This window comes from Pseudomonas sp. P20, assembly GCF_016463925.1.
GTDB lineage: Bacteria > Pseudomonadota > Gammaproteobacteria > Pseudomonadales > Pseudomonadaceae > Pseudomonas > Pseudomonas aeruginosa.
This window is the reverse complement of the sequence record NZ_JAEMVM010000025.1, coordinates 1-56,595: the sequence shown is the minus strand read 5'-3', so window position 1 is coordinate 56,595 and position 56,595 is coordinate 1. Positions and strand designations below refer to the sequence as shown.

Below are 56,595 nucleotides of genomic sequence, written 5' to 3'. Positions count from 1 at the left end.
AACTGGTTGATCGAGCCGGTAATGGCGAAGCACTGCTTCAAGGGCGTCCGCGACAGCGCCGAGATCAGCGTGCAGACCTCGCCCAGCGAGGCGCTGTCGCCGTCCACGTAGCCGTAGGATTGTTCCAGGGCGATGCTGGCGGAGATTTCCAGGGGGAACTCCTGGGCGTAGCGGCTACCCAGGTAGCCGGTAAGGATCATCACGCCCTTGGAGTGGATCGGCTGGCCGAGGTTGACTTCGCGCTCGATATCGACGATGCCGCTGCTGCCCGGATAGACGGTCGCGGAAATCCGCGCCGGCACGCCGAACACCGAGTCGCCCACCTCCAGCACGGTCAGTCCGTTGCACTTGCCGACCGCGGCGCCAGCGGTGTCGATCAGGATGATCCCCGCCAGCATGTCGTCGAGGATCCGCGCCGACACTCGTCCGGTGCGGGTCTGCTTGGCCTTGAGGGCACGCTCGATGTGGCCGAGCTGGATCACCTCCTCGTTCGCCAGCTGACGGATGAAATCGGCTTCGCTGACCAACTGGAACAGGTCGCCGATCCGTGCCGAAAGCCGCCCCTGGTGCTCGGCCAGGCGCGCGCTGTAGGTCGCCAGTCGCGCCACCGCCGCGCCGCTGAGGGGCGCCATGCCCTCTTCCGAGGTGCGCGTCTTGAGCAACTGGGCGAACTGTTCGAGGCTGTCCTCGCCCAGCGGGATGTCCTCGTCGAAGTCCACCAGCACCCGGAACATCTCCTGGAAGTCCGGATCGAGGTCCTGCAGGGTGTAGTAGATCTGCCGCGAGCCGATGATGATCACCTTCAGTTGCAGCGGGATCACCTGGGGGGTCAGGGAAACCGCAGCCAGGCGGCCGAGTTCGGCCAGCGGCGACTCCATCTTCAACTGGCGCGACTGCAGGGCACGCTTGAGCGCGTCCCAGACGAACGGCTCGCCAAGCATCTTTTCCGCTTCCAGGATCAGGAAGCCGCCGTTGGCCCGGTGCAGCGCCCCCGGACGCAACTGCCGGTAGCTGGTGTAGAGCGCCCCCTGGTCCGAGCTGTACTCGATGCGGCCGAACAGGTTGTCGTAGGTCGGGTGCGACTCGAACACCACCGGCGCGCCGCTGGTCGCGTGGTGGACGATGGCCTGGTTCGGCGCGTACTGCTCGATCAGCCCTTGCTTGCGCTGGGCGTCGGTGCGGCTGTCGTCGACCAGTTGGTCGACCACGGTCTTCAGCAGGTTCAGTTGCATCGCCTGCAGGTAGGCGCAGACGCCCGGGTTGTTGTTGTACTTCTCCACCAGAGGCGCCAGCAGGGGCTGCAGGGCCAGGGTGATGGTTTCCTCGTTGAGCTCGCGCAACTGGTTGCTCGACTCGCGCTTCCACTGCGGCAGGCTCGCCAGTTCCTCGTTGAGGTACTCCTCGAGGGCGGCGATATCCTTGTGGAAACGCTCGCGCTCGGCTTCGGGCAACTGGGCGAATTCGGCCTCATCGAGGGCCTTGCCGTCCTTCATCGGGGTGAAGGCGACGTTGGCGCTGTCGCGGTACAGCGCCACGTCCTTCTCCAGGGCGCGCCGCTCCACCGAGTCCAGGGCGCGGTCGTAGCGCTGGTTGAAAGCGCGGTCGACGGCGTTCTTCTTCTGCTGGTAGGCCGGATGCTCGAAGACCGCCGGGAAGGTCGACATCAGGTTGTCGATCAGACGGTCGATGTCGGCGCTGAATTCGGTCGCGCTGCCCGGCGGCAGCTCGATCACCCGAGGTTCGCGCGGCTCGTCGAAATTGTTCAGGTAGACCCAGTCGGAGGGCGTGGCGACGCGCTTGCCCTCGGCTTGCAGATAGCGTTTGACGAAGGAGAAGCGTCCGGTGCCCGGCTCGCCCATGACGAATACGTTGTAACCCGGACGCGGCATCGCCACACCGAACTGCAGCGCCTCGACCGCACGCTCCTGGCCCAGCACGCCGCGGAAGGGCTCCAGGTCATCGGTGGTGTCGAAGGCGAATTGCTCGGGAGCGAACGGGCGGGTCAGTTCTTCTGGCGCCAGGCGCAGGCCGGCAGCGACGGAATCGGGCATCGGGAATCCTTGCATCGGGCGGCAGATCGCCGCGGGGTGTCGTCGCCCGCATTCTCCCCCCAGCCTCGCGCCACTGACAAGGCGCGGATGGCGCTATCTCACCGATGTACCAGGTCGGCGCAGCGCAGGCAGTATTCCGCCGCAGGCAGGGCGGCCAGGCGCGCCGGTTCGATAGCCTCGCCACAGCGCTCGCACTGGCCGTAGCGACCTTCCGCCAGGCGCAGGCGGGCCAGGCCGACCTGGCGCATCCCCGCCTCCGCCTCGGCGAGCAGGCCTTCGAGCACTTCGTCGTTCTGGCGCTGCACCGCCTGCTCGGCAAAGTCCGGCGAATGGCTGCGCGCCAGGTCCCGGCGGATCGCCGCGGCGCGTGCCGCGTACTCGGTCGCCAGGGTTTCCAGGGCGGTAGCGGGGTCGAAAGCGCTCATATCCACCTCCTGCATGAGGAACGGCTGACCAAGGCCGGTTTCGCTCAGACCGACCAGAACTTTCCCAAGTCTGGACGGTTCCAAGCGGATTGCCGCTGACGCCGGTCAATTTTCGCCCGGCATTGCGCGCTGCCACCCATTCGGTGCCTTGACACCCCGGTGGCATTCCGAAAAGCTCACGGCGTCGCTGGCCCGCTCCAGATGGCTCCGATCCACCTCAAGAGAGAACAAACGATGAAACGGATTCTGCTCGGTACCCTGTTCGCCGCCGCCTCCTTCAACGCTTTCGCCGACGCTCCCGGTGGCGCCGGCTGCGGCTGGGGCAACATGCTCTTCAAAGGCCAGCGCGGCGTGGCCACCCACGTGGTCGCGGCGACCACCAACGGCACTTCCGGCAACAACACCTTCGGCATGACCACCGGCACCAACGGCTGCCATACCAACGGCGCGCTGTCCTATGGCGGCAAGCCCCTGCTGGTGCTCGGCAGCATGATGGACGAGCTGTCCGAAGACATGGCCAAGGGCAATGGCGAAGCGCTGACCACCTATGCCGTGGTGCTGGGCGTGCAACCGCAGGACCGCGAGCACTTCGCCGCCGTCACCCATGAGCATTTCTCCGAGATCTTCAACAAGTCCGACGCCACCGCCGCCGACGTCTATGCCAACACCCAGGCGATCCTGAAACAGGACGCCCGCCTGGCCAAGTACGCCGAGCAGGCCTGAGCCTCGCCGCCTGCCCGTTCGCGGGCAGGCCCCTTTCCCCAAGCATTAAGCCTTGCCGATGCCGAAACGCCTGTTGCCCTGGATGGCGCTGTGCGCCTGCTCCCCCCTTCTGGCTGCGCCCACGGTTCCCGAGGCCCGCCTCCAGCAACTGGCCGCCGATCCCTACTGGATCGCCCTCGGCCACTACGAACGCGGCAAGCTCGGCGGTTGGCGCAGCTACGTCGACGACGAGCGGTTCTTCCTCGCCGACAACGGCGAGAGCCACCCGGACGCCGAACTGGCGGCCACGCTAAAGGCGCTCTATGCCTCGCCCAGCCTTGGCGACAAGCACGCTCAGTGCGTCTACCCGGCGCGCACCCGCTGGCTGCGCCAGCAACTGCAACTCGACGACCTGCCGCAGCCGCAGTGCGGCGAATACGACAACTGGTACCGCGACATCAACCCGCACAGCGCGGTGCTGGTGTTCCCCGCGGCCTACCTGAACAGCCCGTCGTCGATGTTCGGCCACACCCTGCTGCGCATCGACCAGGCCGACGTCACCAGCAACAACACTGCCCTGCTCAGCTACGCGCTGAACTTCGGCGCCTACATCGAAGGCATGGACAACAGCATCCTCTATGCCTGGAAAGGCCTGATGGGCGGCTATCCCGGCCTGTTCGCGCTGGTCCCGTACCGGGAGAAGCTGGCCGAATACAGCCGCCTGGAGAACCGCGACCTCTGGGAATACAAGCTGAACCTGACGCCCGAGGAGACCGGGCGCATGGTCGAACACGTCTGGGAACTCAAGCAGGTCCGCTTCGACTACTACTTCTTCGACGAGAACTGTTCGTTCCGCCTGCTCGAACTGATGGAGATTGCCCGCCCGGGCATCGAGCTGACCGAGCAGTTCCCGCTTACCGCGATCCCCACCGACACCGTCCGCGCGGTGAAGAACGCCGGGCTGATCGAGCGCATCGACTACCGGCCGTCGCGCGAGAAGGAACTGCTCGCCCGCGCCGAACCGCTCGACCATGCCGAGCGCGACTGGGCCAAGCGCCTGGCGGACGACGACAGCCTGCTCGACGCTCCCGACTTCAAGGCCCTGCCGATGCCGCGCCAGGCGCTGATCCAGGACGCCGCCTTCCGCCTGGTGCGCTACCGCGCCACCGGTCAGGCGCGTGACAGCGGCATCGCCTCGCGCAGCTACAACCTGTTGCGTGCGATCAACCGCAACCCGCCGCCGGACCTCCAGGTCGAGCGCCCCGGCCAGCCGGAAGACGGCCACGAGTCACGGACCTGGCAGTTCGGCGTCGGCAGCCGCGATGACCGCGCCTTCGCCGAGTACGGCCTGCGCATGGCCTACCATGACCTCGCCGATAACGCCTATGGCTTCCCCCTCGGCGCGCAGATCGAGATCGGCCAGCTCAAGCTGCGCCGGTACGAAGGCAACCGCTGGCAGCTGCAGAATCTCGACCTGGTCACCATCCGCTCGCTGACCCCGCGCAACCAGTTGCTCAAGCCGCTGTCCTGGCAGGTCGCCGGCGGCCTGGAGCGGGTGCCGGGCGAGGACGGCGACGAAAACCTGGTCAGCCACCTGAACGGCGGCGCCGGCGGCAGCTGGATGTTCGGCGACGACCTGCTGCTCTACGCCATGGGCACCGCGCGGATCGAGAACAACAGGGACTTCGCCGCCGCCATCGCCCCGGCGGTGGGCTTCGACAGCGGCCTGCTGTGGCGCAACCCGCTGGGCAACCTGACCCTGGAGGCCAAGGGCGACTACTTCCACAACGGTGAAGTGCGCCGCAGCCTGGGCTTCGTCCAGCAGGTGGAGCTGGGCCGCGACCTCGGCCTGCGCCTGAGCGCCGAACGCGAGTTCAGCCATGTCGGCAAGCCGATCAACGAGGTGAAGCTGGAGCTGCGCTGGTACTACTACTGAGCCAGCCTCCGGCGCACCTCCATCAGGGCGAAGCCGAGCAGGTTGAGGCCTTGCCAGGTCGCCGGCTCGGCTGCCAGGGGATCGCTCGCGGCCAGGCCGATGCCCCAGATCGCGTCCACCGGGCTGGCCTCGACCAGCACCCGGTCGGCGGTGCCCAGAAGGTATTTCTTCAGCGAAGCGTTCTGGCCGAACTTGCCGAGGTTGCCTTCGATCACGATTCCCACCCGCTCGGCGTTCCAGCGTGCCTCGTCGAAGCCGGCGACTTCGCGGCCGAGGGCCTTCGCCTCGCCTGGGCTGCGCGCCGCCAGGATGCGCTCGAGCAACCTAGGGTCGTCGAACAAGCGTGCCTTGGCCGCCATCATGTAATGCTCGGCGCTGGGGTAGCGCACCCCGTCGAGCTTGAACGAAGCCTCGTACCACTGGCTGAAACAGCTCTTGCCGACCTTGTCATCCGCCGCCGGGCGATGTCCCCAGAAATACAGGTATTTGAAGCTTTCGCCGGCCGCGCAGCGCTGGCGCAGTCGCTCGACGTCCATTATCTCGCTCATCGGCATTCGTCCCTGGAGCCCGTGAAAAGACGCCAAGGATATCCCGAAGTGGTGTTCAGGCGCGTATCTGCGCCCAGTCCAGGCCGAAACGCGCCAGGTACTTGCGCAGCCGGTCGGCGTCGTTGGGGTTGCGCTTGTCCTGGCGCGAAACGGCGAACAGCCGGCGTCCCGCCTCGGAAAGGGTCTTAGCCCCGCGGCACACCTCCAGCACCGCCTGCAGTTGCAGGCGGTCGAACAGATCCAGGGCCTCCATCCGCTGCCCCAGCAGATCGGCCAGTGGCTCCCGGCCCGCATCGAGCCCCCAGGCCTGGCGCAGGCGGAGGATCTCCTCCTCGACCAGCGCCTCGTCGATCCGCCCGCTGTCGGCCAGGGTCGCCATCCGTGTGATGGAAGCCGACAGCTCGCGGAAGTTGCCGGCCCAGCGCGCTTCGCTGGAACCGGCGAAGGCCAGGTAGCGACGCTTGGCCTCCAGGTTGAAACGCACCTGCCGCCCTTGCTCGCGGGCGTGCCGCTCCAGTTCGAAGTCGATGTTCGGCTCGATGTCCTCGCGGCGTCCAGCCAGGCCCGGCAGCTCGAAGGTCCAAAGGTTGATGCGGGCGAACAGGTCCTCGCGGAACAGGCCTTCGGCCACTCGTCCGCGCAAGTCGCGGTGGGTCCCGGCGATAAGCTGGAAGTCGCTCTCCACCTCACGGTCCGAACCCAGCGGGAAGAAGCGCTTCTCTTCGATAGCCTTGAGCAGCATCGCCTGTTCGTCGGCGCCCAGCTCGCCGATCTCGTCGAGGAACAGCATGCCACCGTCGGCTGCGCGCAGCAGGCCTTCGCGCGCATTCTGCGCGCCGGTGAAGGCGCTCTTGACGTGACCGAACAGTGCCGACATCGCGCCGTCGCCGCGCAAGGTGGCGCAGTTGACCTCGACGAAACGCCCGTCGAGCTGGTGCCGGCTGCGCTTGAGTTCATAGATGCGCCGGGCGAGGAACGATTTGCCGGCACCGGTCGGCCCCACCAGCAGCATGGGTGCCCGCGAACGCACGGCGACCCGCTCGATCTGCTCGATGGAGCGGTTGAAAGCGGCATTGCGCGTGGCGATTCCCGACTTGAGCAAAGCCAGGCTTTCCTCCTGTTCGCGGCGGAACCGCGAGGCGATGCGGTCGTAGCGGGACAGGTCGAGGTCGATCAGCGTCGCCGAGCCCTCGGGATGGCGCGCCTCGTCCTTGCGCCGCGACGGCGAGGTCTGCACCAGCCGGGCCGGCAGGTAGCGCGCCTCGGTAAGGAGGAACCAGCAGATCTGCGCGACATGGGTCCCGGTGGTGATATGCACCAGGTAGTCCTCGCGCTCGGTGTCGAAGGGGTAGGCGCTGACGAAATCGTGCAGGGCGCCATAGACCTCCTCGAAGTCCCAGGGGTTGCGCAGTTCCATCTGCTGCAGGCGGACCTCGGTATGCGGCGACACCGCGGCGATGTCGGCGCGAATCCGCTCGGCCAGGCCGAGGTCGCGGGCGTCGTTGCCGTGGATCAGTTCGAGGCGGTCGATCAGCAGGTCCGGCTGCTGGCACAGGCCGATGCTCGGCCGCCACTTTTGCCAGCGCGCCGCGCCCTTGCCGAGACGGTCGAGGGTGGCGCCGATGAAGCCGATGGCGACCGTGCGTTTCATCACTGCTTATCCTTCAAGATAAAGATCGATATGAAAATATATAGAAATAGCCAGGCATCTCTCCATCGAATTCGCCGACGAAGCGCAATAAAAAATTTATTCACCTTTAAAATCAAACAGTTAATCAAGAAACAGTCTCATCAATAAAAACCTGGCACGCCGCTCGCTATATCCATTTCGACCGCATCGCCCATGCAGGCCGACGGGTCGGGACTCCAGTCCCGCCGGTGCCCGAGCCCACCCCTGGTGTCGGCGTCGTGCATGCCGCCCGCAACAACGACGGTCATTCGCGAATGACGGCAATGCCGCTTCGCGGTTCGATAGCTCAGCCTGGTAGAGCAACCATCCACGAAATGGTCTGTCGCGGGTTCGACTCCCGCTCGAACGTTGCCTTAACGGCAATCACTCAATGGCAACACCCGCCGGTGTGGCCGAGGCGAACTGCGCAAGCGGCCAGGAAGGCCGGACAACGCAAGGGAGCCGAAGCCGCCGCCGGCCCGTCCGGCCCGCGGTTCGGGCACGGGGCAAGGCAGGCCGGGGATCGAGGGAATCGATCGTATGGACAGGACGTCCGCCAGGCCAACCTCCTCCGCGCTCCACCCACGACGCTCGACGGGCCGGCAACACCGGCACCACGGAAGAATGAAAGGAATGAAGAGATGAAAATGCTGAAGCGCTTTATCGTGAAGAAGAACGAACGCGGCCTGCTGTATTCCGAAGGCGACTTCCTCGCCGTGCTCGAACCGGGCACCTACCGCCGCTTCGATCCGTACGACCGCCTGAGCCTGGAAAGCTTCAGCCTGAACACCCCGCAGTTCGAACACCGCCTGGCCGGCTACCTGCGGCAGAGCGAACCGCAACTGGTGGAGCGCTACTTCACCCGGATGGACCTGGGCGACAACGAGGCCGGCCTGCGCTACGAGGACGGCGTGCTGGTGGAGTTGCTCGCACCGGGCAGCCGCCGACTGTACTGGAAAGGCCAGACCGAGCAGCGCCTGGAGCGCATCGACCTGACCCAGGACTATCGATTGTCCGCCGCGCTGGTCGCCCAGTTGCACCAGCCGAACCTGCGCGACCGCGCCCTGGCGGGCCTGGACGCAGTGTTGCTGGTCCAGGTGCCGGCGTTCCAGGTCGGCGTGCTCAAGGTCGACGGCGCCCTTGCCGGCCTGCTGCAAGCCGGACAATACGGTTTCTGGCGCTACAACCGGCAAGTCAGCGTGGAACTGGTCGACACCCGTATCCAGGCGCTGGAGGTCAGCGGCCAGGAGATCCTCACCCGCGACAAGGTCAGCCTGCGCCTGAACCTCGCCGCCAATTGGCGCTACAGCGACGTGCTCACCGCCTTCTCGCGGCTGAGCAAACCGCTGGAGTATCTGTACCGCGAGCTGCAGTTCGGCCTGCGGGCGGCAGTGGGCACCCGTACCCTCGACGAACTGCTGGAGAACAAGCAGTCGATCGACGAAGCGGTCAGCGCCCACCTGGCCGCCAAGCTGGAAGACAGCGGCCTGGAAGTGAGCGGCCTGGGCGTACGCGACATCATCCTCCCGGGCGAAATGAAGACCCTGCTGGCGCAGGTGGTGGAGGCGGAGAAGGCGGCCCAGGCCAATGTGATCCGCCGCCGCGAGGAAACCTCGGCGACCCGCTCGCTGCTGAATACCGCGAAGGTCATGGAGGAAAACCCGACCGCGCTGCGTCTGAAGGAATTGGAAACCCTGGAGCGGGTGGCCGAGCGCATCGACCGGATTTCGGTATTCGGTGGCCTGGACCAGGTATTGAACGGACTGGTCACGCTGAAGCAGGCCTGATCACGAACGATAGCCGCTCCGTCGACAAGACGGCGCGGAGCACAAGGAAAGCACGATGAAAGACATGAATATCCTCGAAGTGGCCGGCGGCAAGCCGATCAAGCTCTGGACCCAGGGCGTCCCGGTGGAGGAGGAAGCGCGCCAGCAGTTGCTGAACACGGCGAAGATGCCCTTCATCTTCAAGCACCTGGCGGTGATGCCTGACGTACACCTGGGCAAGGGCTCGACCATCGGTAGCGTGATCCCTACCCTCGGCGCGATCATCCCGGCCGCGGTGGGCGTGGATATCGGCTGCGGAATGATCGCCGCGCGCACCTCGCTGCTCGCCGCCGACCTGCCGGACAACCTGCACGGCCTGCGCAGCGCCATCGAGCAGGCGGTACCTCACGGCAAGACCTTCGGCCGCCGCGACCGCGGCGCCTGGCACGAGGTACCGGAGGCCGCCGACCAGGCCTGGAAGGCGCTCGCCGGTCGCTTCAAGGCGATCACCGACAAGCACCCGAGGCTGGAGAAGACCAACAACCGCCAGCACCTGGGAACCCTCGGCACCGGCAACCACTTCATCGAGGTCTGCCTGGACGAGGCCGACCGCGTCTGGTTCATGCTGCACAGCGGTTCGCGCGGGGTCGGCAACGCCATCGGCAACCTGTTCATCGAACTGGCCAAGGCGGACATGCGCCAGCACATCGCCAACCTGCCGGACAAGGACCTGGCCTACTTCGAGGAAGGCAGCCGGCACTTCGACGACTACGTGGAAGCGGTCGGCTGGGCCCAGGATTTCGCCCGGCAGAACCGCGCGCTGATGATGCACGCGGTGATCGAGGCGGCGCGCCAGGTGATCCGCAAGCCGTTCGAAGCCAACCTGGAGGCGGTCGATTGCCACCACAACTACGTGCAGAAGGAGCGCCACTTCGGCCAGGAGGTACTGGTCACCCGCAAAGGCGCGGTGTCCGCGCAGAAGGGCCAGCTCGGCATCATTCCCGGCTCGATGGGGGCGAAGAGCTTCATCGTCCGCGGCCTCGGCAACCAGGAAGCGTTCTGCTCGTGCAGCCACGGCGCCGGGCGGACCATGAGCCGGACCAAGGCGAAGAAGGTCTTCAGCGTCGCCGACCAGGCGCGCGCCACCGCCCACGTCGAATGCCGCAAGGACGCCGACGTGATCGACGAGATCCCGATGGCCTACAAGGATATCGACCGGGTCATGGAAGCCCAGCGCGAGCTGGTGGAAGTGCTGCACACCCTGCGTCAGGTGGTGTGCGTGAAAGGATGACGGGCGCCCTGTGGCGCCCGCTGGGGAAGAATCGAAATGAACAGGGAAGAACGCCATCCGCTCCCCGCCGCCATGCGCGAGCGGGTACTGGATGAGCTGGAACGGATCGAACGCGAGCACGACGTAGTCGTGCTCTACGCCTGCGAGTCGGGCAGCCGGGCCTGGGGCTTCGCTTCGCCGGACAGCGACTACGACGTACGCTTCGTCTATGTGCATCAGCCCGAGTGGTATCAGCGCGTCGAGGAACCTCGCGACGTGATAGAACGTCCGCTGAGCGACGAGCTGGACATCAGCGGCTGGGAACTGCGCAAGGCGTTGCGCCTGATGCGCAAATCCAACCCGGCCCTGCTGGAGTGGCTCGGCTCGCCGCTGGTGTATCGGGAAGAGCCTGGCGTGCGCGAGGAACTGCTCTGGCTGGGCAGCGCCTTTCACTCCGTACCAGGCAGTCGCCATCACTACCTGTCGATGGCACGCAAGAACTACCGGGGCTACCTGAAGGGCGACAGCGTCCGGCTGAAGAAATACCTCTACGTCCTGCGTCCGTTGTTCGCGGTGCGTTGGCTGGATGCAGGCCTGGGCTTGCCGCCGGTGGCGTTCGAGAGGCTAGTGGAAGCCACGCTGGACGATCCGTCGCTGCGCGAAGAACTGGATGCCTTGCTGAGCCTCAAGCGTCAGCGCGACGAATCGGCCTACGGCCCTCCGCGCCTGGCGCTGCAACGCTTCATCGAAGCGGAGTTGCTCCAGGCCGAACGAGGGGCCACCCAACCAACCGGCGCGCGCCAGGACAGCCGACTGCTGGATCGCTACCTCCACGACAAGATATGGCAATACACAAGGGAAACCTCATGAGAAAGGACCTCATCGAACTCGACGGCAGCGAAGGCGGCGGGCAGATCCTGCGTAGCGCCCTGAGCCTGTCGATGACCAGCGGCCAGCCGCTGCGCATCCGCAACATCCGTGGCCGGCGCAGCCGTCCGGGGCTGCTGCGGCAGCACCTCACCGCGGTGCGCGCGGCGGCGGAAATCTGCGCGGCCGAGGTCGAGGGTGCCGAGCTCGGCTCACGCGAGCTGGCGTTCCGGCCCGGTGCGATCCGCGCCGGCGACTACGCCTTCGCCATCGGCTCCGCCGGCAGTTGCTCGCTGGTACTGCAAACCCTGCTGCCGGCGCTGCTCGCGGCAAACGGCGAAAGCCGGGTGAGGATCAGCGGCGGCACCCACAATCCACTGGCGCCGCCGGCGGACTTTCTCCGCGACAGCTGGCTGCCGCTGTTGCAGCGGATGGGCGCGGAAGTCGACCTGGAACTGCTGCGCCACGGCTTCGTACCCGCCGGCGGTGGCGAGCTGCTGGCGCGGGTACGCCCGGCGCGCTGGCGGCCGCTGCAACTGGAGCATCCCGGCGCGGCGCTGCGGCGCCAGGCGCCGGCGCTGCTCGCCGGGATTCCCGGGCACGTCGGCGAGCGCGAGCTGGAGAGGGTCCGCCAGCGCCTCGGTTGGAGCGACGAAGAACGCCAGCTGGAGTTCCTCGCGGAGGACCAGGGGCCGGGCAACGCCCTGCTGCTGCGGATCGACTGCGAGCACATCTGCGCGACCTTCTGCGCCTTCGGCCAGGCCGGCGTCAGCGCCGAACGGGTGGCGGAACAGGTCGCGACGCAAGCCATCGGCTGGATGGAAAGCGGCTGCGCGGCGGACGAGCACCTCGCCGACCAATTGCTGCTGCCCATGGCCCTGGCCGGCGCCGGCAGCTTCACCACGCCGCGGCTGAGCGCCCATCTGCAAAGCAACCGCCGGGTTATCGAACGCTTCCTGCCGGTGAGGATCGGCGACCAGGCGCTGGACGGCGGCGGTCATCGCATCGTCATCACATCGGCTTGACGAATTCCTCACCAATGCCGACCTAGACTCGCGCCGGACCTGCCAGCGGGCCCGGCGCGAATCTCCGGGAGCCCCAACCCGGCGGTCGAGGAGTCCCGGCCATGTCTTCTTCGCGTCTCGGCGTGCTTGTCCTCGCCCTGATCCTGCTCACCGCCACCCTGCTCGGCGGCTGCGAAAGCACCCACCAGTACCTGCTCGCCAAGGGCTACCCGCCCGCCTATGCCGACGGTTTCGACGATGGCTGCGGTAGCGGCCGCCAGGCGGCCGGCTCGATCAGCGGCGAATTCCGCAAGGACGTCCCCCGCTACCTGCGCGAGGCGATCTACGCCAGCGGCTGGGGCGACGGCTTCGAGCAATGCCGGTCGATGGCGCGGAGCGAAGAGCGGCGGCGTTTCGAGGAGCGCCAGTGGGACGACCGCGACGACGATTGGCAGCGCGACCGCGACCGCGCGTTGGCCCGGGCCTTGCGCGAGCGCTGAAGCACGCTGCGACAACCATCCGCAGCACCGATCCCGGTGCGCTTGATCCACGTCAAGCCGGGCAGCGCGCCGCTGGCCTCTCCTCACAGGACCGGTTGTAACGCCTGATAAGGAGAAAAAAAGATGCAGTCCTCGCAACTGCTCCCGCTTGGCAGCCTGTTGCTGTCGTTCGCCACGCCCCTCGCCCAGGCCGATGCCCTGCACGACCAGGCCAGCGCGCTGTTCAAACCCATCCCCGAGCAGGTCACCGAGCTACGCGGCCAGCCCATCAGCGAGCAACAGCGCGAACTCGGCAAGAAACTGTTCTTCGACCCGCGCCTGTCACGCAGCCATGTGCTCAGCTGCAACACCTGCCACAACGTCGGCACCGGCGGCGCCGACAACGTACCGACGTCGGTCGGTCACGGCTGGCAGAAGGGGCCACGCAATTCACCGACGGTCTTCAACGCCGTGTTCAATGCCGCGCAGTTCTGGGATGGCCGCGCCAAGGACCTGGGGGAGCAGGCCAAGGGTCCGATCCAGAACAGCGTCGAGATGCACAGTACCCCGCAGTTGGTCGAACAGACCCTGGGCAGCATCCCGGAATACGTGGACGCCTTCCGCAAGGCCTTCCCCAAGGCCGGCAAATTCCACGGTTGTTGCGCAGGCCAAGATAGACCGCGTCGCTCAGGCTGAGGTCGATCACCTGCTCGCTGAGCAGCACCGACCTGCCCTGCTCGCGGGCCATGCTCGGTACGTCCGGACTCAGCGCCGGGTTGAAGCTGGCCGCCACCGGAAGAGCGGCGACCAGCCACAGCACGCCCAGGCCCCACCTATTCATCGCGCAGCGCCTCGACCGGTTGCAGGCGAGCCGCCGAGACCGCCGGATAGAGCCCGAAGAACAGCCCCACCAGCAGGGTACTGCCCATCCCCAGCGGCAGGGCCGCGTAGGCCAGGGAGAAGGTCCAGCCGGAGAACCTGGCGTAGAGATACGCAGCCGCCACGCCGAGCACCGCGCCCGACAGCGCGCCCGCGGCGGTCAGGGTCACCGCCTCGATCAGGAACAGGTTGCGGATATCCCGCTGGCGCGCGCCCAGCGCCATGCGCACGCCGATTTCCCGGCGGCGTTCGGCGACACTCATCAGCATCACGTTCATCACTCCGACGCCGCCGCCGAGCAGGGAGATGATCCCCAGTCCGGCCAGCAGGTAGGTGAAGGTCCGGGTCTGCCGCTTGAGTCCATCGAGCACCTGCTGCGAGACCTGGACCTGCGCCTCGTGGCCGGGCAACCGCGCCGTCAGGGCCGCGCCCAGGGCCGCGCCGACGCTATAGACGTCCGCTCCCGGCGAGACCCGCGCCACCACATGGCTGACCTCGGCGGCCGGCTGCAGGCGCGGCATGCCCGGCGCCGGCACGAACAGCGAGTCGTTGGCGGCGAACGGCAAGAGAGCGGCGCTGGCCTGCGGCTGGAGAATGCCGATCACGCGAAACAGATAGTCGTTGACCGTCAGTTGCTCGCCGAGGCGCAGCGGATCGCCGGGCGCCCCCAGGGCCTCGGCGATTGTCGCGCCCACCACCACGTAGGTGTCGTGATCGTCGAAGCGCGAGAGGAAACGTCCTTCGCGCAGCCGCAGCCTGGCGGCAGCCGCGAGCCCGGCGCTGGCGCCGACGATACTGGCGTTGCTGGTGCGTCCGTGAAAGGTCACCGGCGCCGAGTACAGGCCCAGCGCCGCCAGGTGCTCCAGACCGGCCACGTCGCGGAGCAGCGGTTCGGTGTCGAGCGACGCCGGCATCGGCATCGGCGCCTGCGGGGCGAACGGGAACTGCACCACCAGGGTGTCGGTGCCCATGTCCTTGAAGATGCTCATCGCTTCGTCGGTCGCGTTGCTGCCGATGTTCAGCATCGCGATCACCGATGAACAGCCCATGACGATACCCAGCAACGCCAGCAGCGAGCGGCGCCCCAGCCCGCGAAGACTGGCGAGGGCCTCGTGAAGCAATTGCCGGGGCGACGGGCTGGCGCTCACCGGCAGGCCTCCGCCAGGTCCTCGTGCACCTCGCCATGCCGCACTGTCAGTTGGCGCCCGAGACGGGCCGCCAGGCCGGGATCATGGGTGACCACCACCAGGGTCACCTGGCGCTCGCGGTTGAGGGTGAGGAGCAGCTCCAGCACTTCTTTCGCGGTGCTCGCGTCGAGGTTGCCGGTTGGTTCGTCGGCGAGGATCAGCGCCGGCTCACCGACCAGCGCGCGAGCGATGGCGACGCGCTGCCGCTGGCCGCCGGAGAGGTCCGCCGGACGATGGCCGGCGCGCTCGGCCAGGCCGACCCGGGCGAGCATCGCCTCGGCCCGCTCCAGTGCCTCGCGGCGCGGCATCCCTCGATAGCTCAGGGGCAGCGCGACGTTGTCCAGCGCGTTCAGCCGCGGCAACAGGTTGAAGCTCTGGAAGACGAAGCCGATCAGGCGGTTGCGGATCGCCGCCAGTCGGTCCCCGTCGACGCTGAAGATGTCGTGCTCGGCGAAGCGGTAGGCACCGCTGTCCGGGCGGTCGAGCAGGCCGAGGATATTCAGCAGGGTGCTCTTGCCCGAGCCCGACGCGCCGACGATCGCGCAGCTTTCTCCGGGAAAGATGTCCAGGCAGACGTCTTTCAGTATCTGCAGCGGCTGCCCCCCCAGGAGGTAGCCCTTGCCGATCCCCCGCAGGGAGATCAATGATTCGTGCTTGTTTGTTGTTGGCATTCGCACCCGACCGCTCGCATCCCTTCAAGGCCCGCCCGGTCGTACCGCCGCAAGGCCGGCGATACAGGCCGAACGGCCATACTGCTGATGATGGAGACAGCGCACAAGCCGCCACCACCGGCAACGCTACCCCGAGGCGCCAGCGCCGAGCGAAGGTAGCGGCTGGTCCGCCCGGCCAATGCCGGTACTCGATTCCGCCGGGCTTCGCCATATGGCGCGGCCTCTCCGGGCAGGCGGTATTGAGCGCACGGATCGGCTGCGCAGACCACTAGCAGAGCTGACACCATCGCAGCCGTCGATGCACCCCCATCTTTAGTTAGGTGAAGGCTCAGGCATGCTGCGTGGGAGCCTCCCCCGGGTACCGCCGATGGAGGTGTCCCTGCGCAGTTCCCATGTTCCCCAGCGCATGGCTCGTTGAATTCCAGGCATGAAAAAACCGCCGGCCGGCAACGCCGGCGGGCGGTTTCTCGAGGGTGCGCTTACGCCAGTTTCTTGTAGCGCACGCGGTGCGGCTGGGCCGCGGCGTCGCCCAGGCGCTTCTTGCGGTCCGCCTCGAACTCGGTGTAGTTGCCTTCGAAGAAGGTCACCTTGCCATCGTCCTCGTAGGAGAGGATGTGGGTGGCGATCCGGTCGAGGAACCAGCGGTCGTGGGAGATCACGATGGCGGAGCCGGGGAAGTCCAGCAGCGCCTCTTCCAGCGCACGCAGGGTTTCCACGTCGAGGTCGTTGGACGGTTCGTCGAGCAGCAGCACGTTGCCGCCCTGCTTCAGGGTCAGGGCCAGGTGCAGACGGCCACGCTCACCGCCGGAGAGGTCCTTGACGAACTTCTGCTGGTCGGCGCCCTTGAAGTTGAAGCGACCGACATAGCTGCGCGACGGGACTTCGTAGTTGCCGATCTTGATCTGCTCGAAACCGTCGGAAACCTGCTCCCACACGGTCTTGTTGCCTTCCAGGCTGTCACGGCTCTGGTCGACGCTGGCGATCTGCACGGTCTCGCCGATCTCGATGGTGCCGGAGTCCGGCTGCTCCTTGCCGGTAAGCATGCGGAACAGGGTCGACTTGCCCGCGCCGTTGCCGCCGATCACACCGACGATGGCGCCCTTGGGAATGCTCAGGGACAGGTTGTCGATCAGCACGCGGTCGCCGTAGCCCTTGGTCACATTGTGCAATTCGATGACCTTGTCGCCCAGGCGCGGACCGGCCGGGATGTAGATCTCGTTGGTCTCGCTGCGCTTCTGGAATTCCTGCGACTGCAGTTCCTCGAAGCGCTGCAGGCGCGCCTTGGACTTGGCCTGGCGGCCCTTGGCGCCCTGGCGTACCCACTCCAGCTCGGCCTTCATGGCCTTGGCGTGGGAGGCTTCCTGCTTGGCTTCCTGGGCCAGGCGGGCGGCCTTGGATTCCAGCCAGCCGGAGTAGTTGCCTTCGAACGGGATGCCATGGCCACGGTCGAGTTCGAGGATCCAGCCGGCGACGTTGTCGAGGAAGTAGCGGTCGTGGGTGATCGCCACCACAGTGCCGGGGAAGTCGTGCAGGAAATGCTCCAGCCAGGCCACCGAGTCGGCGTCCAGGTGGTTGGTCGGTTCGTCCAGCAGCAGCATGTCGGGAGCCGACAGCAGCAGACGGCACAGCGCTACGCGGCGCTTTTCGCCGCCGGACAGGTGCTCGACCTTGGCATCCCACGGCGGCAGGCGCAGGGCGTCGGCGGCGACTTCCAGCTGGCGTTCCAGGTTGTGTCCGTCGGATGCCTGCAGGATCGCCTCCAGCTTGGCCTGCTCGGCGGCCAGGGCGTCGAAGTCGGCATCCGGCTCGGCATAGGCGGCATAGACCTCGTCCAGCCGCGCCTGGGCCTGCTTGATCTGGCCGACGGCCTCTTCGACGATGTCGCGCACGGTGGCCTGCGGGTCCAGCTTGGGCTCCTGCGGCAGGTAGCCGACGTTGATCCCCGGCATCGGCCGGGCCTCGCCTTCGATCTCGGTGTCGACGCCGGCCATGATCCGCAGCAGGGTGGACTTGCCCGCGCCGTTCAGGCCGAGCACGCCGATCTTGGCGCCGGGGAAGAACGACAGGGAGATGTCCTTGAGGATTTCACGCTTGGGCGGAACGATCTTGCCGACCCGATGCATGGTGTAGACGTACTGAGCCAAAACGAGCACCTCATGAAGAAAAGGAAAAAAACTCGGCCAAGTATATGACAGACCGAGAGAAAGCTGGCCAGCCACCCCGGTTTTCGTGGGGCGGGGCGCTTCGCCGGCGGATGTTCGCCGTCCGATTCCAGGCCGCTACGGTGACGCTGAGCAGCGTACTGGCCGCCCTTACCGTCTCCGCTACCCTCGTCCTGTCAAAGGCGTTCTGCCTGAGCGAGGCGGCGACCATCGCCCCGTGCGAGGTCTGGGTGGGCCTGGCACTGCTCGCGGCCATGGTGCTGCCGCTCAAGACCTGACGCGAAGCAAGGCGTGGGGAGATCCAGCCTGCTACAATTGATCCAAATCAGTCTCAAAAGAATAAAAAAAACCTCAAAAATGACACTCGCTCCCAGATCCGCCCAGCTACCCGACTCCCCGCACAGGGACAGTCTCGACCCAGCGCCAACCCCGTCGTCTCAGGACCAGCGCCTGCTCAAGGCCCTGGCCACCGCGATGGTCAATCATCCGCGCGCCACCATGGGAGAACTGGCGGAACTGGCAGGAGTGAGCAGGGCAACCCTGAACCGTCATTGCGGTACCCGCGAAGGTCTCAAGCGGCGCCTGGAAAGCCATGCCAGGAGTACCCTCGAACGCCTCACCCACAGCGCCGCCCTGCAGCGGCTGGAGCCGCGGGAAGCGCTACGCGAGCTGATCCGGGAACACCTCGCCCAGCGCGACCTGCTGGCGCTGCTGATGTTCGAGCAGAACCCGGGACGCCAGGCCGGGCATGGGGACGCCAGTTGGCAGTCCTATGTCGAAGCCCTGGACGCCTTCTTCCTGCGCGGCCAGCAGAAGCGTGTGTTCCGTATCGATATCAGCGCGGCGACCTTCAGCGAACTCTTCATCGTCCTGATCTACGGCATGGTCGATGCCGAGCGCCGCGGTCGCGCGGCCAGCGCCGGGTTGTCCGCCACGCTGGAGGAGCTGTTCCTGCGGGGCGCGTCGAACCCCGCACAACCTGCCAGCCCTTGAGCGGGCGGCAGTTGCCACCCGCTAGCACCGTTTCCCACACGTTTACCCGCTCAACTCCTGCCGCCTCGATGTACCACCAGGCTCCGTCCCTCGTCCCAGCCTCCGCCGAGCGCGCGGAACAGGTCGACCAGGGCGATCTGCCGCTGGGTGCTGCCGTCGATGAAGGCGATCTCGTTGAGGAAGCTGCTGCGCTGCGCATCGAGGTAGCGCAGGTGGTTGTCGACGCCACTCTCGTAGCGTGCCTTGGCCAGCTTCAGGGCTTCGTTGCTGCTGTTCGCCAGGGCGCGCAGGGCCTTCTCTTCGCGACGCAGGGTATCGCTGGCCGCCAGGGCGTCGGCGACCTCGCGGAAAGCGGTCTGGATGGTCCCCTCGTAGGCGGCCACCGCCGAATCCTTGCGCGCCTCGGCCAGGCTCAGGTTGGCACGGTTGCGCCCGCCATCGAAGATCGGCAGCGTCAGCGTCGGCAGGAAGCTCCAGGAGCGCGAGCCGCCATCGAACAGGCCGGACATTTCCGCGCTGGAGGTGCCGAAGCTGCCGGTCAGGCTGATGCGCGGGAAGAACGCCGCGCGCGCCGCGCCGATATCCGCGTTGCGCGCCCGCAAACGATGTTCGGCGGCAAGGATGTCCGGGCGTCGCTCGATCAGCTCGGACGGCGTGCCGGGAGCGATGTCCTGCAGCAGCTTCGGCCGCTGCCCCGGACTCCGCGGAATCGCCTGCGCGGCATCGTCGCTACCCAGCAGCAACACCAGCGCGTTGAATGCCTGCTGTTTCTGCCGCAGGTTGCGCTCCTGCTCGGCGCGCGCCTGCTCCACCAGGCCAAGGGCTTCCTGGTAGTCCAGCGCGGTGGCGGCGCCGGCCGCGCGGCGCTGGTCGATCAGGGCGAAGGAATACTCGCGGCTGACCAGGGTCTGACGGGTCAGCGCCAGGCGCCGCAGGGCGCCGTCGTAGCTCAGGTAGGCCTGGCTGACCTCGGCGACCAGGGCGATCCGTGCCGCGCGCGCTGCCTCCTCGCTGGCCAGGTACTGTTGCAGGGCTGCGTCGGTCAGGCTCTTGACCCGACCGAAGAGGTCCAGTTCGTACTCCGGCAGGGCCAGCCCGACCTGGTAGCTGCTGGCCACTTCCGAGCGATTGCCGGCGGACAGGTCGGCCGGCTGCCGCTGGCGGTTGCCGGTGGCAGCGGCATTCAGGCCCGGAACCCGGTCGGCGCGCTGGATTCGGTACTGCGCGCGGGCCGCCTCGATATCCAGGAGGGTCTGGCGCAGCGAGCGGTTGTTATCCAGGGCCACGCCCACCAGGCGGCGTAGTTCGGCATCGACGATGAAACTCTTCCAATCCAGCGTGTCGATCGCCGCGCCCTGGCGCTGGGCGGCGGCGCCGCTCCAGCTGTCGGCCACCGGCGCGGCGGGACGTTCGTAGGTCGGCGCCATGGAGCAGGCACCGAGGGTCAGGGCGATCAGCAGCGCCGATACGCCGAAAGCAGGTTTGCGCATCTCGTTCACTCCCCGGCCGAAGCGGCCTGTTCGATGGGTGCCGGCTTGCTGCGCAGCAGCGACAGCAGCCAGACGAAACAGATAGGTACGAACAGCACGCCGAGGAAGGTGGCGCTGAGCATCCCGCCGATCACTCCGGTGCCGATGGCACGCTGGCTCGCCGCGCCGGCACCGCTGGCCAGGGCCAGGGGTATCACGCCGAGGATGAACGCCATGGAAGTCATGATGATCGGCCGGAAGCGCAGGCGCGCGGCCTCGATGGCGGCGTCGCGCAGGCTATGCCCCTGCTCCCAGAGTTCCTTGGCGAACTCGACGATGAGAATCGCGTTCTTCGCCGAAAGACCGATGATGGTGATCAGGCCGACCTTGAAATACACGTCGTTGGACATACCGCTGACCATCACCGCGAGCACCGCGCCGATGGCGCCGATCGGCACGATCAGCATCACCGACAGCGGGATCGACCAGCTCTCGTAGAGCGCCACCAGCAACAGGAACACCACCAGGATGGCGAGGGCGAACAGGCTGGTGGCCTGCCCGGCGGAGACCTTCTCCTGATAGGACAGGCCGGTCCACTCGTAGCCGATGCCGGCCGGCAGCTGCGCGGCCAGGCGCTCCATTTCCGCCATGGCTTCGCCGGTACTGAAGCCGGGCGCGGCGTCACCGACGATGCGGATCGACGGGTAGCCGTTATAGCGCACCAATTGCACCGGTCCCTCTTCCCATTTCACGCTGACGAAGGCGCTGAGCGGTACCAGGTTGCCAGCAGCGTTAGGCACGTATAGCTCGAGCACGCTTTCCGGGGTCATCCGGTTGCCCTGTTCGGCCTGGATCACCACCCGCTGTTGGCGCCCCGCATTGGTGAAGTCGTTGATCACCTCCGAGCCGAAGGCAGCGGACAGCGTGCCGCTGATGGTCTCGAAGCTCACCCCCAGGGCACGGGCCTTCTCCCGGTCGATCAACAGGCGCAGTTGCGGCGCTTCGGCCAGTCCTTCCATCATCGCGTAAAGGAATTTCGGGTTGGTCTGGATCTCGCCAAGAAGAGTATCGCGAGCCTGCAGCAGCGCTTCGCGGCCGACCCCGCTACGGTCCATCAGGCGCAATGCGAAGCCGCCGGAGTTACCCAGACCGTTGATCGGTGGCGGCGACACGGCCATGACCGTGCCATCGTCGGGCAGCGCGAAATGCTCGTTCAGCGCGGCGATCTCGGCGGCGGCCGACTGCTCGGCGCCTCGCTCGGACCAGTCCTTGAAGGTCGGGAAGGCCAGCGCGGCATTGTCGCCCTGGCCGGAGAAGCTGAAGCCCGAGATCAGGAACACCGAAGCCACCGCCTCGCGGGACTTGAGGAAGCGCTCGAGCTCCTCGCCGGTGGCATCGGTGCGCACACGCGAAGCACCAGGCGGCAGTTGCACGTCGACCACCATGTAGCCGAGGTCTTCCGCCGGCACGAAGGCTTCCGGCAGGCGCAGGTAGAAGTAGCCGAGCATGGCCACCAGGCCGGCGTACACCAGCATGAAGCGTCCGGCGCGCGCCACCAGCTTCGAGTTGAGCAGCGAATAGCGCTCGGTGACGCGGGCGAAGCCACGGTTGAAGGCGCCGAAGAAGCCGCGCTTCTCGTGGTGCCCTTCGGGAATGGGCTTGAGCAGCGTGGCGCACAGCGCCGGGGTGAAGGTCAGGGCGAGGAAGCCGGAGAACAGGATCGAGACCGCCAGCGACACCGAGAACTGCTGGTAGATCACCCCCACCGAACCGGCCATGAAAGCCAGCGGCAGGAACACCGCCGAGAGCACCAGGGTGATGCCGACGATGGCGCCGGATACCTGCTTCATCGCCTTGACCGTGGCCTCGGCCGGGGAAATCCCCTCCTCCGCCATGATCCGCTCGACGTTCTCCACCACCACGATGGCGTCGTCCACCAGGATGCCGATCGCCAGGACCATGCCGAACATGGTCATCATGTTCACCGAGAACCCCAGCAGGTACATCACCATCAGCGTACCCAGCAGGCACACCGGCACCACGATGGACGGGATCAGGGTGTAGCGGACGTTCTGCAGGAACAGGAACATCACCAGGAACACCAGGACCATCGCTTCGATCAGGGTGTGGATCACCTTCTCGATGGCCACGTCGACGAAGCGCGAGGTGTCGTAGGGCACGCTGTACTGCATGTCCTCGGGGAAGAACGCCGACAGTTCGGCGAGACGCTGTTTCACCAGGGTAGCGGTCTGGATCGCGTTGGCCCCGGGCGACAGCTGGATCGCCCCGCCCACGGTGGGCGTGCCGTTCAGTCGCGAGGAAATGTTGTAGCTCTCCTTGCCGAGTTCCAGGCGCGCGACATCGGCGAGCCGGACCAGCGAGCCGTCCTCGTTGGCGCGCAGCACTACCTGGCCGAACTCCTGCGGATCGTCCAGGGTGCCCTTCACCGCCAGGGTCGCCGTCAGCTCCTGCGCGGAACTGCCCGGTGCGCTGCCGAAGGCGCCGGCCGGCACCTGCACGTTCTGCCCGCGGATGGCATTGCTCACGTCGTCGATGGAGAGGCCGAAGCCCACCAGCTTCTGCGGATCGATCCAGACCCGCATGGCCGCCTCGGAAGAGAAGAATTGCAGCTTGCCGACGCCCGGCAGGCGCCGCAGCTCGTTGTTGATATTGCGCGCGGCGTAGTCGCCGAGGGCGGTGGTGTCGCTGCGCTGAGCGCCTTCCTTGTAGCTGAGCGCATAGATCAGCAGGAAACCGGCGCTGGTCTGCTCGACCTGCAGGCCCTGGGTCAGCACCGCCTGCGGCATGCGCGCCTCGGCTTTCTTCAGGCGGTTCTGCACGTCCACCTGGGCCAGGTCCGGATCGGTGCCCGGCTCGAAGGTGACGACGATCTCGGCGGTGCCGTTGGAGTTGTTGGTCGACTCGAAGTAGAGCAGGCCCTTGGCGCCGTTCAGCGACTCCTCGAGCACACTGGTGACGGAGTCCACCAGCACCTTCGCCGAGGCGCCGGGATAGGTGGCGGTGATGGTGATCTGTGGCGGCGCGACATTGGGGTACTGCGCTACCGGCAATTTGGAAATGACCAGCAGGCCGGCCAGGGAGATGAACAGGGCCACCACCCAGGCGAAGTTCGGCCGCTTGATGAAGAATTCGGACATCGGAAAATCCTCGGGGCGAACCCGCCCTTACTGTTGCGGCGCAGGTGACTGGGCTTGCGCCTGGGCACCATCCGGCTTCGGCACGATCTTCACCCCCGGCTGCACCGCAGCCAGGCCGCCGACTATGACCCGGTCACCCGGCTCCAGGCCCTCGGTGATCTGCCAGCGCGAACCCTGCATGACGCCGGTACCGACGCTGCGCGCCTCGGCGCGCTCGTCGGCGCCCACCACCATCACCTGGGCGCTGCCGTCGCTGGAGCGGCGCACGGCCCGTTGCGGCACCAGGATCGCCTGGTTGTCGATGCCCTGGGGCGTACGTACGCGCACGTACATGCCCGGCAGCAGGACCCCGTCGGGGTTGGCGAACTTGCCGCGCAGGGCGATCTGGCCGGTGCCGCGATCCACCGCCACGTCGGCGAACTGCAACGCGCCCTGGCGCTCGTAGGGCGTCCCTTCGACGCGCAGGGTCAGCGCCTGGCTGTCGCCGGCGGCCAAGGTGCCTTTCTTCAGGGCGTCGCGCAGGCGCAGGGCCTCGGCCGCGGTCTGGGTGAAATCCGCATAGATCGGATCGAGCTGCTGGATGCGCGCCATCAGCGTCGCCTCGCCCTGCCCGACCAGCGCGCCCTCGGTCACCAGCGCGCGGCCGATGCGCCCGGAGATCGGCGCAGTGACCGAGGCGTAGCCGAGGTTCAGGCGCGCGGTCTCCAGGTCGGCCTGGGCCGAGCGGGTCGCCGCCTCGGCGCTGCGCAGGTCGGCGGTGGCGGTATCGAAGTCCTGCTGGCTGACCGCCTGGATCTTCACCAGCGGCTCGTAGCGACGCACCCGCGCCTGCGCCTCGAACAGCACCGCGCGGTTCCGCGCCAGCTCACCCTCGGCGCGCGACACCGCAGCCTTCAGCGGTGCCGGATCGATCTGGAACAGCAGGTCGCCAGCCTTGACGTCGGCGCCCTCCTCGAAGCGCTTCCGCACGACGATGCCGGCCACCCGCGCGCGCACCTCGGCGACACGCACCGGTTCGATCCGCCCAGGCAGTTCCGAACTCAGCGCCAGGGGCTCGGCCTGCACCGTAAGGACCTCCACCGGCAACACCATTTCGGCGGCCTCCTGTCGCTCTGCCGCCGGCCCACAACCCGCCAACGCGATGGCCATAGCCAACGCCCCGATCCTTCCTATTGCACGCAAATCAGCCATGACACACCCGACCGTTGATTGAAAACGGATCGAATGGTACTTTTTCGAGCTAATTGAGTCAATATTGTCTCAAATGATCTTTTGACAGCTAATTCCTTTGGACGCGAGGCCAGTTTTCTGCACAATGCGCACAATCAGAAAAACCAACCGGGACCCATCGATGACCCTGATTTCCCATGACGAGCGACTCATCAAGGCGCTGGCAGTCGCTATCGTCGACCGCCCGCGAGCGACGCTGAAGGAACTGGCCGAGGCGGCCGGCGTAAGCAAGGCCACCCTGCACCGCTTCTGCGGCACGCGGGACAACCTGGTGCAGATGCTCGAGGACCACGGAGAGACCGTACTGAACCAGATCATCCAGGCCTGCGACCTGGAGCATGCCGAGCCTCTGGAGGCGTTGCAGCGCCTGATCAAGGAACACCTCACCCACCGCGAGCTGCTGGTATTCCTGGTATTCCAGTACCGCCCGGACTTCCTCGACCCGCACGGCGAAGGCGCACGCTGGCAGTCCTACCTGGAAGCGCTGGACGCCTTCTTCCTGCGCGGACAGCAGAAAGGCGTGTTTCGCATCGACATCACGGCGGCCGTGTTCACCGAACTGTTCATCACCCTGGTCTACGGCATGGTCGATGCGGAACGTCGCGGACGGGCGGCCAGCTCCAATTCCGCGCATACCCTGGAGCAGATGTTCCTCCATGGCGCCTCCAATCCGGCTCGCTCCTGACCCTCGCGCCCGCGGCGGCGCCCCTCTCGTCGCCGCATGGCACGGACCGATCCGCGTGCCGTCGACTTCGGCCGCCCGGAGGCCTGCTCGACACTCGGGAAAATCAGTCGTCACCGGTCCTGCGACAAAGTGCCTCGACAGCCGGAAAGGACCGTGACGCTCGTCGGCGATACTGGCACTTGGCCTTGCTTCCGGGCATCCTAACTGTCTACCGAATCACACCTCCCCCAGGAATTCCGGTCAGTGTCGACCCCCTCGCTAACCCCGTCGCCGCCTCCCGCCGGCGACCCACTGACCGTACCCGACCGACCGGCAGCCAAGGCTGGCCTGCTGTTGCTGGTCCTGTTGATGCTCGGCCTGCTGCTCTGGCAGATGAGCCAGGAGCTGCGCCAGCAGGAACGCTTCGAACACGAGCGAGCCGCGGCCCAGCTCGATCGTCTCAACGACCGCCTGTCCCTGACCCTCGAACTCAAGGCGCGCACCGCCCTCGCCCTGCTCCCGGGCGTGCCCCCCAGCGAGCGTGGCGAGATACAGGGCAGGCTGTTGCCGCGCATCAGCGATGCGCTGCCGCAGGTGCGCCAGTTGCAATGGGTGGACAGCGCCCCGCAGACGGACAGCCCGTCGCCGGAAACGACGCTGCCCGAGCAGTTGCGCCAGCACGCCGGCTCCGGCCTCTACCACTATTGCCTCGACCCGCGCGACGGCGAATCCCTCTACCTGACCCTGCGCGAACCCGGCAGCCGCCGCGACAGTGGCTTCTGGCTGTTGCACCTGGCCAGCGACAGCCTCGCCCAGTGGAGTCCCGACCTGCCCACCGGCAACCTGCTCTGGCGCCTGGAAGACCAATACGCCGGGCGGGTGCTCTGGCATACCCCAGGGAGCACGGCGCTGCTCGACGACATGCAGACCCTCGGCGTGGAACCGCTGCGCAACAGCGACTGGCAGCTTCGCGGGCTCTACGACAGCACGCGGGTGCGGCTCGGCCTGCTGCCGGGAATCGGCGGCGAGCTGGCGATCTTCCTCCTGCTGGTCGGCGTCACCGTATACATGCTGCTGCGCCTGCACCGCGAGCAACAGGGCCTGCGCGCCATGACCCTGGCCTCGCAGCGCAGCCTGCGCCAGGCGGCCACGGCACTGGCGGCGATCGACGAGCGGGTGCTGGTGACCCGCGCCGACGGCCGCCTCAGCTACCTCAATCCCCAGGCCGAGCGCCTCTTCGGCATCAGTTCGGCCCAGGCCCGCCAGCATCACCTGCTGGGCCTGCTGCCGGACCTCGAGCCAGGCTGGCTGACGGACGCCGGTGGCGACGGCGAGACCCGTAGCGAGCTGCTGCCGCTGCGGGTGCGCGGCGAGCCGCGGACGTACACCCTCAGCCGCCATCCGCTGGCCAGCTATCCGGCGCTCGCCGACCAGGCCTGGACCCTCCGCGAGCAGATACTCCAGGGCGGGCAGGTCTGGGTGTTGCGCGACGTCACCGAGGAACAGCACGCCCTCGGCGTCCTGGAGGAAACCCGGCGGCGCTACCAGGACATCTTCGAAGGGGTCGGCGTGGCCCTCTGCGTGCTCGACCTCTCCGCCCTGCGCCAGGCTCTTGTGGAGCAAGGCCTGGACAGCTGCGCCGCACTGCGCGCCTGGCTCGCCGGCGAACCCGGGCGGCAGCAGGCGCTGCTGGAGCGGATCCGCATCACCGAGATCAACGATGTCAGTCGCCGCCTGCTACAGATCGATTCCACCGAACAGGCCTGGCAGCGCTTGCTCGACCACGGCCCGCTACAACCGGACAGCCTGCGCCTGCAGGTGATCGAGGCGCTCATCGAACGCCGGCCGGTACTCGAACTGGAAGCCACGCTGCGCTGCGGCAAGAGCACGCCGCGGCACCTGTGGTTGCAACTGCGCCTGCCGGAAAACCCCGGCGAATGGCATGCGGTGACCCTCAGCCTGTCCGACGTCACCAGTCGCAAGGAAGTCGAACTGTCGCTGATCGAGCGCGAGAAGTTCTGGTCGGACGCGGTCCAGGCGGTGCCCGATACCCTCTACATCCACGACCTGCACGCGCGCCGGGTGATCTTCAGCAACCATCACCTGGGCCAGCAGTTGGGCTACAACCAGGAAGAACTGGCGCGGATGGGCGAGAACTTCTGGGAAACCCTGCTGCACCCCGACGACCAGGAATACTACTGGCGCATCCGCAACCTGCAGCACGTGGTCGGCGACGGCCTGCTGCTCGACAGCCAGTTGCGCTGGCGCCACCGCGACGGCCGCTGGCACTGGTTCGACATCCGCGAGCAGGCCTTCAGCCGCGACCGCAGCGGTCGCGTGGCGCGCCTGATCGGCGTGGCCAAGGACATCACCTTCACCGTCGAGGCGAACAACGCGCTGCGCGAGAACGGCCGACGCTACCGCATGCTGGCGGAAAACATCAGCGACGTGATCTTCTCCACCGACGCCGAGCTCAACGCCAGCTACGTCAGCCCCTCGGTACAGCACGTGTTCGGCTACAGCCCGGAATGGGCGCTGCTCAACGGCCTCCATCAGACCGCCACCAACCCGCGCCAGCTCGGCCGCCTGAACGGCCTGCTGCGCCGCGTGCGGCACGCCATCGGCGACCGCCAGAAGCTCGCCGAGCTGCGGGAAAACCCTGGCCAGCATCTGTTCGCCCTCGACTGCCTGCGCGCCGACGGACGCAAGATTCCCATCGAACTGCGGATCGTCCTGATGTGGGACGAGCACGACCGCTTCGAAGGCCTGCTCGGCATCGCCCGCGACATCAGCCAGCAGCGCCGCGCCGAACGCGAGCTGCGGATGGCGGCGACGGTATTCGAACACTCCACGGCGGCGATCATGGTCACCGACCCGGCCGGCTACATCGTCCAGGTCAACGATTCCTTCTCGCGCCTGACCGGCTACAGCCCGGCCGACGTGCTCGACCAGCAGCCGCGCCTGCTCACCGCCGACCGCCAGGAAGCCAACCAGCTCAAGCACGTGCTCGCCAGCCTGCAGCACAGCGGCAGCTGGGAAGGCGAGATTCTGCAGAAGCGCAAGACCGGCGAACTCTATCCGTCCTGGGTCGGCATCACCGCGGTGCGTGACGAGGAAGGCGACCTGGTCAGCTTCGTCTGCTTCTTCAGCGACATCAGCGAGCGCAAGGCCAGCGAGCGGCGCATCCACCGCCTGGCCTACTACGACGCCCTCACCCACCTGCCCAACCGCACGCTGTTCCAGGACCGTCTGCATACCGCCCTGCAGCAGGCCGAGCGCAACGGCCAGTGGGTGGTGCTGATGTTCCTCGACCTCGACCGCTTCAAGCCGATCAACGACTCCCTCGGCCACGCCGCCGGCGACCGCATGCTGCAGGAAGTGGCGACCCGCCTGAGCGCCTGCGTCAGCCAGGACGATACCGTGGCGCGCATGGGCGGCGACGAATTCACCCTGCTGCTGCCTTCCCAGGGCGACCGCGAGATCGCCCTGAAACGGGCGATCCAGGTCGCCGAGCTGATCCTCGGCCGTCTGGCCCGGCCGTTCACCCTGGAAGGCCGTGAATTCTTCGTCACCGCCAGCATCGGCGTGGCCTTGTCGCCCCAGGACGGCGCCGAACTGAGCCTGCTGATGAAGAACGCCGACACGGCGATGTACCACGCCAAGGAGATGGGCAAGAACAACTTCCAGTTCTACCAGGCCGAGATGAACGCTCGCGCCCTGGAGCGCCTGGAACTGGAAAGCGACCTGCGCCGCGCCCTTGAACTGGGCGAGTTCGTCCTCCACTACCAGCCGCAGTTCACCGGCGACGGCCGCCGCCTGACTGGCGCCGAGGCCCTGCTGCGCTGGCAGCATCCGCGCCGCGGACTGGTTCCGCCGAGCGAGTTCATTCCGGTGCTGGAGGAGATCGGCCTGGTGGCCCAGGTCGGCGACTGGCTGCTGGCGGAAGCCTGCAAGCAGTTGCGCAGCTGGCACAAGGCCAAGGTGCGGGTGCCGAAGGTCTCGGTGAACCTCTCGGCACGGCAGTTCGCCGATGGCCAGTTGGGCGAGCGGATCGCCGCGATCCTCTACGAGACAGGCATCCCGCCGGCCTGCCTGGAGCTGGAGCTGACCGAAAGCATCCTGATGAGTGACGTCGCCGAGGCCATGCAGATCCTCTCCGGGCTCAAGCGCCTCGGCCTGGCCATCGCGGTGGACGACTTCGGCACCGGCTACTCCTCGCTGAACTACCTCAAGCAGTTCCCCATCGACGTGTTGAAGATCGACCGCAGCTTCGTCGACGGCCTGCCCCACGGCGAACAGGACGCACAGATCGCCCGGGCGATCATTGCCATGGCCCACAGCCTGAACCTGATGGTGATCGCCGAGGGCGTGGAGAGCCAGGCCCAGCTGGACTTCCTTCGCGAGCACGGCTGCGACGAGGTGCAAGGCTACCTGTTCGGCCGGCCGATGCCCGCCGAGCAGTTCGGCATGCTCTACGCCAGCGACGTGCTGTTCATGTTCAACGAGGGCTGAGCCGCCGTGCGGCGCGCTTGAGCGCCGCTTATCCGCGACATGATGGCCTTTCATGTGCCAGCACCCGCCGCATGGGTTAGAATGCGCGCCTTTTCCCAGCACCGATCCTTATGAGGACCGCCATGTTCAGCCGTGATTTGACCCTCGCCCGCTACGATGCCGAACTCTTTGCCGCGATGGAGCAGGAAGCCCAGCGCCAGGAAGAGCACATCGAGCTGATCGCCTCCGAGAACTACACCAGCCCGGCGGTGATGGAAGCCCAGGGTTCGGTGCTGACCAACAAGTACGCCGAAGGTTATCCGCACAAGCGCTATTACGGCGGCTGCGAGTACGTCGATATCGTCGAGCAACTGGCCATCGACCGCGCCAAGCAACTGTTCGGCGCCGATTACGCCAACGTCCAGCCGCACGCCGGCTCCCAGGCCAACGCCGCGGTCTACCTGGCCCTGCTGTCGGCCGGCGACACCATCCTCGGCATGAGCCTGGCCCATGGCGGCCACCTGACCCACGGCGCCAGCGTCTCCTCCTCCGGCAAGCTGTACAACGCCGTGCAGTACGGCATCGACGCCAATGGCCTGATCGACTACGACGAAGTCGAGCGCCTGGCCGTGGAGCACAAGCCGAAGATGATCGTCGCCGGCTTCTCCGCCTATTCCCAGGTCCTCGATTTCGCCCGCTTCCGCGCCATCGCCGACAAGGTCGGCGCCTACCTGTTCGTCGACATGGCCCACGTCGCCGGCCTGGTCGCCGCTGGCGTCTACCCGAACCCGGTGCCGTTCGCCGACGTGGTCACCACCACCACCCACAAGACCCTGCGCGGTCCGCGCGGTGGCCTGATCCTGGCGCGCGCCAACGAGGAGATCGAGAAGAAGCTCAACTCCGCGGTATTCCCCGGCGCCCAGGGCGGTCCGCTGGAGCACGTGATCGCGGCCAAGGCGGTGTGCTTCAAGGAAGCCCTGCAGCCGGAGTTCAAGACCTACCAGCAGCAGGTCCTGAAGAACGCCCAGAGCATGGCCCAGGTCTTCCTCGACCGCGGTTTCGACGTGGTTTCCGGCGGCACCCAGAACCACCTGTTCCTGCTCTCCCTGATCAAGCAGGACATCACCGGCAAAGACGCCGACGCCGCCCTCGGCCGCGCGTTCATCACCGTGAACAAGAACTCGGTCCCGAACGACCCGCGCTCGCCGTTCGTCACCTCCGGCCTGCGCATCGGTACCCCGGCCGTGACCACCCGCGGCTTCAAGGAAGCCGAGTGCCGCGAGCTGGCCGGCTGGATCTGCGACATCCTCGAGAACATGGGCGACGAGTCCGTGGTCGACGGCGTACGCGAGAAGGTCAAGGCGATCTGCGCCAAGTTCCCGGTCTACGGCAACTAGGCGACAAGGCAAGACGAAAGAGCCCGGCAAATGCCGGGCTTTTTCATTTCCTCCGAGGGAGGAGGCGCCGGGTAGCGTTATCGCCGGTCCTCGACATGGATCACCGCCAAGGCCTCGGCATCCTCGCCCCGCCGGGAGCGGCCGTGCATGCCGACGAGCAGCTCGCCGGCGTCCTCCTCCAGTTCCTCGCGAGGGACGAAGGTAAGGATGTCCGGGTGATGCCCGGTCACCACCCAGCCGCGGCCGTTGTCCAGGGTGATCACACCGAAGTCGCCCGCCGGCGTGCCGACCTGTACCGCTCCCCACTCGGCCAGCAATGCCCGCGCCTGGGCCGCGAGGTCCGGCTCCGGCTGCGTGAGGATCACGCAAGTGCCCTGGGCGAACAGCACCCAGGATTTGTCCGCGCCACGGATGCAGTCCCGCCAGGCGCCGATCAATGCGTTCCTGTCCATTTCCACGCTCCTTTGGCGTCGATGCGCCTCAGCGGCCTTCGACGATGCGTTCGAAGCCCTCGCGGATACTGTCCTCCGGCAGGTTGTCGCCGATGAACACGATCACGCTCTCGCGCGCCTCGTCGTCCCGCCACTCGCTATCCCAGTCGAAGCCGTAGAGTCGCAGCACGCCCTGGAACACCAGGCGACGCGGCTCGTCGGCGATGTTCAGCACGCCCTTGTAGCGCAGCAGGGAATTGCCATGCCACTGCAACAGGTCGTCCATGAACTCGCTCAGCCTTTCGAGATCGAGCGGCGTGTCGCTGCGCAGTACCAGGGTGCCGATGCGATCGCGGCTGTCCTTGGCTGCCACCGCTCGCAGCGGGCGCAGGCCGATGCCAGGACCGAGGTCGGCGTTGAGGTTGAAGCCACGTACGTCGAGCAGGTGCGCCAGGTCGATGCGGCCGTGCTCGACCACATGCACCAGCGCCCTCCGATTGATCCGTTGCAGGCGCTGGCCCAGGGCCTCGAAGGTGGCGGCGTCGACCAGGTCGGTCTTGCTCACCAGGATGCGGTCGGCGAAGCCGACCTGGGCCTGGGCGATGGTTTCCTGCAGGTGACGCTCGGCGTTGGCGGCGTCCACCAGGGTGATGATGCCGTCCAGCACGTAGCGCTGGCAGAGTTCCTCGTCGGCGAAGAAGGTCTGCGCCACCGGCGCCGGATCGGCCAGGCCGGTGCACTCGATCACCAGGCGGTCGAAGTCGATTTCGCCGTTGTCGCGGCGCTCCAGCAGGAGGAACAGGGCCTTTTCCAGGTCGGTGTTGATCGAGCAGCAGACGCAGCCGTTGGACAGCGTCATCACCTGCACCGGCTCGACGCCGAGCAACTGGCCGTCGATCGGCGTCTCGCTGTACTCGTTCTCGATCACCGCGATCTTCATGCCGTGCTCGGCCTGCAGCAGGTACTTGAGCAGGGTGGTCTTGCCGGCGCCGAGGAAGCCGGTGAGCACGGTGACGGGGATCGGGGCGTGGTTGTCGTTGGCTACTTCGGACATGCGCAACTTCCAGAAAAGACGCGGGCCACGTCAGACGTGGCCCGCGGAAGGATGGGGATTCAGCAGCAGCGGATCGGCCGACCCTTGCCGCCACCGTAGCGCGCCTCCTGGCGCTCGCGGAAGAACTCCTCGTAGGTCATCACCGGCTTGTCCGGGTGCTTGTTGCGCATGTGCTCGACATAGGTGTCGTAGTCGGGCATGCCGACCAGCATCCGGGCGGCCTGGCCCAGGTATTTGCCCATGCGGCTGAGGTCGTTGAACATGGCGAGTTCCTCGTTAAGGCTCCCCGGCGAACCGGGGAGCGCGGCCGGTCAGGCGTCGGGGATGGGCTCGAACGGGGTTTCCTTGTCGGTCCGCTCGCTCTTGCCCCAGGCCGCGATGCCGACCTTGATGGCGTAGAACAGTACGCTGAACACCACCAGCAGGAACAGCACGGTCAGACCGGCGTTGATGTAGGCGTTCAGCACCACGTGCTGCATCTGGCCGATATCCTTGGCCGGCGCCAGCACCTGGCCGGCATCCAGCGCGGTGGCGTACTTCTCGCCAAGAGCGACGAAGCCGACCGCCGGGTTGCTGTCGAAGATCTTGATCAGGCCCGCGGTGGTGGTGCAGATCAGCAACCAGGCCGCCGGCAGGATGGTGACCCAGACATACTGCTGGCGCTTCATCTTGATCAGGACCACGGTGGCGAGCATCAGCGCGATGCCGGCGAGCATCTGGTTGGAAATGCCGAACAGCGGCCACAGGGTATTGATCCCGCCCAGCGGGTCGACCACGCCCTGGTACAGCAGCCAGCCCCACAGCGCCACGCAGCCGCCGGTGCCGATGATGTTGGCGGTCCACGACTCGGTCTTCTTCAGCGCCGGCACGAAGTTGCCCAGCAGGTCCTGCAGCATGAAGCGCCCGGCACGGGTGCCGGCGTCCACCGCGGTGAGGATGAACAAGGCCTCGAAGAGGATCGCGAAGTGGTACCAGAAGGCCATGGTGTTCTCGCCCGGCAGCACCTGGTGGAGGATGTGCGCGATCCCCACCGCCAGGGTCGGCGCGCCGCCGGCACGGGCCAGGATGGTGGTCTCGCCGATGTCCTGGGCGGTCTGGGTGAGTTGCTCCGGCGTGATGGCGAAGCCCCAGCTGCTGACGGTCGCGGCCACCGCGTTAACGTCGGCGCCGACCACCGCCGGCGGGCTGTTCATGGCGAAGTAGATGCCCGGCTCGATCACCGAGGCGGCGACCATCGCCATGATCGCCACGAAGGACTCCATCAGCATGCCGCCGTAGCCGATGTAGCGGGCGTCGGGCTCCCGGTTGAGCAGCTTCGGCGTGGTCCCCGAGGAGATCAGCGCGTGGAAGCCGGACACCGCGCCGCAGGCGATGGTGATGAACAGGAACGGGAACAGGCTGCCTTTCCAGACCGGGCCGGTGCCGTCGGTGAACTGGGTCAGGGCCGGCATCTTCAGTTCCGGCATGACGATCAGGATGCCGATCGCCAGGCCGATGATGGTGCCGATCTTGAGGAAGGTCGACAGGTAGTCGCGCGGCGCCAGCAGCAGCCACACCGGCAGTACCGAGGCGACGGCGCCGTAGCCGATCAGCATCCAGGTGATCTGGATTCCACTGAAGGTGAAATGCGGCGCCCATTCCGGACTGGCCGCGACCTGCCCGCCGAGCCAGATCGAACCGAGCAGGAGGAACACCCCGATGATCGAGATCTCGCCGATCCGGCCGGGGCGGATGAAGCGCATGTAGACGCCCATGAACAGCGCGATGGGAATGGTCGCGAGGACGGTGAACATGCCCCAGGGGCTGTCGGCCAGAGCCTTCACCACGATCAGCGCGAGCACCGCGAGGATGATGATCATGATCAGGAAGGCGCCGAACAGCGCGATGGTCCCGGCCACCTGGCCCATTTCCTCGCGCACCAGCTCGCCCAGCGAGCGGCCGTTGCGACGGCTGGAGATGAACAGGACCATGAAGTCCTGCACCGCGCCGGCGAGGACTACGCCGGCGATCAGCCAGAGGGTGCCGGGCAGGTAGCCCATCTGCGCGGCAAGGACCGGACCGACCAGCGGACCGGCGCCGGCGATGGCGGCGAAGTGGTGGCCGAAGAGGATGTGCTTGTTGGTCGGGACGTAGTCCAGGCCATCGTTGTTGAGTACCGCGGGAGTGGCGCGGTTGGGGTCCAGTTGCATCACCTTGCTGGCGATGAACAGGCTGTAGTAACGGTAGGCGACCAGGTAGATGGCCACCGCCGCCACCACGATCCACAAGGCGTTGATCGCTTCGCCACGACGCAGGGCGACGACGCCCAGGGCCGCGGCGCCCACGATCGCCACCACCAGCCAGGCGAGGTGACGTAGCAGGCTATTGTTATTGTTCATAGTGTTTGGCTTCCGACAGATGGAGGGCGCAGTTCTGCAGCGAAAATTCTAGCCGCGAACCGACCAGGGGTCATACGACCTTAGTCTAGAGCGGTTACCGCGCGATGGCGGTAGGCGCAATGTCGCAGGAATCCGCCGGAAAAGTCCATGGCCGACAAGGGCCGGCCAGGCGAAAACGCTTCGGCGCGACCTTGCCCTCTCCGTAGGAAGCGCCCTGGGAAAACGCCGCATGCCCAAGCCGTTCGTCTGCCGTGGCAACGAAGGCGGCAACCTCCGGCGGGCAGGCCGCGCACACGAAAAAGCCCGCCGTAGCGGGCTCTTTCCTGGGCCTGAGGTCTCAGGCCGGTTGCTTGGCGTAGCGCGCCAGGGTGCCGTCGCGACTCATCACCGCCAGGGTGTTGCTCAGGACCTGTTCGCCCGTCGCATCCTTGCTCGCGAAGATCTCGCCGAAATGCTGCTGGGTGACCTGGGCGAAGTGCGCCCGGTCCTTGGCTTCCACGCCGAGCAGCACGGCATAGGCGTCGAGCGCTTCGCCCTGGCCCTTGGCCATGTCCTCGGCGATGTTGTCGAGCATCCCGTTCATGGCGAAGATCGAGCGGCCGCCGTAGCCCAGGCGTGCATTGGTGTTGCAACCGTTGGTCCCGGAGGTCATGCCGAAGGTGGCGTTGCCCGAGGTACCGTTGGTGGTGGTGGCCAGCAGGTGCGGGAACAGGCCGCGCTGGCCCTCGAACACCATGTTGCCCCAACCACAGCCATTACCGCCTGCCGCGTCGGCGTGTGCCGTCATGCTGCCCAGGCTCAGCAGCCCCAGAACCAACCCCTTGCTCAAAAGTCGCTTGTCCATGTCTGCGCTCCGCAGTTGTATTTTGGAGAAAAACGCTTTAGCAGCTTTGGCGAGACTTGACGAACTGTCAAACTCGGACACATGCCGCCGATCCAGCCGCACAGGCGGGGACGGACGGCACCGCCGATCGAATTCCGCCACTTCCCCGCCGGCATGGCTTGGCTATAGTGGTATCCAGCAGCGCGCACCGAGGGATCGCGACATGAGTGACCAGCACGACGAACGTCGACGTTTCCACCGGATCGCCTTCGACGCCGACAGCGAGATCCTCCAGGGCGAACGGCGCTGGGAGGTCTTGCTCCACGACGTCTCCCTGCACGGCATCCTGGTCGGCCAGCCGCAGGACTGGAACGGCGACCCGCAACGGCCCTTCGAGGCCCGCCTGTACCTGGGCCTGGATGTACTGATCCGCATGGAGATCAGCCTGGCCTGGGCTCGCGACGGCCTGCTCGGCTTCGAATGCCAGCACATCGACCTCGACTCCATCAGCCACCTGCGCCGCCTGGTGGAACTGAACCTGGGCGACGAGGAACTCCTCGAGCGCGAGCTGGCCCTGCTGGTCAGCGCCCACGACGACTGAGGCGGGTCACTCGAAGAGGGCGTCCAGGGCCTGCTCGAGGCGCGTCACGGCGATCACCTGCAATCCCGCCGGCGCCTCCTTCGGCGCGTTGCCGAGGGGTACGATGGCACGCTTGAAACCATGCTTGCCGGCTTCCTTCAGGCGCTCCTGGCCGCTCGGCACCGGACGCACCTCGCCGGACAGCCCGACCTCGCCGAACACCAGCAGGTCGTGCGGCAGCGGGCGGTTGCGCAGGCTGGACATCACCGCCGCCATCAACGCCAGGTCGGAGGCGGTTTCCAGCACCTTGACCCCACCCACCACGTTGAGGAACACGTCCTGGTCGTAGGTCGGGATACCACCGTGCCGGTGCAGCACCGCCAGCAGCATCGCCAGGCGGTTCTGGTCGAGGCCCAGGGTCACCCGCCGCGGATTCGCCAGGTGACTGGTGTCGACCAGCGCCTGGACCTCCACCAGCATCGGTCGCGAGCCTTCCCAGGTGGCCATCACCACGCTGCCGGGCACCGCTTCCTGGGCCCGCGTGAGGAAGATCGCCGAAGGGTTGCTCACTTCCTTCAGGCCTTTGTCGGTCATGCCGAACACTCCCAGTTCGTTGACCGCGCCGAAGCGGTTCTTCACCGCCCGCAGCAGGCGCAGGCGGCCGTCTGATTCGCCCTCGAAATACAGTACGGTGTCGACCATGTGTTCGAGCACCCGCGGGCCGGCCAGGGCGCCTTCCTTGGTCACGTGGCCGACCAGAAAGATCGCCGTGCCGCTCTGCTTGGCATAGCGCACCAGCATCGCGGCGCTCTCGCGGACCTGGGCGACGCCGCCCGGCGCCGATTGCAACTGCTCGGTGAAGATGGTCTGGATCGAGTCGATCACCATCACCCGCGGCTGCTCCTGGCGCGCGGTGGCGATGATGGTCTCGATGCTGGTCTCGGTCATCACCTTGAGCTTGTCTTCCGGCAACGACAGGCGCCGCGCGCGCATCGCCACCTGCTGCTGGGATTCCTCTCCGGTGACGTACAGCGCCGGGACGCGGCTGGCCAGGTTGCAAAGGGTCTGCAGGAGAATGGTCGACTTGCCGATGCCGGGATCGCCGCCGATCAGCACCACCGAACCGTCCACCAGGCCGCCGCCGAGAACCCGGTCCAGTTCGGCGGAGCCGGTCGTGAAGCGCGGCATTTCCTCGACGCTGACCTCCGCCAGGGTCTTCAGGTTGGCCTGCTGGCCGGCCCAGCCGCCGCGCCCGGAGCCGCTCGGCGCGGCCTCGACGACGGTCTCCACCAGGGTGTTCCAGGCCCCGCAGTCCGCGCACTGGCCGGCCCATTTCGGGAAGGTCGCGCCACACTCGGTGCAGCCGTACATGCGCTTGGCCTTGGCCATGGGAACTCCTCTCGCGGGCAAAGCGCAGATGATAGCCGCTGGCTTGATTCCGATCAGCCTCGATCGACCGCGCTTCGCGCGACACTGATGGCCGGACAAGGAGACTTCCATGCGCACACTGCTGTTCCTGCACCTGCTGGGTGCCGCGATCTGGGTCGGCGGCCACCTGGTCCTGGCCCTCGGCATCCTCCCCGGCGCCCTGCGCCGCCGCGATCCCCAGGCGATCCGCGCCTTCGAGCAGGTCTACGAGCGGATCGGCATCCCCGCCCTGCTGCTGCAGGTGGTCAGCGGCCTGTGGCTGGCCAGCCTGTGGCTGCCGTTCGACCACTGGTTCGGCGCCACGTCGGTGGCCCGTGCCCTGCAGCTCAAGCTGCTGCTCCTGGCGGCGACCGCCGCCCTGGGCGTGCATGCGCGCCTGCGCCTGATCCCGAACCTGGACGCCGAGAGCCTGCCGAAGCTCGGCTGGCACATCGCCGCGATCACCCTGGTGGGCCTGGGTTTCGTCGCGGTCGGACAGAGTTTCCGTTTCGGCGGCGCCTTCTGAGCATGCCCACATGAAAAAGGGCGCCGGAGGCGCCCTTTTTCATGCCGTTGTCGTGAATGAATCAATGGCCTTTTCCGTTGGCCTTCCTCAGCCTCTCGGCGATTTCGTCCTTGAGTTGCACCCGTTGCTGCTTCAACCCCTGCAGCGCCAGGTCGTCGAGGGGTTCGCGACCGCCCTCGACCTCATAGATGCGCTTGTCGAGGCTCTCATAGTCCGCCGCCAGGCGAGTGAAGTGGGCGTCGTTGCCATGAAGTTGCTTCAGTTCGGCATGAAAATCCGGAAACTCCCGGGAAAGCGGATGTTGCTCGAGCGGCATGACGGACCTCCTCTGACGTTGTATACGACACCTCCAGACTAGCCCAGCAGGCCTCCTCCGAACATTGCCCCCGATCACCTCGCCGCCGCAGTGCCGTTCAGTTCGCCGCGTCGCAGGCTTTCCACGCTGTTGCCCAGCGCATCGCGGGCGCCAAGGTCGGCACCGCGCGCCGACAGCGCCTGGAGCAGCTCCTCGCGCTCGAACAGCGCCGCGTATATGGCCGCGGTCTGCCCTGCGCCGTTGCGCTGGTCGAGGCTGCATTGCGCGCCGATCAGGCGCCGGGCGATGCGGACCTCGCCCTTGAAGATGGCGCCCATCAGGGCGGTGTTGCCGCGCGCATCCTGGACGCAGGGGTCGGCACCGGCCTCCAGCAATTGTTCCACCGCTCCGCCATGGCCGTGGTAGGCGGCCAGGATCAGCCCGGTATAGCCCTTGGCATCCTGCACATCGAGGTCGAAGCCGGCCTCGACGAACTCCTTCAGCATGGCCTGGTCACCGCGTCGGGCGGCATCGAAGAAGTAGTCGCGCAACCGCGCTTCGACCTCGACCCCATGCACCTCGCCAGCTTGCGCGGCCAGCGCCGCGAGCAGCAAGCCTGCCAGAATCCAACCTCGCATCGTCGTCATCTCCCACCAAACCGATAGAGGAAGGGCGGCCTGGATGGCCGCCCCGGTTGCGATCAATCCTGGAGCTTCGCCGCCAGTTGCCGGACGCGCTGCAGATCGGCCCCGGCCACCTTGGCCAGGCCCGTGCCGTAGTCGCTGTCAGCCTTGTAGAAGTAGGAAAGCATGATGTACTTGCTCTCGTCGTCGGTGATCGCCAACGCCCCGCCGAGACTGGCGATCAGGTCGGCCTGGTCCTTCTTGCCGTAGGAGCGGAACAGCTCGCCGGTCTGCTTGAAGTTCTGCTCGCGCTGGATCTTCGCCTGCTGGGTGGTGCCGCTCAGCGGGGTCCGCACGTAGCGGGCGCTGGCCTGCTCCTCGCGCGGATCGAGCCGGCTCGGCTGGTAGTTCACCCCGCTGGTACTGTGTCCGGCGTTCAGCGCGCCGTCCTGGTTGACGGTATTGACCTCGCTGCGCGGGCGGTTGACCGGCAGGCCCAGGCCGTTGGCGCCGACCCGGTACATCTGGGTATCGGCGTAGGCGAACAGCCGTCCCTGGAGCAGGCGATCCTCGGAGGGCTCGATGCCCGGCACCAGGTTCGACGGCGCCATGGCGACCTGTTCGGTTTCCTGGAAGAAGTTGTCGACGTTGCGGTTCAGCACCATCTGGCCGATCTTGCGCTCGGGAATGCCCGGCCAGATCTTGGTCGCGTCCAGCGGGTCGAAGTCGAATTTCGCCAGGTCCTCGGGCTTGAGCACCTGGATGTACAGGTCCCATTTCGGGAAGTCGCCCTTCCGGATCGCGCTCACCAGGTCATTGGTCATGTGGCTGTAGTCGCGCCCCTGGACTTCCGCCACCTGTTTCGGATCGAGGTTCTTCTGGCCCTGCAGGCTCTTCCAGTGGAACTTCACGTAGTGCACTTCGCCCCTGGCGTTGACCAGCTTGTAGGCATGCACGCTGTTGCCGTCCATTTCCCGGTAGCTGGCCGGGGTGCCCTCGTTGGAATACAGCAGGGTCAGGGTGCGGGTCGCCTCCGGCACGTGGGAGAAGAAATCGAAGCGTCGCGAGTCGTCGTCGAGGTTGCTGCGCGGGTCCGGCTTGAAGGCATGGACCATGTCCGGGAACTTGATCGCATCGCGGATGAAGAAGGTCGGGAAGTTGTTGCCCACCAGGTCCCAATTGCCGTCTGCGGTATAGAACTTGGTGGCGAAACCGCGCGGATCGCGCAGGGTTTCCGGGGAGTGGTTGCCGTGCACCACCGCGGAGAAGCGCACGAATACCGGGGTCTTCTCGCCCTTGCGGAAGACCTTGGCCATGCTCAGGTCGCTGATATCGGCACTGGCGACGAACTCGCCATGGGCGCCGGTGCCGCGGGCATGCACCACGCGTTCGGGAATACGCTCGCGGTCGAAACGTTGCAGCTTCTGCAGCAGTTGCACATCCTGCAGCAGCACCGAACCGTTGGGCCCGGCGGTCTGCGAGTTCTGGTTGTCGCCCACTGGCGCACCGTTGTCACGGGTCAGGGTCGCGGCCTGCACGGACAGCGACAGGAGGCTGGCGGTCAGGCTTGCCGCCACCAGCAGGCGGCCGGGACGGAAGGCGTTCAGGGAAGGGTTCATGGAAGAGCTCCTAATGGCTTGTCAGGCGTCTTGTTGCGCCCGACCAAGGTAAGGAGCGCCGCCGGCGACGCTAAATTGAAAAACCTCACCGCGCCGATTAGGAATATCAATGCGCCCATGAATCGCAAAAAGAAATAAAAAAGACCGCCAGCCGAAGAAAGCCCGCGCTGGTGCACCAGGCACTCCCAGTCCGCTCGCCGGTAAACGAGTTCACCTTCTTATTTGCCTGCGAAGTTAGGTCGGAGAACCTCGTCACTCCAACTTCAACTTCCGGCATCTGCATGGTGCAGTTCCAAGTTGCCGAAGTTGCTTTGTCTTCTTTCTTGGCGAATTCCTGAAAATCGACATGAGTGTAATGTTTTTCCTCTAAACTTCGTTTCTCCCCACAAGACCCGACGCAAACGTATGCCTTGCGAATTTTCGCGTTGCCGGGGGGAACCAAAACACCAATCTTCCAGCCTGAGCAACTTGCCGAAGGCTGCATTAGACTGCCTTTACCTATTAGCGAAATACAGGGAGTGAACCCATGGGTCTTCTGAGTGAATTCAAAGCCTTTGCCGTCAAGGGCAATGTCGTGGATATGGCTGTCGGTATCATCATCGGCGCGGCCTTCGGCAAGATCGTCTCGTCCTTCGTGGGCGATGTGATCATGCCGCCGATCGGACTGCTGATCGGCGGAGTCGACTTCTCCGACCTGGCGATAACGTTGAAGGCCGCCGAAGGCGACGTGCCGGCGGTGGTGCTGGCCTATGGCAAGTTCATTCAGACCGTACTCGACTTCGTCATCGTGGCCTTCGCCATCTTCATGGGGGTCAAGGCGATCAACCGCCTCAAGCGCGAAGAAGCCGTCGCGCCGTCCGAACCGCCAGTGCCGAGTGCCGAGGAAACCCTGCTGACCGAGATCCGCGATCTGCTGAAAGCCCAGCAGAACAAGTCGTGATCGCGTCGGCGGAACAATGAAAAAGGGCCCGAACGGGCCCTTTTTCATTGCCGGACAACACGCCGGGCGGCAGCGTTATCCGCCGCTACTGCGCGGGCACGCACCTACCAGTAGTTCTCCACCGCCACCTGCCCCGGGCGCCGCGTCAGACTGAGGTTCATGCCGCGAGCCTTCAGCACGGCGCGGGTGTCCTCGATCATCTGCGGGTTGCCGCAGAGCATCACCCGCGAATGCTCCGGGGTCAGTTCCAAGTCGGCGGCACGCTCCAGATCGCCGTTCTCGATCAGCATGGTGATACGTCCGTTCAGGCAACCGGGTACCTGCTCGCGGGTCACCACCGGAATGAACTGCAGCTTGTGGGCATGCTCGGCCAGGTATTCGCGCTCGGCGAGGCCGGCGATCAGCTCGCGGTAGGCCAGCTCCTTGCTCTCACGCACGCTGTAGACCAGCTTGATGCTTTCGAAGCGCTCCCAGACCTCGAAGTCCTGCAGGATCGAGACGAACGGCGCCACACCGGTACCGGTGGCCAGCAGCCAAAGGTCACGACCATCCACGAAGCGGTCGAGGGTGAGGAAGCCGAAGGCCTGGCGATCGACCAGCAACTGGTCGCCCTCGCGCAGGCGGCTGAGTTCGCTGGTGAACTCGCCGTCCGGGACGACGATGGAAAAGAAGTCGAGGAATTCGTCATGAGGCGCCGAAACCATCGAGTAGGCGCGCCAGACGATACTGCCGCTGGGCTTGTACACGCCGAGCCGGGCGAATTGCCCGGCGCGGAACCGGAATCCCGCGTCGCGGCTGGTACGCAGGGTGAACAGGTTGGGAGTCAGAGGCTGCACGTCGAGCAGCGTCTGGCGGGTGAATTTCTCTTCGCTGGCGGTCATGGTCCGCTCCGGATACCGATACTCCCCTAGTGTCCCGCAAAGCACCCGGCAGAAACACCCGCAAGGCTTGTGGCTATCCCCGCTGACGGGAATAGCCAGCGGCCGATCAGCGCTTGCGGTTGACCACCTGGGCCGCGCGCAACACGTCACTACCGATCTGCGCCTCGTAGTTCTTCCACAGCGGCTTCATGGCGTTGCGCCAGGCCTCGTGCTCTTCCGCGCTGAGGCTGACCAGGCGGCTCTTGCCGGCTGCCAGCAGGTGCTCGCGCTCCTTCTGGTTGAGCGCTTCGGCTTCCTTGTTCACCACCAGGGTGACCTCGTCGACGATGCTCTCCAGTTCGGTGCGGGTCTGGTAGGGAATGCCGGTCCAGAACGCCGAACTGGTGATCAGCATGTAGCTGAGCGCGCCGTGATTGGTCTCGGTGATGTACGGCTGCACGCTGTCGATCTTCTGTCCGGCGAGGTTCGACCAGGTGTTCTCGGTGCCCTGCACGCTGCCGGCCTGCATGGCCTTGAGGGTCTCGGCGTAGGACAACTGCTTGGCGGTGGCGCCGAGCATGGCGAACTGCGCTTCCAGCACCGACGACGGCTGGATACGGAAGACCAGGCCCTTGGCATCGTCCGGCCGGTGCAGCTCGCGAGTGGCGGAAAGCTGCTTCATGCCGTTGTTCCAGTAGGCCAGGCCATAGATACCGTGCTTGGCCATGGAGCGCAGCAGTTCGCGGCTCTTGTCGCGCTTCTGGAAACGCTTCAGGGCCTCCAGGTCATCGAACAGGAACGGCAGGTCGAACACCTGGAGTTGCTTGGTATAGGGCTCGAACTTGGACAGCGAGGTGGCCAGCATCTGCACCTTGTTGGCGCGCAGGGCCTCGATCTCGTCGGCGTCGCCGAACAGCGTCGAGTTGGGGTAGACCTCGACCTTGACCTTGCCCGGCAGACGCTCCTCGGCAAGCTTCTTGAACAACAGCGCCCCCTTGCCCTTGGGCGTGTCGTCGGAGACCACATGGGAGAACTTGATCACGATCGGGCCGGCGTCCTCGGCATGGGCGACGGCGGAAACGGCGAACAGTGCGGCGAACGCCACACCGACAAACGGCTTGAACATCGATGTACCTGTGCGATGGCAACGACGAGCCCCGCGACGGCTCGCACGGGTCTCGTTCGGGAAACGGGTTGGGTGACGGTCACCGCTCGAAGTGGCGAAGGCGCCCGTCCAGGCGCTACCGGGTCATGACAGGCGCTATCGAAGCCCTAGCCCGGTTATTATTGGCGTGCCCGGCTGGATGACTCGTCGGTAAGGAAACGACTAACCAGAGCCGGGTAAAGAATTTTTCGGCATATCCGTGTGCCGCACAAGCTGGAGAACTCCAACCAGCTCTCAGTTTCGACAGATTGTTAATTGACGAGCGGGATTCGCCCCGCCGGGAACCCGATGCCTCTATTCGCCACCCCCTTCGCCCAGCTCGACCTGGTCCGCCAGCCCGAGCAGGACGGCGAGCCCCTCCAGGCGTTCGACGCCGCCGACGAATACCTGCTCAACCAGTTGCACGAACGGGGCGTGACGGCGCAATGCCGGGTGCTGGTCCTCAACGACGCCTTCGGCGCCCTCGCCGCGAGCCTGGCGCCGCACGTCCAGGTCACCAGCAGCGGCGATTCGCACCTGGGCTTCCTCGCCCTGCGCAAGAACCTCGCGCGCAACGGCCTCGACCTGGGCTCGGTGCGCTTCGTCCCGGCCAGCGAAACCGCCGTGGGGCCCTTCGATCACGTACTGGTCAAGGTGCCGAAGACCCTCGCGTTGCTGGAGGAGCAACTGATCCGCCTGCACGGCCAACTGGCACCGGGCGCGCAGGTCGTCGCCGCGGGGATGGTCAAGCACTTGCCGCGCGCCGCCGGCGACCTGCTGGAACGCTACATCGGCCCGATGCACGCTTCGCTGGCGGTGAAGAAGGCCCGCCTGCTGATCGCCGAGGCAGCGGAGCGCCCGCAACCGCGCTCGCCCTATCCGACCCGCTATCGCCTGGAGCAGCCGCCGCTGACGCTGCTCAACCACGCCAACGTATTCTGCCGGGAGGGTCTCGACATCGGCACCCGCGCCTTCCTCCCGCACCTGCCACGCAGCCTCGGCGCGCTACGCGCCGCCGACCTGGGCTGCGGCAACGGGGTGCTCGGCATCGCCTACGCGCTGCTCAACCCGCAGGCCGAGCTGACCCTGGTGGATGAGTCGTACATGGCCGTGCAGTCGGCGCGGGAAAACTGGCGAGCGGCGCTGGGCGAGCGGCCGGCGACGTTCCGCGCCGACGATGGCCTGGTCGGCCAGGCGGCGGGCTCGCTGGACCTGGTCCTGTGCAACCCGCCGTTCCACCAGCAGCAGGTGGTCGGCGACTTCCTCGCCTGGCGCATGTTTCTCCAGGCTCGCGATGCCCTGGCGGCGGGCGGCGAACTGTGGATCGTCGGCAACCGCCACCTGGGCTACCACGCCAAGCTCAAGCGGCTGTTCCGCGGGGTCGAGCAGGTCGCGGCGAATCCGAAGTTCGTGATCCTGAAAGCGGGAAAATAGTCAGCCGAGCGCCGCCGGGGTGTCCACGTCGCGGAGTACGCCCGGATCGTCGCACGGCACCTCGCACCAGGCCGGACGATGGGCCTGCAGCACACGGCGCGCGCCCTGGTCGCCGTCCAGTTGCGCAAGCGCGTCCCAGAAAGCGCGGCCGAACAGCACCGGATGGCCGCGCTGACCGTCGTACAGGGGAAACACGATGGCTTCGGGAGTGGCCATCGCGGCCAGACGCTCGAGGGTATCGGCGGCGATCCAGGGCATGTCGCCGAGCAGGACGGCGATGGCCCGGGCCGTGCTGTTCCTCGCCGCCGCGACGCCGGCGGCCAGGCTGTGGCCCATGCCCAACGATGCATCGAGGCTGTGGACAAGCCGCTGCTGCGCCGGCAGGCCCAGGCTCGCCGGGGTGTCTCCGGCACGCACCACCACCCGCACCTCGGCGAACGCCTCGCGCGCCCGCGCCACGCTGGCCGCCAGCAGGGTCGTGCCATCAGCCAGGCGCGCCAGGCGCTTGTCGCTGCCGAAGCGGCGCCCCTGCCCGGCCGCCAGGACCAGGCACAGCACCTCGTCGGCGGCGACCATCAGAGCCGCTCGCGGGGAATGCCGTTGCGGATGCGAAGAATGTCCGCCAGCACCGCCAGGGCGATTTCCGCCGGCGTCTTGCTGCCGAGGTTGAGGCCGATCGGCGCGTGGATCCGCGCCAGTTCGGCATCGCCCAGGCCGCCGATGCGCCGCAGGCGCTCGAAGCGTTTCTCCGAGGTCGCCCGCGATCCCATCACGCCGATATAGAAGGCTTCGGTACGCACCGCCTCGAGCATCGCCAGGTCGTCGATCTTCGGATCGTGGGTCAACGCCACCACCGCCGTATCGGCGTGGCAACCGCCGTCGGCGATGAACAGCGAGGGCAGCTCGCGACGGATCTCGATGCCCTCCAGCACCACGCCGCGCAAGGCTTCTTCGCGCGGGTCGCAGAGGATCACCTCGAAGCCCAGGCCCTTGCCGAACTCGGCGCAGGCATGGGCGACGCTGGAATAGCCGGCCAGCAGCAGGCGCTGGGCAGCGCCGACGCGCAAGCGCACGCACTCGCCGTCGCGTTCAGCCCGAGGGCCGTGGCTGGAATCGTCGCGCAGGCTGCGCGCGCCGCTGCCCAGCTCGACCTCGCGCAGCAGGCGGCGCTGACCAAGCAACGCCGACTCCAGCTCGCGCAGATGGGCCTGGACATCGCAGTCCGGCGCCAGGTTTTCCACCAGTACGTCGAGGATGCCGCCGCAGGGCAGGCGGATGTTCGAGTTCGGGTCGTCGCCCTCGCCGTAGCGCACGATCACCGCGGGATCGGGGAAACCGCCGGCGGCGACCCGCTCGAGGAAATCATCCTCGACGCAGCCGCCGGACAGCGAGCCGATCCATTCACCGCTGGCGTTCACCGCCAGCAGCGATCCCGGCGCGCGGGGCGCCGAGCCGTAGGTCGTGAGCACGGTACAGAACCACACCCGTTCGCCGCCCACGGACCACTTCAGCGCCTTGCGGACCACCTGTAGATCGAGGTGTTGCACGATTCACTTCACCTTGACGGTATGCGCCGAAGCGCTCTCCATCTTCAATTGCGCGACCTGTTGGGGACCGAGGTCACCGGGCAATCCGCCCCAGGTCTGACGCAGGTAGTTGAGCAGGTCCGTGAGTTGCTCGTCGTCGAGTTTCCCGGCGAAACCGGGCATCGGTTGCATGCGTTCGAAGCCGGTGAACTGCTGTTCGACGATGCCGTCTTCGATCACTCGCAACAGATTACGCGGGTCTTGCAGGCGCAGGGTAGTGTTGCCGTTCATCGCCACCGCGATATGCGGCTTGCCCTCGCCTTCGCCGCCGTGGCAGCCGGCGCAGACGTTGAGGTACTGCTGGCGACCGCGCTTGCCGCTGTCGTTCAGCTGCGCCTCGGGCAGCGCCTGGACCACCTTGGCCGGCGGCGGCTGGTCGCCGAGCAGGTAGGTGGCCATGGCTGCCAGGTCGCTGTCGTCGAGGTGCTGGGTGCTGTGGTGCACCACCGGGAACATCTCGTTGAACATGCTGCCCTGGGCGCTCATGCCGTGCTTGAGGAAGCTCGCCAGGTCCGGCTGGGTCCAACCGCGCGCGGCAAGGTCGCCGGGCAGCAGGCTGGGCGCCAGGTAGCCGTTGAGCAGGCCGCCGCTCAGGCGCTTGTCCTGCGCCAGGGCGCCGGCCAGGTTGCGCGGGGTATGGCACTCGCCGCAGTGGCCGAGCACCTCGACCATGTACTGCCCGCGCTTCCAGGCCTCGCTGCGCCCTTCCTCCGGCTGCAAGCGCACGCTCTTGCCGTAGAGCAGGTTCCAGCCGGCCAGGCCCATGCGCACGTTGAACGGGAAGCTCAGGCTGGTCTGCGGCGCCGGCCGGGCGATCGGCTCCTGGGCCATCAGGTAGGCGTAGATGGCGTCGGCATCCTCGCGCTCGATCAGGTGATAGGAGGTGTAGGGCATCGCCGGATAGAGGTAGGCGCCGTCCTTGCGCTTGCCCTCGGTAAGAGCGGCGAAGAACTCGTCGGCGCTGTAGGCGCCGATGCCGTGTTCCTTGTCCGGGGTGATGTTGGTGCCGTAGATGGTGCCGAACGGCGACTGGATCGGCAGCCCGCCGGCGAACGGCGCGCCGCCCTCGGCGGTATGGCAGGCCATGCAGTCGGCGGCGCGGGCGAGGTATTCGCCGCGCTTGACCAGCGCCGCGTCGGCGCCGGCGGCGGAGGCCAGGAACGGCGACAGCGCGGCCAGCGCCAGGGCGAGGCCGGAAAGGGTGCGCTTCATCCTCAAGCCTCCTTGACCAGGCCGAGTTCGTCGAGCACGTCGCGGGTGGCGCTGTAGTAGCGCACGTAGCCGGTGCAACGGCAGATGTGATGGCCGAGGCTGTCCTCGATCGCCTGCTCCAGCTCGCTGCGCTTGATCGGCTGGCGCTGGGCTTTTTCCACCAGCACGGTGGCGGCGTTGACGAAGCCCGGCGCGCAATAGCTGCACTGGAAGGCGAACTGGTCGACGAACTTCTGCTGGATCGGGTTCAGCTCGCGGATGTCGCCATTCTCGTCGCGCTGGGCATGGCCCTCGATGGTGCGAACCTTCTTGCCGTCGAAGTAGTGCGCGCCGGTGATGCAGGTGCGCACTTCCTCGCTGGTGCCGTCCGGATTGTCGACGATCACCACGCAGGCATGGCAGATGCCCTGGCCACAGCCCAGGCGCGAGCCGGTGAGGTTCTGGTATTCGTGCAGGTAGTCGATCATCGGCAGGTCTTCGGCGACCTCCACCGGACCGACGGTTTGACCGTTGAGGGTCATCTGGAGCTTGCGGTTAGCCATGGAGGGCCTCCTTGATGCGGGCGGGAGTGATGGGCAGGTCGCGGACGCGCTTGCCGGTGGCGTGCGCCACGGCGTTGGCGATGGCGCCGACCACCGGGATCATCACCACCTCGGCGATGCCTTTGGCCGGATCGGTCGGCGACAGCGGCGGGAGGATCTCCGCCGTCTGGTTCCAAACCGCCACGTCCTTCGCCCGCGGCAACCGGTAGCGGTTGAAGTTCCAGTCCCCTTCCGCAGGGCCGCCCTCGTAGAGCGGCATTTCCTCCAGCAGCGCATGGCCGATACCCATGGCGATGCCGCCCTCCAGCTGGCCCTTGACCAGCTCCGGCACCAGCACCCGGCCGCACTCGATCCAGGAATGGTGGTCGAGCACCTGCACCTCGCCGCTGCCCTTGTTCACCTTCAGCTCGACCAGGGTCGCCACCGGACTGTAGTAGGTGACCATCGCGTTGTTCAGCTGGGTCGCCGGATAAGCCGGATTCTGCCGGTCGAGCAGGTGGAAGCCGGCGCTGTTCATCATCGCCTTCTTCACTCCCGGCGCGCCGTCGCCGTACTTCACCGCCATGGCGTCGAGCGGCAGGCGCTCGCGCACGCCATCGATGACGAAGTCCGCCTCGGCCCAGCTCCAGCGGTTGAAGCCGTGGACGCTGACGCCGGTGACCAGGCCCATCTCGTGGGCCTTCTTCGCCAGCTCGGCGAAGGGAATCGGCGCCAGGCCGTTGCCGGTCAACTGGCCGTCGACCCATACCGCGTTTTCGCGGCGCACCACATAGGGATTGGCCTGGCCGCCGAACGGACCGCTGCGCCACAGCTCCAGGGCCGCCGGCCACAGGCCGTGGTTGAACAGCACGCGCGCGGCTTCGCGGGTGGCGTGGCTGAAATAGAACGCCGAGTTGGTCGCCGACGACGGCGAGGCCAGCTTGCCGACCCAGCGCGGATCGCGTAGCGCGGCGTCCTGCTCGGCCTGGCTCATCAGGTAGGGATTGCCCTTGGTGGTGAGCCGCAGCTCGGGCCATTCGGTCTCGGCGGTCTTCACCTCGTCCGCCGGACGGCCGAGGAAGTCGCCGACCACGAAGGCCTGCGAGGTGGACATCCCGGTACCGATCTCGGTGCCGATGTGGCGCAGGCTGATGCGCCCGTCGGCGCTGAACTCGATGCTCGCCATCGGCGCCTCGGCGCCGGTGCCGAAGTCCTTCTGGCAAATGGCGAAGCCGACCCCATACCAGTTGTCCGGGTCTTCCGCGTCGAAGCGCTTCTTGCGTGCGTCGCGGTCCTTCCAGACCTCGTGGGCAGCGGCCTTGTCGAGGATCTCGTGCAGGCGCAGGGCACCGGCCGGGACCGCGCCCTGGGTGTTCTTCATGCCCGAGCGCAGGGCGTTGCGACGACGCAGGTCGATGGCGTCGACGCCCAGCCGGCCAGCGATCTCGTCGACCATCATCTCGGTCGCGGCCATGGTCTGCAGGGTACCGTAGCCGCGCATCGAGCCGGCCTCCACGCCGCGCGAATGATAGGCGGTGACCGCCAGGTCGTTCTGCGGCATGTAGTAGATCGACTGCGCGGCGGTGGCGCCCACCGCCGCCACCGAGGCGCTGTAGTTGGCGCGCCCGCCGCCGTCGGCGCTCATGTCGGCGCGGAAGATGCGGAAGCCGAGGTCGTTCCTGTCTACCGCCAGTTGGTAGCGGATGTCGAACGGGTGGCGCTTGATGCCGCTCTGGAACTGCTCGTAGCGGTCGTTGGCCAGGCGCACCGGCACACCCTCGCCATACAGCGCGGCGAGCGCGGCATAGAAGACGAAGATGTTGTTGTCCTTGGAGCCGTAGCCGACGGTATAGCCCGGATGGATGTTGAACTTCTCCAGGGCGAAGCGCGACGGCTTGATCATGTGCACGCTTTCGTAGGCGACTTCGAACGGGCACTGGGTGGCGACCACGAAGTGCAAGGTCTTGCTCGCCGCGTCGTACCAGCCGTTGCCGTTGTCCGGCTCCAGTGCCGCCGGCTCGATCGATGGGGTCTTGTAGCGCTCGTCGAAGACCAGCCAGTCCTGCGGCGGGTTTTCCAGTTGCTCGGCCATGCGCTTGGCATGGAACAGCCCCTGCTCGGTGAGGTCGCCGTGCAGCTTCGGCTCGCTGGTCCATACCGGTTTGCGGTTGAGGATGGTGGGGAACAGCATCGAGTCCTTCAGGCTGGAGAACTCGTCGTCCTCGTAGGGCGTCTTGCCGCCGACCCGGACGAAGCGATAGCTGCCGTAGGGATCGCCCTGGTACAGCGGGGCCTGGGCGCCATAGCGGATCGCCTTGTCGTTGAACTTGAGCTTGAGCTTGGCCCGGCGGAAGCGCTCGAAGTCGTTCCAGATCAGGATCGCCACCGGATGGCCGATGAACATCGGCACCTTGCCCGGCGGCAGGAGCGGATCGGGCGAATGCGCCTCGGGGAAGACGATGCCGTCCTTCTCCAGGTCGGCGGCGGTGACGATACGGTCCGGCTGCAACTCGGCGCCCAGCCAGGAAAGGTCGTGGCCTTCGTAGATGCGGTCGGCGCGAACGGTCTTCAGCAACATGGCGTGGCCTTGCTGCTGCGGCCAGCCGGGCATGTCCCTGGCGCGGATATCGCGGGCGAACACCTTGTTGCCGCAGACCTTGGACAAGGCGTCGTTACGGAAACGGACCTGACCGTTGCCCGCCATCCAGCGCTGGGCGGAAACGGTCACCTGGTTCTCGAACAAGGCAGCGAACGCCTGGCTGCCGAGCGGCGCCAGGGTGACACCCACGCCGGCGATCAACCCGCCCTGGAGAAAGGCGCGCCGGGATATATCACGGTTGGACATGCAAGTTCCTCTGGGTGGTACGGTTCCCACCCATGTCGTTATTCAGGCTTGAACAGCTCGTCCGGACGGACGAGGTGGAGCACGCAGGCGGAAAAACCTGACTCAGGAGTTAATTTTAGCGACAAGTCGCACCCGAGGAAAAGTCCCGTCTACCGCTGGAAGGCCCCATGGACACTCGACTTTGGTCGCCTGCCAGGCCGGCTCCAACCTTTTCGTGCGCTTCTCTGAATCTTCGATTTCGGCAATGGCAACAGCCAAGAGGTAACCACATGTTACTCTCCGCCCTCCTCTCGAAACGCCCGACCCCAGCATGTCCAGCCAACCCAGCTCCCTGCTCCGCCATCGTCCCTTCCTCGCCTTCTGGCTGGCCCGCGTCTGCACCGCCAGCGGCTTCCAGATGCTCACCGTGGCCATCGGCTGGCACATCTACGAACTGACCGGCAATGTCCTCGACCTGGGCCTGGTAGGCCTGGTCGAATTCCTCCCGCGGGTACTGTTCATGCTCCACACCGGGCATGTTGCCGACCGCTACGACCGACGCAGGATCGCCGCCCTCTGCCAGGCCGGCCAGGCCCTGGTGGCGGTGGCACTGGTGCTCGGCGCGGCTTCGGGAGAGATCACCCGCAACATGATCTTCGTCCTCGCCTTCGCCCTCGGTACCGCCCGCGCCTTCGAAATGCCGACCACCCAGGCGCTGCTACCGAACCTGGTACCGGCCGGGCTGTTCCCGCGCGCGGTGGCCGCTTCGGCTTCGGCGATGCAGGCGGCGACCATTGCCGCCCCGGCCCTCGGCGGCCTGCTCTATGCGTTCGGTGCCTCCTGGGTCTACGTGCCGACCGCGACTCTCTACGTCCTCGCGTGCGTCCTGACGCTCAGCCTGCCGGTACGCAACCAGCCGCTCACCCAGGGCAAGGCCACCCTCGACTCGCTGCTCGCCGGCATCCGTTTCATCCGCAGCCGACCGGACATCTTCGGGGCAATCTCCCTCGACCTGTTCGCCGTGCTCCTCGGCGGCGCCACCGCCCTGCTCCCGGTGTTCGCCAAGGACATCCTGCTCACCGGGCCCTGGGGCCTCGGCCTGCTGCGCTCGGCTCCAGCGGTGGGCGCCCTGGCGATGTCGTTCTGGCTGGCGCACTTCAGCATCGAACGCAACGTCGGGCGGATCATGTTCCTCTCCGTGGGCATCTTCGGCCTGGCAACCATCGCCTTCGGCCTGTCGAAATCGTTCTGGCTGTCCCTCGGCGTGCTGGTGGTACTCGGCGCCGCGGATATGGTCAGCATGGTCATCCGCGGCGCCTTCGTGCAGCTCGAAACCCCCGACGAGATGCGCGGCCGGGTCAGCGCGGTGAACGGCCTGTTCATCGGCGCCTCGAACCAGCTCGGCGAGTTCGAGTCCGGGCTCACCGCACACTGGTTCGGCACGGTACCGGCAGTGGTCCTCGGCGGGATCGGCACCCTGGTGGTCACCGGAGCGTGGATGAAGCTGTTCCCTAGCCTGGCGCAACGCGACCGCCTGCACTGAGGCCAATGCCGTCGCGCGTCGCTGCCCCGACAGCGGCGTATCGGCGATAACGCCTGGGGCGTTATCCGTCCTCCCCATGGAACACCGCACCTTCTCGGCAATAAGAAAGCCCGGCATCGAGCCGGGCTTTTCTCGCACCTTGCGGCGTGATCCGCGGTGTCAGGCGGGGCGCCGCATCTCCCGATGCAGGCGGTCGACGGTGCGCTCGCTACCGTTGTCGGCCAGGCGCAGATCGACGCGCCCCATGTCCTTGTGCAGACGGTCGACGGTCTGTTCGCTGCCGTTCTCGGCCAGGCGCGCCTCGCGGCTGGTCATGTCGCGGTGCAAGCGATCGATGGTCTGCTCGCTGCCGCTTTCGGCGACCCGGCGTTCTTCCTGGACGCGCGGCGCCTGGGTCTTGCGCAGGCGTTCGAGGGTACGGTCGGAACCGTCGGAGGCGATCAGTTGTTGGGCACCGCGCAGGGCGATGGATTCGACCCGCGGTGCAGCGAAGGCGGCATTGGCGGTCAGGGTAGCAAGGGCGATGGCGAGGATCAGCGGGCGTTTCATGGCAGTGGCTCCAGGTATTCGTTACGTGGGGCCATTCTCTGTTCGGGAAACTCGATTGGAAAACGAAGCGCGCCAATAGTATTCATCGACGTTTGAAATAGTGCGAAGAACCGCTCTAGTACAGGAGTTACAGCAAGAATACGCCTCTCCGACCGGCCTTGGCACGGATTGACGGCATCGATATAAAAAATCGAAGAAATCGAAAGTTTGAGAAGAACACTCGGAATTGAGCACGAACCTCCCTCTCCGCAGAACCGGAGAGGGGCTCCGTCAGCAGCCTCCGGAACGGAGGCCGGCAGGGTTCAGAAGCGCGCCACCACGTTGAACAGGACCCGCGTCTCGCGCTTCCCATCGCGCTGGTCGGCTGGCTCGCCGATGACCTGGCGGGCAATCTCCGGGTTGAACGACAACTGGTCGGTGAGGTTGAAGCGCACCCCGGCACCGATCGAGCCGAGCTTCTGCTGCTCGTCATCGTCCACGTCGAGGTTGTAGGTCTTGCCCCAGTCGTAGAAAGCGTAGGCCTGGTAGCTGCGCAGCCAGCTATAGCCCACCGCCTGGCCATAGCGCGGTTCGAGCTTCAGGGCGAAGCCACGGTCACCGGTGATGTTGCCCGGGGCGAAGCCGCGACCGATCCCGCTGCCGCCGACGCCGAAGCGCTCGCTCGGCAGCAACGGGTCGAAGCTGTACTGCCATTGCAATTCGCCATACACCGACCAGGGTCCACCGAGCCCTTGCAGACGCCCGATGTTGCCGTTGAGATAGACGAAACGTCCGTCGGCCACTTCGCGGGAACGACGTTCATCGTCCTTCTTGGTCGCGCCCCACATGTCCAGGCCGATGTTGTTGCGCACCTCCGCCAGGTTGATGCCCATCCAGCGGTCGACCCAGTCATAGGTCAGGCGTTGCTGGAACACCCGCACATGGTCACGACCGGGGTTCGAGGCGTCGCTGGCGAAGTCGCGCAGGCGGGTCTCGGTATCCTTCCACTGCAACGCCAGGCCGCCGCTCAGGTTCTGCGAGCGCGAGCGGATGAAGGGATGGTTGTAGGAAATGCTGCCTTCGGTGCTCTTGCTGACGCTGTCGAAGGGGAATACCGAGTCCGGGATGTCCGGGTTGACCTTCGAATAGGAACCCATGATCTGCAGAGTATCGCCGGCGAACATGCCGCCCAGCGGCAACGTGCCGCGCAACTGGATGTAGCGGGTGGCATCGCTGAACGGCGAGATCGCACCGAGCACGTCGATCTGCTCGTAGAAGCCCAGGCGGGAGAACTCGGTGGCGCCGAAGGCCAGGGTGGTCGGGTCGGTGTAGTGCGAACCGCGGTTGTCGAGGCTGACGAAGCCTTCGTATCGCTGCTGCTGCAAGGCCACGTCGAGGTTCGACGAGCCCAGCGCCTGACCCGGGCTGAGCACGCTCTGCACGTTGACCCCCGGCAGGTCGCCGACCAGCAGCAGGCCGCGCTCCAGGGTATCGGCATCCAGCGGACGTTTTTCGGTCAGCGGTGCGAGCAGTTCCTCCACCCGCACCCGCGGCCCATCGACGGTTCCCTTGATCTGCACGTGTTCGAGGTAACCCTCGATCACCTGCAGGCGTACCTTGCCGCCCTCGATGCTCTGCTCCGGCACCACTACCTGGGTCAACAGGTAGCCGTCCTGGCGGTACTTGGCGGTGAGGCGGTTGGCCAGGTCGACCAGTTCGGCCAGGGACACCTGCTTGCCGAGCATATGCTGGTAATAGGACTCGAGCACCGCCTTGTCATAGCGGGTGTTGCCTTCGATGCGTATCTCGCGCAGTTCGAAGCGGATCTGTTCGCTGCCTTGCGGCGCGACCTGCTTGGGCACCACCAGCGGCGCCTCGGGCTTGGCTTGCGGCTCGCTGCGGGGCTTGAAGCGTTCATCGAGCTGGGATGGCTGTACAGTCCCTGGCAACTCCACGGCGGCGGCGGAAGCAGCCAGCATCCCGCAGCCACAGAGCGTCACCCAGCGAAGCGTCCATTGCGAAGGTTTCATCATTCACCTCGGGCAGATGACGCACTACCGCCCGGAGACGATAGTGCGCATTGCGAAAAGGGTTAGAAATTCAGAGGCTTGTTGAAGCAGCTCCAGTAGTCGGCCAGGTAGCTCTGGTTCGAGCAACCCGCCCCACTCTCGGCCTCTGCCCTGAGCGGACGATCGGTGAACTGCCCCACCCGCTTGGCGCTGGCGTCCTCCGCCGGACTCGCGGCGGTAGCCGGCAGCAGGTTAGGATCGCTGACGTCCATGCCCAGAGCGTAGGCGCGCAGGAACGGGTTTTCGAGGAACGGGTTTTCCAGCGTGGTGGTGCGGTAGACCGCATCCCCGGGAGTATCCGGATCGCGCCCCTTCTGCAGTTCGCGCAAGTCGGAGAGCGCTGCCAGTTGCCCCAGGTCGCCCGGCGTGACCGGCAGCGGCAGGATGCTCAGCAGGTTGCCCTGGTAGTTGAGCTGGTAGTTGCCGCTGGTGAGGGCAAGCCCACCCTGGAGGATGTCGTACTGGCCTACGGCTTCGCCGCCCACCCGACCGAGCCCGCCGGCGAGCACCTGACCGGCGCTATCGCCATTCTTCAGGCCGGAAACCTGATAGGTCAGCGCCGGGTCGGCGGTGCCGACCTGCTTGCTCTTGGCATCGGCGAATACGTTGAGCAGCGCCTTGGTGATGGTCAGGTCATTACCCTGGTAGGCCAGGTCATAGTTGCCACTGGTCAGCACCAGGCCGCCCTGGTTGATGCCATACACACCCACGTTCTCGCCTGCGTCGCGGTTCAGCCCGCCGGTCAGGATCGAGCCGGCGCTATCACCGTTCTTCAGGCCGCTGACCTGGTAGGTCAGGCTCGGGTCGGCATCGCCGTAGACCTTGGTCTTGGCATCGGCGATCACATTGAGCAGTGCCTTGGTGATGGTCAGGTTGTTGCCCTGGTAGCTCAGGTCGTAGTTACCGCTGTTCAATGCCAGGTCGCCCTGGTTGATGCCGTACACGCCGACGTTCTCGCCTGCGGCGCGGCTCAGGCTGCCGCCGTTGAGGACGGCACCGGCGGTATCGCCGTTCTTCAGGCCGCTGACCTGGAAGGTCAGGCTCGGGTCGGCGTCGCCATAGACCTTGGTCTTGGCATCAGCGATCACATTCAGCAGTGCCTTGGTGATGGTCAGGTTGTTGCCCTGGTAAGCCAGGTCATAGTTACCGCTGACCAGACCCAGGCCACCCTGGTTGATGC

47 protein-coding genes, 1 tRNA gene and 2 pseudogenes (1 of these 50 only partly in view) are annotated in these 56,595 nt (G+C 66.5%); 19 read left to right on the top strand and 31 right to left on the bottom strand.

All coding sequences use genetic code 11. From position 1 onward, the window contains the following. Positions 1–2,051: the 5' portion of a Lon protease family protein gene (locus JHD77_RS25120; protein WP_003105114.1), read on the bottom strand. It extends 403 nt beyond the left edge of the window; only the first 2,051 of its 2,454 coding nucleotides appear in the window; it begins with the start codon at positions 2,049–2,051; its stop codon lies off the left edge, out of view. A 98-nt stretch (positions 2,052–2,149) separates the two neighbouring features. Continuing rightward, positions 2,150–2,476, bottom strand: coding sequence for a TraR/DksA family transcriptional regulator (locus tag JHD77_RS25115; protein WP_003112819.1), 327 nt, complete (start codon positions 2,474–2,476; stop codon positions 2,150–2,152). Between the two features lie 234 nt (positions 2,477–2,710). Here JHD77_RS25115 and JHD77_RS25110 point away from each other — a divergent pair, with 234 nt between their 5' ends. Both JHD77_RS25110 and JHD77_RS25105 read left to right on the top strand, forming a co-directional pair. Then, positions 2,711–3,199 carry a DUF3015 domain-containing protein gene (locus tag JHD77_RS25110; RefSeq protein ID WP_003094783.1) on the top strand — a complete coding sequence of 163 codons (489 nt, stop codon included), beginning with the start codon at positions 2,711–2,713 and terminating at the stop codon, positions 3,197–3,199. Positions 3,200–3,257: 58 nt separating this feature from the next. Beyond that, the gene (locus JHD77_RS25105; RefSeq protein ID WP_031756852.1) at positions 3,258–5,114 is read left to right on the top strand and encodes an Lnb N-terminal periplasmic domain-containing protein; all 1,857 of its coding nucleotides are present in this window, start codon (positions 3,258–3,260) and stop codon (positions 5,112–5,114) included. Here JHD77_RS25105 and JHD77_RS25100 read toward each other — a convergent pair. Continuing rightward, positions 5,108–5,662, bottom strand: a complete 555-nt coding sequence (locus tag JHD77_RS25100) for an NADAR family protein (protein WP_012614550.1) — start codon at positions 5,660–5,662, stop codon at positions 5,108–5,110. The two genes, JHD77_RS25105 and JHD77_RS25100, sit on opposite strands and share 7 nt — an antisense overlap. A 55-nt stretch (positions 5,663–5,717) precedes the next feature. Next, complete coding sequence (rtcR, locus tag JHD77_RS25095) at positions 5,718–7,313, bottom strand: RNA repair transcriptional activator RtcR (RefSeq protein WP_191519342.1); 1,596 nt, start codon at positions 7,311–7,313, stop codon at positions 5,718–5,720. Between the two features lie 314 nt (positions 7,314–7,627). Here rtcR and JHD77_RS25090 point away from each other — a divergent pair. The 7 genes and pseudogenes from JHD77_RS25090 to ccpA all read left to right on the top strand — a co-directional run. Continuing rightward, positions 7,628–7,701 (top strand) — tRNA-Arg (locus JHD77_RS25090). Between the two features lie 271 nt (positions 7,702–7,972). After that, positions 7,973–9,118: a slipin family protein gene (locus JHD77_RS25085; RefSeq protein ID WP_003119411.1), complete on the top strand. Its 1,146-nt coding sequence runs from the start codon at positions 7,973–7,975 to the stop codon at positions 9,116–9,118. A 55-nt stretch (positions 9,119–9,173) separates the two neighbouring features. Next, positions 9,174–10,388, top strand: a complete 1,215-nt coding sequence (locus JHD77_RS25080) for an RtcB family protein (protein WP_019726904.1) — start codon at positions 9,174–9,176, stop codon at positions 10,386–10,388. Positions 10,389–10,424: 36 nt separating this feature from the next. Further along, a complete protein-coding gene (locus tag JHD77_RS25075; protein ID WP_003105094.1) occupies positions 10,425–11,237 on the top strand; it encodes a nucleotidyltransferase domain-containing protein in 813 nt (270 codons plus the stop codon). After that, positions 11,234–12,259, top strand: a complete 1,026-nt coding sequence (gene rtcA, locus JHD77_RS25070) for an RNA 3'-terminal phosphate cyclase (RefSeq protein ID WP_191519343.1) — start codon at positions 11,234–11,236, stop codon at positions 12,257–12,259. The genes JHD77_RS25075 and rtcA overlap by 4 nt, the downstream gene beginning before the upstream one ends. A gap of 101 nt (positions 12,260–12,360) precedes the next feature. Beyond that, the gene (locus tag JHD77_RS25065) at positions 12,361–12,738 is read left to right on the top strand and encodes a hypothetical protein (protein ID WP_003107850.1); all 378 of its coding nucleotides are present in this window, start codon (positions 12,361–12,363) and stop codon (positions 12,736–12,738) included. Between the two features lie 123 nt (positions 12,739–12,861). Beyond that, positions 12,862–13,365, top strand: a pseudogene (ccpA, locus tag JHD77_RS25060) (cytochrome-c peroxidase CcpA); the annotation flags it as partial. Here the strand turns inward: ccpA and JHD77_RS25055 are convergent. From JHD77_RS25055 to ettA, 4 genes and pseudogenes are all read right to left on the bottom strand, one after another. Continuing rightward, a pseudogene (locus JHD77_RS25055) lies at positions 13,364–13,558 on the bottom strand (TolC family protein); the annotation flags it as partial. The pseudogenes ccpA and JHD77_RS25055 overlap by 2 nt on opposite strands. Next, on the bottom strand, positions 13,551–14,744 hold the full coding sequence (locus JHD77_RS25050; protein WP_003103140.1) for an ABC transporter permease: 1,194 nt from the start codon (positions 14,742–14,744) through the stop codon (positions 13,551–13,553). The pseudogene JHD77_RS25055 and the gene JHD77_RS25050, both read right to left, overlap by 8 nt. After that, the gene (locus JHD77_RS25045; RefSeq protein WP_003116280.1) at positions 14,741–15,427 is read right to left on the bottom strand and encodes an ABC transporter ATP-binding protein; all 687 of its coding nucleotides are present in this window, start codon (positions 15,425–15,427) and stop codon (positions 14,741–14,743) included. Before JHD77_RS25045 ends, JHD77_RS25050 begins: the two co-directional genes overlap by 4 nt. Positions 15,428–15,933: 506 nt before the next feature. Further along, a complete protein-coding gene (ettA, locus tag JHD77_RS25040; RefSeq protein WP_003094829.1) occupies positions 15,934–17,598 on the bottom strand; it encodes an energy-dependent translational throttle protein EttA in 1,665 nt (554 codons plus the stop codon). A gap of 110 nt (positions 17,599–17,708) precedes the next feature. On the opposite strand from ettA, the gene JHD77_RS25035 reads away from it, so the two are divergent. Then, positions 17,709–17,894: a hypothetical protein gene (locus JHD77_RS25035; protein ID WP_003161789.1), complete on the top strand. Its 186-nt coding sequence runs from the start codon at positions 17,709–17,711 to the stop codon at positions 17,892–17,894. A gap of 196 nt (positions 17,895–18,090) precedes the next feature. Further along, positions 18,091–18,609: a TetR/AcrR family transcriptional regulator EscR gene (escR, locus tag JHD77_RS25030; RefSeq protein ID WP_003094834.1), complete on the top strand. Its 519-nt coding sequence runs from the start codon at positions 18,091–18,093 to the stop codon at positions 18,607–18,609. A gap of 50 nt (positions 18,610–18,659) precedes the next feature. Here escR and oprJ read toward each other — a convergent pair whose 3' ends face one another. From oprJ to mexC, 3 genes are read right to left on the bottom strand one after another with little or no spacing between them, the layout of a single operon-like run. Beyond that, on the bottom strand, positions 18,660–20,099 hold the full coding sequence (gene oprJ / locus JHD77_RS25025) for a multidrug efflux transporter outer membrane subunit OprJ (RefSeq protein WP_003116284.1): 1,440 nt from the start codon (positions 20,097–20,099) through the stop codon (positions 18,660–18,662). A 5-nt stretch (positions 20,100–20,104) separates the two neighbouring features. Continuing rightward, complete coding sequence (mexD, locus tag JHD77_RS25020; RefSeq protein ID WP_003116285.1) at positions 20,105–23,236, bottom strand: multidrug efflux RND transporter permease subunit MexD; 3,132 nt, start codon at positions 23,234–23,236, stop codon at positions 20,105–20,107. 27 nt (positions 23,237–23,263) lie between these two features. Then, positions 23,264–24,427, bottom strand: coding sequence for a multidrug efflux RND transporter periplasmic adaptor subunit MexC (mexC, locus tag JHD77_RS25015; protein WP_031756855.1), 1,164 nt, complete (start codon positions 24,425–24,427; stop codon positions 23,264–23,266). A gap of 160 nt (positions 24,428–24,587) precedes the next feature. On the opposite strand from mexC, the gene nfxB reads away from it, so the two are divergent. The 3 genes from nfxB to glyA all read left to right on the top strand — a co-directional run bounded on the left by nfxB (position 24,588) and on the right by glyA (position 31,018). Beyond that, positions 24,588–25,151 carry an efflux pump transcriptional repressor NfxB gene (gene nfxB, locus JHD77_RS25010; protein ID WP_003094842.1) on the top strand — a complete coding sequence of 188 codons (564 nt, stop codon included), beginning with the start codon at positions 24,588–24,590 and terminating at the stop codon, positions 25,149–25,151. Positions 25,152–25,394: 243 nt separating this feature from the next. Further along, positions 25,395–29,642, top strand: coding sequence for a cyclic di-GMP receptor MorA (gene morA, locus JHD77_RS25005; protein WP_023098098.1), 4,248 nt, complete (start codon positions 25,395–25,397; stop codon positions 29,640–29,642). Positions 29,643–29,764: 122 nt separating this feature from the next. Next, positions 29,765–31,018, top strand: coding sequence for a serine hydroxymethyltransferase (glyA, locus tag JHD77_RS25000; RefSeq protein ID WP_003094846.1), 1,254 nt, complete (start codon positions 29,765–29,767; stop codon positions 31,016–31,018). Positions 31,019–31,095: 77 nt separating this feature from the next. On the opposite strand, the gene JHD77_RS24995 is transcribed toward glyA, so the two are convergent. The 5 genes from JHD77_RS24995 to JHD77_RS24975 form a co-directional block, all read right to left on the bottom strand. Further along, positions 31,096–31,476 carry a hypothetical protein gene (locus tag JHD77_RS24995; RefSeq protein ID WP_003121337.1) on the bottom strand — a complete coding sequence of 127 codons (381 nt, stop codon included), beginning with the start codon at positions 31,474–31,476 and terminating at the stop codon, positions 31,096–31,098. 22 nt (positions 31,477–31,498) lie between these two features. Beyond that, entirely contained in the window at positions 31,499–32,503 is a 1,005-nt protein-coding gene (gene yjiA, locus JHD77_RS24990; protein WP_003094852.1) for a GTPase, read from the bottom strand. A gap of 59 nt (positions 32,504–32,562) precedes the next feature. After that, positions 32,563–32,766 (bottom strand): YbdD/YjiX family protein, encoded by a 204-nt coding sequence (locus JHD77_RS24985; RefSeq protein ID WP_003094856.1) that lies wholly within the window; start codon positions 32,764–32,766, stop codon positions 32,563–32,565. A 48-nt stretch (positions 32,767–32,814) separates the two neighbouring features. Continuing rightward, on the bottom strand, positions 32,815–34,881 hold the full coding sequence (locus JHD77_RS24980) for a carbon starvation CstA family protein (RefSeq protein ID WP_003094859.1): 2,067 nt from the start codon (positions 34,879–34,881) through the stop codon (positions 32,815–32,817). A gap of 337 nt (positions 34,882–35,218) precedes the next feature. Further along, on the bottom strand, positions 35,219–35,725 hold the full coding sequence (locus JHD77_RS24975; protein WP_003094862.1) for a DUF3015 domain-containing protein: 507 nt from the start codon (positions 35,723–35,725) through the stop codon (positions 35,219–35,221). Between the two features lie 202 nt (positions 35,726–35,927). Between JHD77_RS24975 and mapZ the strand changes: the two genes are divergently transcribed. Then, positions 35,928–36,305: a cyclic di-GMP-binding protein MapZ gene (gene mapZ, locus JHD77_RS24970; RefSeq protein ID WP_003094864.1), complete on the top strand. Its 378-nt coding sequence runs from the start codon at positions 35,928–35,930 to the stop codon at positions 36,303–36,305. Positions 36,306–36,311: 6 nt separating this feature from the next. On the opposite strand, the gene radA is transcribed toward mapZ, so the two are convergent. Then, positions 36,312–37,673, bottom strand: a complete 1,362-nt coding sequence (radA, locus tag JHD77_RS24965) for a DNA repair protein RadA (protein WP_017002524.1) — start codon at positions 37,671–37,673, stop codon at positions 36,312–36,314. A 109-nt stretch (positions 37,674–37,782) separates the two neighbouring features. Between radA and JHD77_RS24960 the strand changes: the two genes are divergently transcribed. Beyond that, positions 37,783–38,217: a CopD family protein gene (locus JHD77_RS24960; protein ID WP_003104889.1), complete on the top strand. Its 435-nt coding sequence runs from the start codon at positions 37,783–37,785 to the stop codon at positions 38,215–38,217. 61 nt (positions 38,218–38,278) lie between these two features. Here the strand turns inward: JHD77_RS24960 and JHD77_RS24955 are convergent, their stop codons facing one another. The 4 genes from JHD77_RS24955 to JHD77_RS24940 form a co-directional block, all read right to left on the bottom strand. Further along, positions 38,279–38,533 (bottom strand): YdcH family protein, encoded by a 255-nt coding sequence (locus tag JHD77_RS24955; RefSeq protein ID WP_003104887.1) that lies wholly within the window; start codon positions 38,531–38,533, stop codon positions 38,279–38,281. Positions 38,534–38,607: 74 nt separating this feature from the next. Next, a complete protein-coding gene (locus JHD77_RS24950; RefSeq protein ID WP_004347822.1) occupies positions 38,608–39,159 on the bottom strand; it encodes an ankyrin repeat domain-containing protein in 552 nt (183 codons plus the stop codon). Between the two features lie 53 nt (positions 39,160–39,212). Beyond that, positions 39,213–40,754, bottom strand: coding sequence for a catalase KatB (gene katB, locus JHD77_RS24945; protein ID WP_003094881.1), 1,542 nt, complete (start codon positions 40,752–40,754; stop codon positions 39,213–39,215). Between the two features lie 106 nt (positions 40,755–40,860). Then, the gene (locus JHD77_RS24940; protein WP_153576207.1) at positions 40,861–41,238 is read right to left on the bottom strand and encodes a hypothetical protein; all 378 of its coding nucleotides are present in this window, start codon (positions 41,236–41,238) and stop codon (positions 40,861–40,863) included. A 42-nt stretch (positions 41,239–41,280) separates the two neighbouring features. Here JHD77_RS24940 and mscL point away from each other — a divergent pair, with 42 nt between their 5' ends. After that, positions 41,281–41,694 carry a large-conductance mechanosensitive channel protein MscL gene (mscL, locus tag JHD77_RS24935; protein WP_003104883.1) on the top strand — a complete coding sequence of 138 codons (414 nt, stop codon included), beginning with the start codon at positions 41,281–41,283 and terminating at the stop codon, positions 41,692–41,694. Between the two features lie 104 nt (positions 41,695–41,798). Here the strand turns inward: mscL and JHD77_RS24930 are convergent, their stop codons facing one another. Together JHD77_RS24930 and JHD77_RS24925 are read right to left on the bottom strand one after the other, a co-directional pair. Next, on the bottom strand, positions 41,799–42,575 hold the full coding sequence (locus tag JHD77_RS24930; protein WP_003104882.1) for a ferredoxin--NADP reductase: 777 nt from the start codon (positions 42,573–42,575) through the stop codon (positions 41,799–41,801). A 106-nt stretch (positions 42,576–42,681) separates the two neighbouring features. Next, positions 42,682–43,680, bottom strand: coding sequence for a DctP family TRAP transporter solute-binding subunit (locus JHD77_RS24925; protein ID WP_003104879.1), 999 nt, complete (start codon positions 43,678–43,680; stop codon positions 42,682–42,684). A 327-nt stretch (positions 43,681–44,007) separates the two neighbouring features. Here JHD77_RS24925 and JHD77_RS24920 point away from each other — a divergent pair, with 327 nt between their 5' ends. Continuing rightward, positions 44,008–45,132: a methyltransferase gene (locus JHD77_RS24920; protein ID WP_023116212.1), complete on the top strand. Its 1,125-nt coding sequence runs from the start codon at positions 44,008–44,010 to the stop codon at positions 45,130–45,132. On the opposite strand, the gene JHD77_RS24915 is transcribed toward JHD77_RS24920, so the two are convergent. From JHD77_RS24915 to JHD77_RS24895, 5 genes are read right to left on the bottom strand one after another with little or no spacing between them, the layout of a single operon-like run. Further along, the gene (locus tag JHD77_RS24915) at positions 45,133–45,708 is read right to left on the bottom strand and encodes a nucleotidyltransferase family protein (RefSeq protein WP_003104875.1); all 576 of its coding nucleotides are present in this window, start codon (positions 45,706–45,708) and stop codon (positions 45,133–45,135) included. Next, positions 45,708–46,679 (bottom strand): XdhC family protein, encoded by a 972-nt coding sequence (locus JHD77_RS24910; protein ID WP_003104873.1) that lies wholly within the window; start codon positions 46,677–46,679, stop codon positions 45,708–45,710. Before JHD77_RS24910 ends, JHD77_RS24915 begins: the two co-directional genes overlap by 1 nt. A gap of 3 nt (positions 46,680–46,682) precedes the next feature. Then, the gene (locus tag JHD77_RS24905; protein WP_003104871.1) at positions 46,683–47,930 is read right to left on the bottom strand and encodes a cytochrome c; all 1,248 of its coding nucleotides are present in this window, start codon (positions 47,928–47,930) and stop codon (positions 46,683–46,685) included. Between the two features lie 2 nt (positions 47,931–47,932). Then, positions 47,933–48,472: a (2Fe-2S)-binding protein gene (locus JHD77_RS24900; protein WP_003104869.1), complete on the bottom strand. Its 540-nt coding sequence runs from the start codon at positions 48,470–48,472 to the stop codon at positions 47,933–47,935. Continuing rightward, a complete protein-coding gene (locus JHD77_RS24895) occupies positions 48,465–51,296 on the bottom strand; it encodes a xanthine dehydrogenase family protein molybdopterin-binding subunit (RefSeq protein ID WP_003106770.1) in 2,832 nt (943 codons plus the stop codon). The genes JHD77_RS24900 and JHD77_RS24895 overlap by 8 nt, the downstream gene beginning before the upstream one ends. 310 nt (positions 51,297–51,606) lie before the next feature. Here JHD77_RS24895 and JHD77_RS24890 point away from each other — a divergent pair, with 310 nt between their 5' ends. Continuing rightward, on the top strand, positions 51,607–52,818 hold the full coding sequence (locus JHD77_RS24890) for an MFS transporter (protein ID WP_003094912.1): 1,212 nt from the start codon (positions 51,607–51,609) through the stop codon (positions 52,816–52,818). Between the two features lie 159 nt (positions 52,819–52,977). Here JHD77_RS24890 and JHD77_RS24885 read toward each other — a convergent pair whose 3' ends face one another. The 3 genes from JHD77_RS24885 to JHD77_RS24875 form a co-directional block, all read right to left on the bottom strand. Further along, positions 52,978–53,367, bottom strand: a complete 390-nt coding sequence (locus JHD77_RS24885) for a hypothetical protein (RefSeq protein WP_003106768.1) — start codon at positions 53,365–53,367, stop codon at positions 52,978–52,980. A gap of 302 nt (positions 53,368–53,669) precedes the next feature. Next, positions 53,670–55,376, bottom strand: a complete 1,707-nt coding sequence (cdrB, locus tag JHD77_RS24880) for a two-partner secretion system transporter CdrB (protein WP_003094915.1) — start codon at positions 55,374–55,376, stop codon at positions 53,670–53,672. A 62-nt stretch (positions 55,377–55,438) separates the two neighbouring features. Beyond that, positions 55,439–56,595, bottom strand: a 1,157-nt coding sequence (locus tag JHD77_RS24875) for an MBG domain-containing protein (RefSeq protein ID WP_267907523.1), incomplete at its 5' end; no start/stop codon positions are given.

What these genes read in the sequence shown, in the direction of transcription:
- JHD77_RS25115 (WP_003112819.1), bottom strand. Translation starts at nt 2,476, where the DNA reads ATGAGCGCTTTCGACCCCGCTACCGCCCTGGAAACCCTGGCGACCGAG.
- JHD77_RS25110 (WP_003094783.1), top strand. Translation starts at nt 2,711, where the DNA reads ATGAAACGGATTCTGCTCGGTACCCTGTTCGCCGCCGCCTCCTTCAAC.
- JHD77_RS25105 (WP_031756852.1), top strand. Translation starts at nt 3,258, where the DNA reads ATGCCGAAACGCCTGTTGCCCTGGATGGCGCTGTGCGCCTGCTCCCCC.
- JHD77_RS25100 (WP_012614550.1), bottom strand. Translation starts at nt 5,662, where the DNA reads ATGAGCGAGATAATGGACGTCGAGCGACTGCGCCAGCGCTGCGCGGCC.
- rtcR (WP_191519342.1), bottom strand. Translation starts at nt 7,313, where the DNA reads ATGAAACGCACGGTCGCCATCGGCTTCATCGGCGCCACCCTCGACCGT.
- JHD77_RS25085 (WP_003119411.1), top strand. Translation starts at nt 7,973, where the DNA reads ATGAAAATGCTGAAGCGCTTTATCGTGAAGAAGAACGAACGCGGCCTG.
- JHD77_RS25080 (WP_019726904.1), top strand. Translation starts at nt 9,174, where the DNA reads ATGAAAGACATGAATATCCTCGAAGTGGCCGGCGGCAAGCCGATCAAG.
- JHD77_RS25075 (WP_003105094.1), top strand. Translation starts at nt 10,425, where the DNA reads ATGAACAGGGAAGAACGCCATCCGCTCCCCGCCGCCATGCGCGAGCGG.
- rtcA (WP_191519343.1), top strand. Translation starts at nt 11,234, where the DNA reads ATGAGAAAGGACCTCATCGAACTCGACGGCAGCGAAGGCGGCGGGCAG.
- JHD77_RS25065 (WP_003107850.1), top strand. Translation starts at nt 12,361, where the DNA reads ATGTCTTCTTCGCGTCTCGGCGTGCTTGTCCTCGCCCTGATCCTGCTC.
- JHD77_RS25035 (WP_003161789.1), top strand. Translation starts at nt 17,709, where the DNA reads ATGTTCGCCGTCCGATTCCAGGCCGCTACGGTGACGCTGAGCAGCGTA.
- escR (WP_003094834.1), top strand. Translation starts at nt 18,091, where the DNA reads ATGGTCAATCATCCGCGCGCCACCATGGGAGAACTGGCGGAACTGGCA.
- oprJ (WP_003116284.1), bottom strand. Translation starts at nt 20,099, where the DNA reads ATGCGCAAACCTGCTTTCGGCGTATCGGCGCTGCTGATCGCCCTGACC.
- mexD (WP_003116285.1), bottom strand. Translation starts at nt 23,236, where the DNA reads ATGTCCGAATTCTTCATCAAGCGGCCGAACTTCGCCTGGGTGGTGGCC.
- mexC (WP_031756855.1), bottom strand. Translation starts at nt 24,427, where the DNA reads ATGGCTGATTTGCGTGCAATAGGAAGGATCGGGGCGTTGGCTATGGCC.
- nfxB (WP_003094842.1), top strand. Translation starts at nt 24,588, where the DNA reads ATGACCCTGATTTCCCATGACGAGCGACTCATCAAGGCGCTGGCAGTC.
- glyA (WP_003094846.1), top strand. Translation starts at nt 29,765, where the DNA reads ATGTTCAGCCGTGATTTGACCCTCGCCCGCTACGATGCCGAACTCTTT.
- yjiA (WP_003094852.1), bottom strand. Translation starts at nt 32,503, where the DNA reads ATGTCCGAAGTAGCCAACGACAACCACGCCCCGATCCCCGTCACCGTG.
- JHD77_RS24985 (WP_003094856.1), bottom strand. Translation starts at nt 32,766, where the DNA reads ATGTTCAACGACCTCAGCCGCATGGGCAAATACCTGGGCCAGGCCGCC.
- JHD77_RS24980 (WP_003094859.1), bottom strand. Translation starts at nt 34,881, where the DNA reads ATGAACAATAACAATAGCCTGCTACGTCACCTCGCCTGGCTGGTGGTG.
- JHD77_RS24975 (WP_003094862.1), bottom strand. Translation starts at nt 35,725, where the DNA reads ATGGACAAGCGACTTTTGAGCAAGGGGTTGGTTCTGGGGCTGCTGAGC.
- mapZ (WP_003094864.1), top strand. Translation starts at nt 35,928, where the DNA reads ATGAGTGACCAGCACGACGAACGTCGACGTTTCCACCGGATCGCCTTC.
- radA (WP_017002524.1), bottom strand. Translation starts at nt 37,673, where the DNA reads ATGGCCAAGGCCAAGCGCATGTACGGCTGCACCGAGTGTGGCGCGACC.
- JHD77_RS24960 (WP_003104889.1), top strand. Translation starts at nt 37,783, where the DNA reads ATGCGCACACTGCTGTTCCTGCACCTGCTGGGTGCCGCGATCTGGGTC.
- JHD77_RS24955 (WP_003104887.1), bottom strand. Translation starts at nt 38,533, where the DNA reads ATGCCGCTCGAGCAACATCCGCTTTCCCGGGAGTTTCCGGATTTTCAT.
- JHD77_RS24950 (WP_004347822.1), bottom strand. Translation starts at nt 39,159, where the DNA reads ATGACGACGATGCGAGGTTGGATTCTGGCAGGCTTGCTGCTCGCGGCG.
- katB (WP_003094881.1), bottom strand. Translation starts at nt 40,754, where the DNA reads ATGAACCCTTCCCTGAACGCCTTCCGTCCCGGCCGCCTGCTGGTGGCG.
- JHD77_RS24940 (WP_153576207.1), bottom strand. Translation starts at nt 41,238, where the DNA reads ATGCAGCCTTCGGCAAGTTGCTCAGGCTGGAAGATTGGTGTTTTGGTT.
- mscL (WP_003104883.1), top strand. Translation starts at nt 41,281, where the DNA reads ATGGGTCTTCTGAGTGAATTCAAAGCCTTTGCCGTCAAGGGCAATGTC.
- JHD77_RS24930 (WP_003104882.1), bottom strand. Translation starts at nt 42,575, where the DNA reads ATGACCGCCAGCGAAGAGAAATTCACCCGCCAGACGCTGCTCGACGTG.
- JHD77_RS24925 (WP_003104879.1), bottom strand. Translation starts at nt 43,680, where the DNA reads ATGTTCAAGCCGTTTGTCGGTGTGGCGTTCGCCGCACTGTTCGCCGTT.
- JHD77_RS24920 (WP_023116212.1), top strand. Translation starts at nt 44,008, where the DNA reads ATGCCTCTATTCGCCACCCCCTTCGCCCAGCTCGACCTGGTCCGCCAG.
- JHD77_RS24915 (WP_003104875.1), bottom strand. Translation starts at nt 45,708, where the DNA reads ATGGTCGCCGCCGACGAGGTGCTGTGCCTGGTCCTGGCGGCCGGGCAG.
- JHD77_RS24905 (WP_003104871.1), bottom strand. Translation starts at nt 47,930, where the DNA reads ATGAAGCGCACCCTTTCCGGCCTCGCCCTGGCGCTGGCCGCGCTGTCG.
- JHD77_RS24900 (WP_003104869.1), bottom strand. Translation starts at nt 48,472, where the DNA reads ATGGCTAACCGCAAGCTCCAGATGACCCTCAACGGTCAAACCGTCGGT.
- JHD77_RS24895 (WP_003106770.1), bottom strand. Translation starts at nt 51,296, where the DNA reads ATGTCCAACCGTGATATATCCCGGCGCGCCTTTCTCCAGGGCGGGTTG.
- JHD77_RS24890 (WP_003094912.1), top strand. Translation starts at nt 51,607, where the DNA reads ATGTCCAGCCAACCCAGCTCCCTGCTCCGCCATCGTCCCTTCCTCGCC.
- JHD77_RS24885 (WP_003106768.1), bottom strand. Translation starts at nt 53,367, where the DNA reads ATGAAACGCCCGCTGATCCTCGCCATCGCCCTTGCTACCCTGACCGCC.
- cdrB (WP_003094915.1), bottom strand. Translation starts at nt 55,376, where the DNA reads ATGAAACCTTCGCAATGGACGCTTCGCTGGGTGACGCTCTGTGGCTGC.